This window comes from Streptomyces curacoi (assembly GCF_001513975.1).
Lineage (GTDB): Bacteria > Actinomycetota > Actinomycetes > Streptomycetales > Streptomycetaceae > Streptomyces > Streptomyces curacoi.
Genome location: NZ_KQ947987.1, coordinates 301,690 through 358,542 on the forward strand (window position 1 = coordinate 301,690; position 56,853 = coordinate 358,542).

General features: G+C 71.2%; 54 protein-coding genes (2 of these 54 cut by a window edge). 21 read left to right on the plus strand and 33 right to left on the minus strand.

Translation table 11 applies throughout. The features are described 5' to 3' along the window. The 4 genes from AQI70_RS14825 to AQI70_RS14840 all read left to right on the plus strand — a co-directional run. Positions 1-79, plus strand: the 3' end of a protein-coding gene (locus AQI70_RS14825; RefSeq protein WP_037886161.1) for an ATP-binding cassette domain-containing protein. It extends 722 nt beyond the left edge of the window; the window shows 79 of its 801 coding nt (coding positions 723-801); its start codon lies beyond the left edge, outside the window; its stop codon occupies positions 77-79. Then, entirely contained in the window at positions 76-1,371 is a 1,296-nt protein-coding gene (locus AQI70_RS14830; RefSeq protein ID WP_062149005.1) for a sugar ABC transporter permease, read from the plus strand. Before AQI70_RS14825 ends, AQI70_RS14830 begins: the two co-directional genes overlap by 4 nt. 195 nt (positions 1,372-1,566) lie before the next feature. Further along, the gene (gene dxs, locus AQI70_RS14835) at positions 1,567-3,495 is read left to right on the plus strand and encodes a 1-deoxy-D-xylulose-5-phosphate synthase (RefSeq protein ID WP_062149008.1); all 1,929 of its coding nucleotides are present in this window, start codon (positions 1,567-1,569) and stop codon (positions 3,493-3,495) included. Between the two features lie 144 nt (positions 3,496-3,639). Next, on the plus strand, positions 3,640-5,163 hold the full coding sequence (locus tag AQI70_RS14840) for an amino acid permease (protein WP_062149010.1): 1,524 nt from the start codon (positions 3,640-3,642) through the stop codon (positions 5,161-5,163). Positions 5,164-5,238: 75 nt separating this feature from the next. On the opposite strand, the gene AQI70_RS14845 is transcribed toward AQI70_RS14840, so the two are convergent. The 3 genes from AQI70_RS14845 to AQI70_RS14850 form a co-directional block, all read right to left on the minus strand. After that, positions 5,239-5,610 (minus strand): PIN domain-containing protein, encoded by a 372-nt coding sequence (locus tag AQI70_RS14845; RefSeq protein WP_062149013.1) that lies wholly within the window; start codon positions 5,608-5,610, stop codon positions 5,239-5,241. A 187-nt stretch (positions 5,611-5,797) separates the two neighbouring features. Next, on the minus strand, positions 5,798-5,944 hold the full coding sequence (locus tag AQI70_RS39145) for a hypothetical protein (protein WP_159042662.1): 147 nt from the start codon (positions 5,942-5,944) through the stop codon (positions 5,798-5,800). Then, a complete protein-coding gene (locus tag AQI70_RS14850; RefSeq protein WP_062149016.1) occupies positions 5,941-6,837 on the minus strand; it encodes an NAD(P)-dependent oxidoreductase in 897 nt (298 codons plus the stop codon). The genes AQI70_RS39145 and AQI70_RS14850 overlap by 4 nt, the downstream gene beginning before the upstream one ends. A 96-nt stretch (positions 6,838-6,933) precedes the next feature. On the opposite strand from AQI70_RS14850, the gene AQI70_RS14855 reads away from it, so the two are divergent. After that, positions 6,934-7,950 carry a PLL family lectin gene (locus tag AQI70_RS14855; RefSeq protein WP_062149019.1) on the plus strand — a complete coding sequence of 339 codons (1,017 nt, stop codon included), beginning with the start codon at positions 6,934-6,936 and terminating at the stop codon, positions 7,948-7,950. A gap of 278 nt (positions 7,951-8,228) precedes the next feature. Here AQI70_RS14855 and AQI70_RS14860 read toward each other — a convergent pair whose 3' ends face one another. From AQI70_RS14860 to AQI70_RS14875, 4 genes are all read right to left on the minus strand, one after another. Then, the gene (locus tag AQI70_RS14860; RefSeq protein WP_062149022.1) at positions 8,229-10,358 is read right to left on the minus strand and encodes a 3-hydroxyacyl-CoA dehydrogenase NAD-binding domain-containing protein; all 2,130 of its coding nucleotides are present in this window, start codon (positions 10,356-10,358) and stop codon (positions 8,229-8,231) included. After that, the gene (locus tag AQI70_RS14865; RefSeq protein ID WP_062149025.1) at positions 10,355-11,575 is read right to left on the minus strand and encodes a thiolase family protein; all 1,221 of its coding nucleotides are present in this window, start codon (positions 11,573-11,575) and stop codon (positions 10,355-10,357) included. Before AQI70_RS14865 ends, AQI70_RS14860 begins: the two co-directional genes overlap by 4 nt. Positions 11,576-11,793: 218 nt before the next feature. Then, complete coding sequence (locus AQI70_RS14870; RefSeq protein WP_062149028.1) at positions 11,794-12,828, minus strand: LacI family DNA-binding transcriptional regulator; 1,035 nt, start codon at positions 12,826-12,828, stop codon at positions 11,794-11,796. Further along, entirely contained in the window at positions 12,825-15,194 is a 2,370-nt protein-coding gene (locus tag AQI70_RS14875) for a glycoside hydrolase family 2 protein (RefSeq protein WP_062149031.1), read from the minus strand. The genes AQI70_RS14870 and AQI70_RS14875 overlap by 4 nt, the downstream gene beginning before the upstream one ends. A gap of 154 nt (positions 15,195-15,348) precedes the next feature. Here AQI70_RS14875 and AQI70_RS14880 point away from each other — a divergent pair, with 154 nt between their 5' ends. The 3 genes from AQI70_RS14880 to AQI70_RS14890 are packed head-to-tail and all read left to right on the plus strand — an operon-like array spanning position 15,349 to position 18,436. After that, positions 15,349-16,662 (plus strand): ABC transporter substrate-binding protein, encoded by a 1,314-nt coding sequence (locus AQI70_RS14880; protein ID WP_062149034.1) that lies wholly within the window; start codon positions 15,349-15,351, stop codon positions 16,660-16,662. Beyond that, complete coding sequence (locus tag AQI70_RS14885; RefSeq protein ID WP_062149037.1) at positions 16,662-17,609, plus strand: carbohydrate ABC transporter permease; 948 nt, start codon at positions 16,662-16,664, stop codon at positions 17,607-17,609. Before AQI70_RS14880 ends, AQI70_RS14885 begins: the two co-directional genes overlap by 1 nt. Then, positions 17,606-18,436, plus strand: a complete 831-nt coding sequence (locus tag AQI70_RS14890; RefSeq protein ID WP_062149040.1) for a carbohydrate ABC transporter permease — start codon at positions 17,606-17,608, stop codon at positions 18,434-18,436. The genes AQI70_RS14885 and AQI70_RS14890 overlap by 4 nt, the downstream gene beginning before the upstream one ends. An 83-nt stretch (positions 18,437-18,519) precedes the next feature. On the opposite strand, the gene AQI70_RS14895 is transcribed toward AQI70_RS14890, so the two are convergent. From AQI70_RS14895 to AQI70_RS14910, 4 genes are all read right to left on the minus strand, one after another. Next, entirely contained in the window at positions 18,520-19,800 is a 1,281-nt protein-coding gene (locus AQI70_RS14895) for a ribonuclease D (RefSeq protein ID WP_079051307.1), read from the minus strand. A 221-nt stretch (positions 19,801-20,021) separates the two neighbouring features. Then, the gene (locus AQI70_RS14900; RefSeq protein WP_062149045.1) at positions 20,022-20,330 is read right to left on the minus strand and encodes a DUF4333 domain-containing protein; all 309 of its coding nucleotides are present in this window, start codon (positions 20,328-20,330) and stop codon (positions 20,022-20,024) included. 251 nt (positions 20,331-20,581) lie between these two features. Beyond that, entirely contained in the window at positions 20,582-21,244 is a 663-nt protein-coding gene (locus AQI70_RS14905) for a response regulator transcription factor (RefSeq protein WP_003997051.1), read from the minus strand. 245 nt (positions 21,245-21,489) lie between these two features. Next, positions 21,490-22,167, minus strand: a complete 678-nt coding sequence (locus AQI70_RS14910; protein ID WP_079051308.1) for a DUF3000 domain-containing protein — start codon at positions 22,165-22,167, stop codon at positions 21,490-21,492. Between the two features lie 210 nt (positions 22,168-22,377). Here AQI70_RS14910 and hemE point away from each other — a divergent pair, with 210 nt between their 5' ends. Further along, positions 22,378-23,454, plus strand: coding sequence for a uroporphyrinogen decarboxylase (hemE, locus tag AQI70_RS14915; protein WP_062149051.1), 1,077 nt, complete (start codon positions 22,378-22,380; stop codon positions 23,452-23,454). A 7-nt stretch (positions 23,455-23,461) separates the two neighbouring features. Here the strand turns inward: hemE and AQI70_RS14920 are convergent, their stop codons facing one another. Further along, entirely contained in the window at positions 23,462-24,286 is an 825-nt protein-coding gene (locus tag AQI70_RS14920; RefSeq protein ID WP_062149055.1) for a rhomboid family intramembrane serine protease, read from the minus strand. Between the two features lie 92 nt (positions 24,287-24,378). Here AQI70_RS14920 and AQI70_RS14925 point away from each other — a divergent pair, with 92 nt between their 5' ends. Then, positions 24,379-24,702, plus strand: coding sequence for a hypothetical protein (locus AQI70_RS14925; protein WP_062149058.1), 324 nt, complete (start codon positions 24,379-24,381; stop codon positions 24,700-24,702). A gap of 39 nt (positions 24,703-24,741) precedes the next feature. On the opposite strand, the gene AQI70_RS14930 is transcribed toward AQI70_RS14925, so the two are convergent. Together AQI70_RS14930 and AQI70_RS14935 are read right to left on the minus strand one after the other, a co-directional pair. Beyond that, positions 24,742-26,148, minus strand: a complete 1,407-nt coding sequence (locus AQI70_RS14930) for an FAD-dependent oxidoreductase (RefSeq protein WP_062149061.1) — start codon at positions 26,146-26,148, stop codon at positions 24,742-24,744. A gap of 27 nt (positions 26,149-26,175) precedes the next feature. Beyond that, positions 26,176-27,180: a DUF4349 domain-containing protein gene (locus AQI70_RS14935; protein ID WP_062149064.1), complete on the minus strand. Its 1,005-nt coding sequence runs from the start codon at positions 27,178-27,180 to the stop codon at positions 26,176-26,178. Positions 27,181-27,341: 161 nt separating this feature from the next. Between AQI70_RS14935 and hemG the strand changes: the two genes are divergently transcribed. Together hemG and hemQ are read left to right on the plus strand one after the other, a co-directional pair. After that, positions 27,342-28,802 carry a protoporphyrinogen oxidase gene (gene hemG, locus AQI70_RS14940; RefSeq protein WP_062150045.1) on the plus strand — a complete coding sequence of 487 codons (1,461 nt, stop codon included), beginning with the start codon at positions 27,342-27,344 and terminating at the stop codon, positions 28,800-28,802. Between the two features lie 5 nt (positions 28,803-28,807). Continuing rightward, complete coding sequence (hemQ, locus tag AQI70_RS14945; protein ID WP_062149066.1) at positions 28,808-29,539, plus strand: hydrogen peroxide-dependent heme synthase; 732 nt, start codon at positions 28,808-28,810, stop codon at positions 29,537-29,539. Here the strand turns inward: hemQ and AQI70_RS14950 are convergent, their stop codons facing one another. The 5 genes from AQI70_RS14950 to AQI70_RS14970 all read right to left on the minus strand — a co-directional run bounded on the left by AQI70_RS14950 (position 29,540) and on the right by AQI70_RS14970 (position 35,593). Further along, on the minus strand, positions 29,540-31,207 hold the full coding sequence (locus AQI70_RS14950; protein ID WP_062149069.1) for an alpha/beta hydrolase: 1,668 nt from the start codon (positions 31,205-31,207) through the stop codon (positions 29,540-29,542). A gap of 123 nt (positions 31,208-31,330) precedes the next feature. Continuing rightward, complete coding sequence (locus tag AQI70_RS14955) at positions 31,331-32,128, minus strand: TIGR04222 domain-containing membrane protein (RefSeq protein WP_062149072.1); 798 nt, start codon at positions 32,126-32,128, stop codon at positions 31,331-31,333. Positions 32,129-32,230: 102 nt separating this feature from the next. After that, positions 32,231-33,019: a DUF4142 domain-containing protein gene (locus AQI70_RS14960; protein WP_062149075.1), complete on the minus strand. Its 789-nt coding sequence runs from the start codon at positions 33,017-33,019 to the stop codon at positions 32,231-32,233. 282 nt (positions 33,020-33,301) lie between these two features. Beyond that, positions 33,302-34,666, minus strand: coding sequence for an MbnB/TglH/ChrH family RiPP precursor modification enzyme (locus AQI70_RS14965; RefSeq protein ID WP_208607365.1), 1,365 nt, complete (start codon positions 34,664-34,666; stop codon positions 33,302-33,304). A gap of 195 nt (positions 34,667-34,861) precedes the next feature. Further along, complete coding sequence (locus AQI70_RS14970; RefSeq protein WP_062149078.1) at positions 34,862-35,593, minus strand: aminoacyl-tRNA hydrolase; 732 nt, start codon at positions 35,591-35,593, stop codon at positions 34,862-34,864. Positions 35,594-35,681: 88 nt separating this feature from the next. On the opposite strand from AQI70_RS14970, the gene AQI70_RS14975 reads away from it, so the two are divergent. Together AQI70_RS14975 and AQI70_RS14980 are read left to right on the plus strand one after the other, a co-directional pair. Next, positions 35,682-36,560, plus strand: a complete 879-nt coding sequence (locus AQI70_RS14975) for an ABC transporter ATP-binding protein (protein WP_062149081.1) — start codon at positions 35,682-35,684, stop codon at positions 36,558-36,560. Continuing rightward, positions 36,557-37,228 (plus strand): hypothetical protein, encoded by a 672-nt coding sequence (locus AQI70_RS14980; RefSeq protein WP_062149084.1) that lies wholly within the window; start codon positions 36,557-36,559, stop codon positions 37,226-37,228. The genes AQI70_RS14975 and AQI70_RS14980 overlap by 4 nt, the downstream gene beginning before the upstream one ends. On the opposite strand, the gene AQI70_RS14985 is transcribed toward AQI70_RS14980, so the two are convergent. The 3 genes from AQI70_RS14985 to AQI70_RS14995 all read right to left on the minus strand — a co-directional run bounded on the left by AQI70_RS14985 (position 37,220) and on the right by AQI70_RS14995 (position 39,311). Continuing rightward, entirely contained in the window at positions 37,220-37,411 is a 192-nt protein-coding gene (locus tag AQI70_RS14985) for a hypothetical protein (protein ID WP_062149087.1), read from the minus strand. The genes AQI70_RS14980 and AQI70_RS14985 overlap by 9 nt on opposite strands. 18 nt (positions 37,412-37,429) lie before the next feature. Next, the gene (locus AQI70_RS14990; RefSeq protein WP_062149090.1) at positions 37,430-38,296 is read right to left on the minus strand and encodes a polysaccharide deacetylase family protein; all 867 of its coding nucleotides are present in this window, start codon (positions 38,294-38,296) and stop codon (positions 37,430-37,432) included. A gap of 91 nt (positions 38,297-38,387) precedes the next feature. Continuing rightward, on the minus strand, positions 38,388-39,311 hold the full coding sequence (locus tag AQI70_RS14995; protein WP_063801589.1) for a hypothetical protein: 924 nt from the start codon (positions 39,309-39,311) through the stop codon (positions 38,388-38,390). Between the two features lie 222 nt (positions 39,312-39,533). On the opposite strand from AQI70_RS14995, the gene AQI70_RS15000 reads away from it, so the two are divergent. Further along, on the plus strand, positions 39,534-40,229 hold the full coding sequence (locus tag AQI70_RS15000) for a hypothetical protein (RefSeq protein ID WP_062149096.1): 696 nt from the start codon (positions 39,534-39,536) through the stop codon (positions 40,227-40,229). Continuing rightward, on the plus strand, positions 40,222-40,995 hold the full coding sequence (locus AQI70_RS15005; protein ID WP_159042663.1) for a hypothetical protein: 774 nt from the start codon (positions 40,222-40,224) through the stop codon (positions 40,993-40,995). Before AQI70_RS15000 ends, AQI70_RS15005 begins: the two co-directional genes overlap by 8 nt. A 33-nt stretch (positions 40,996-41,028) precedes the next feature. Here AQI70_RS15005 and AQI70_RS15010 read toward each other — a convergent pair whose 3' ends face one another. The 7 genes from AQI70_RS15010 to zapE all read right to left on the minus strand — a co-directional run bounded on the left by AQI70_RS15010 (position 41,029) and on the right by zapE (position 48,823). After that, positions 41,029-42,468: a serine/threonine-protein kinase gene (locus tag AQI70_RS15010; protein ID WP_062149102.1), complete on the minus strand. Its 1,440-nt coding sequence runs from the start codon at positions 42,466-42,468 to the stop codon at positions 41,029-41,031. Between the two features lie 61 nt (positions 42,469-42,529). Then, the gene (locus AQI70_RS15015) at positions 42,530-43,918 is read right to left on the minus strand and encodes a PhoX family protein (protein WP_062149105.1); all 1,389 of its coding nucleotides are present in this window, start codon (positions 43,916-43,918) and stop codon (positions 42,530-42,532) included. Positions 43,919-44,006: 88 nt separating this feature from the next. Beyond that, entirely contained in the window at positions 44,007-44,840 is an 834-nt protein-coding gene (locus tag AQI70_RS15020; protein ID WP_062149108.1) for a slipin family protein, read from the minus strand. Positions 44,841-44,986: 146 nt separating this feature from the next. Then, entirely contained in the window at positions 44,987-46,450 is a 1,464-nt protein-coding gene (locus AQI70_RS15025) for a SulP family inorganic anion transporter (protein ID WP_062149111.1), read from the minus strand. An 8-nt stretch (positions 46,451-46,458) separates the two neighbouring features. Further along, positions 46,459-47,040, minus strand: coding sequence for a carbonic anhydrase (locus tag AQI70_RS15030; protein ID WP_062149114.1), 582 nt, complete (start codon positions 47,038-47,040; stop codon positions 46,459-46,461). Between the two features lie 81 nt (positions 47,041-47,121). After that, positions 47,122-47,526: a hypothetical protein gene (locus AQI70_RS15035; RefSeq protein ID WP_062149118.1), complete on the minus strand. Its 405-nt coding sequence runs from the start codon at positions 47,524-47,526 to the stop codon at positions 47,122-47,124. A 184-nt stretch (positions 47,527-47,710) separates the two neighbouring features. Then, positions 47,711-48,823 (minus strand): cell division protein ZapE, encoded by a 1,113-nt coding sequence (gene zapE / locus AQI70_RS15040; protein WP_062149121.1) that lies wholly within the window; start codon positions 48,821-48,823, stop codon positions 47,711-47,713. Positions 48,824-48,860: 37 nt separating this feature from the next. Here zapE and AQI70_RS15045 point away from each other — a divergent pair, with 37 nt between their 5' ends. The 5 genes from AQI70_RS15045 to AQI70_RS15065 all read left to right on the plus strand — a co-directional run bounded on the left by AQI70_RS15045 (position 48,861) and on the right by AQI70_RS15065 (position 53,187). Continuing rightward, the gene (locus AQI70_RS15045) at positions 48,861-49,694 is read left to right on the plus strand and encodes a pyrimidine reductase family protein (RefSeq protein ID WP_062149123.1); all 834 of its coding nucleotides are present in this window, start codon (positions 48,861-48,863) and stop codon (positions 49,692-49,694) included. 145 nt (positions 49,695-49,839) lie between these two features. Further along, positions 49,840-50,313, plus strand: coding sequence for an indole-3-glycerol phosphate synthase (locus AQI70_RS15050; protein WP_208607366.1), 474 nt, complete (start codon positions 49,840-49,842; stop codon positions 50,311-50,313). A gap of 193 nt (positions 50,314-50,506) precedes the next feature. Beyond that, entirely contained in the window at positions 50,507-51,898 is a 1,392-nt protein-coding gene (gene murC, locus AQI70_RS15055; protein ID WP_062149129.1) for a UDP-N-acetylmuramate--L-alanine ligase, read from the plus strand. A gap of 13 nt (positions 51,899-51,911) precedes the next feature. Beyond that, complete coding sequence (msrB, locus tag AQI70_RS15060; RefSeq protein WP_062149132.1) at positions 51,912-52,319, plus strand: peptide-methionine (R)-S-oxide reductase MsrB; 408 nt, start codon at positions 51,912-51,914, stop codon at positions 52,317-52,319. A gap of 121 nt (positions 52,320-52,440) precedes the next feature. Continuing rightward, the gene (locus AQI70_RS15065; RefSeq protein ID WP_062149135.1) at positions 52,441-53,187 is read left to right on the plus strand and encodes a PP2C family protein-serine/threonine phosphatase; all 747 of its coding nucleotides are present in this window, start codon (positions 52,441-52,443) and stop codon (positions 53,185-53,187) included. A 28-nt stretch (positions 53,188-53,215) separates the two neighbouring features. Here the strand turns inward: AQI70_RS15065 and AQI70_RS15070 are convergent, their stop codons facing one another. From AQI70_RS15070 to AQI70_RS15085, 4 genes are all read right to left on the minus strand, one after another. Continuing rightward, a complete protein-coding gene (locus AQI70_RS15070) occupies positions 53,216-53,773 on the minus strand; it encodes a TetR/AcrR family transcriptional regulator (protein WP_079051309.1) in 558 nt (185 codons plus the stop codon). Positions 53,774-53,949: 176 nt separating this feature from the next. Beyond that, complete coding sequence (locus AQI70_RS15075) at positions 53,950-55,176, minus strand: MFS transporter (RefSeq protein WP_244181635.1); 1,227 nt, start codon at positions 55,174-55,176, stop codon at positions 53,950-53,952. Between the two features lie 167 nt (positions 55,177-55,343). Further along, the gene (locus AQI70_RS15080; protein ID WP_062149141.1) at positions 55,344-56,375 is read right to left on the minus strand and encodes a lysylphosphatidylglycerol synthase transmembrane domain-containing protein; all 1,032 of its coding nucleotides are present in this window, start codon (positions 56,373-56,375) and stop codon (positions 55,344-55,346) included. Positions 56,376-56,749: 374 nt separating this feature from the next. Then, a protein-coding gene (locus tag AQI70_RS15085) for a serine/threonine-protein kinase (RefSeq protein ID WP_062149144.1) crosses the window boundary here: on the minus strand, positions 56,750-56,853 show its 3' portion. Its footprint extends 2,260 nt past the window's final position; only the last 104 of its 2,364 coding nucleotides appear in the window; the start codon falls outside the window, past its right edge; its stop codon occupies positions 56,750-56,752.

Here is a 56,853-nt window from a genome sequence, read left to right on the forward strand (position 1 = left end):
CATCACCGGCGCCACCGACAACGCCGTCACCCGCCGTGCGGCGCGCACGACCGGCTCGAACGGGGAGGTATCCAAGTGAGCGCCGAAAAGACCTCCACGACCGCGCAGGACGAGCACGCCGTCGAGAACCCCGAGGCCGCCGCGGCCGCGGTGACCGCGGTCGACCCCCGACTGCTGGTCCAGGAGCAGGGCCTCGCCGGCTACCTCGGCGAGTTCAAGCGCAAGATGAAGGCCGGTGAGCTGGGCTCCCTTCCGGTCATCCTCGGCCTGATCGTCATCTGCGTCGTCTTCCAGAGCCTGAACTCGGCGTTCCTCTCCGCGGAGAACCTGAGCAACATCACCATCACGATGGTCGGCACGGGCATGATCTCCGTCGGCATCGTGTTCGTGCTGCTGCTCGGCGAGATCGACCTGTCGGTCGGCTCGGTCAGCGGCGCGTCCAGCGCCATCGCCGCCGTCCTCGCGGTCAACCAGGGCTGGCCCGAGTGGGCCGCGGTGATCTTCGCCATCGCCGCCGGTGCCGCCATCGGCGCGGCGCACGGCTTCTTCTTCGCGGTGCTCGGCGCTCCCGCGTTCGCCGTCACCCTGGCCGGTCTGCTCTTCTGGCTGGGCTTCATGCTCCAGACGCTGGGCGAGAACGGCACGATCAACCTCGACAGCGACGGGTTCATCGGCCAGCTGACCACGTACCACTTCACGGACGTCGCCGCCGCGTACGGCCTGGCGGCCGTGGTCACCGCGCTGTTCTTCATCACCTCGTTCCTGGGCAACCGCCGGCGTGAGTCCGTCGGGATCCCGTTCCGGCCGCTGAGCGACACCCTCCTGCGGACGGTGCTGCTGGGCGTGGTCTCCTTCGCCGCGGCGATCATGTACAACCAGTACAAGGGTCTGCCGCTGGCCACGGTGATCTTCCTGGTCTTCCTGGTCGCCACGGACTTCGTGCTGCGCAGGACGTCGTACGGCCGCAAGGTCTTCGCGCTCGGTGGCAGTGTCGAGGCCTCGCGTCGCGCGGGTATCAACGTGACCGCGGTGCGGATCTCCGTGTTCGCCATCTCGGGCGGGTTCGCCGCGATCGGCGGTCTGTTCCTGGCCTCGAAGATCGCTTCGGCCAACCAGAGCGCCGGTACGGGTGACCTGCTGATGAACGCGATCGCCGCGGCCGTCATCGGCGGTACGTCGCTCTTCGGTGGGCGTGGGCGTACCTGGAACGCGCTGCTCGGTGTGCTGGTGATCGTGTCGATCCAGTACGGGCTCCAGCTGGAGTCGATCGCCGAGCCGGTGAAGTACATGATCACCGCGGGTGTTCTGTTGACCACGGTTGTGATCGACTCGATCACCCGTAAGACGCAGAAGACGGCGGGGCGCGCGTAACACCGCCCCGCACAGACCCTGTGCCCGGCACCGTGTGGCGGTGCCGGGCACAGTCGTGTCGTAGGAATGCCACGACTTGGGTACAGCCGAACGCGTGACGTACGACCCACCGCCCGGGCGTCGGCCGCAAGGGCGGAACATTAGACTCGACACGCCCGGCAACAGCTCGAACAGCTCTACTGCAAGGAGGCACGGGTGCCGCTGCTGACCCGCATCACGGGACCGCGCGATCTGGACCGGCTCAGCCCTGAGCAGCTGGACCAGCTGGCAGAGGAGATCCGGACCTTCCTCGTCGAGGCGGTTTCCAAGACCGGCGGCCACCTCGGCCCCAACCTCGGTGTGGTGGAGCTGACCATCGCCCTGCACCGGGTCTTCGACTCGCCCAAGGACAAGGTGCTGTGGGACACCGGCCACCAGTCCTACGTGCACAAGCTGCTCACCGGCCGCCAGGACTTCAGCCGGCTGAAGATGAAGGGCGGCCTGTCCGGCTACCCCTCGCAGGCCGAGTCCGAGCACGACATCATCGAGAACTCCCACGCCTCGACCGTCCTCGGCTGGGCCGACGGACTCGCCAAGGCCAACCAGCTGCTCGAACGCGACAGCCATGTCGTGGCCGTCATCGGCGACGGCGCGCTGACCGGCGGTATGGCCTGGGAGGCGCTGAACAACATCGCCGAGGCCAAGGACCGCCCGCTCGTCATCGTCGTCAACGACAACGAGCGCTCCTACGCGCCCACCATCGGCGGTCTCGCCAACCACCTGGCGACCCTGCGCACCACCGACGGCTACGAGCGCTTCCTGGCCCGCACGAAGGAGATCCTCGACCGCACGCCCGTGGTCGGCAAGCCGCTCTACGAGACCCTGCACGGGGCGAAGAAGGGGCTCAAGGACTTCATCGCGCCCCAGGGCATGTTCGAGGACCTCGGCCTGAAGTACGTCGGCCCGATCGACGGCCACGACATCGAGGCCCTGGAGTCGGCGCTGGCACGCGCCAAGCGCTTCGGCGGCCCGGTCATCGTGCACTGCCTGACCGAGAAGGGCCGCGGCTACCAGCCCGCCCTCCAGGACGAGGCCGACCGCTTCCACGCCGTCGGCAAGATCCACCCCGACACCGGACTGCCGATCGCCACGTCCGGCGCCGACTGGACCTCCGTGTTCGGCGAGGAGATGGTCAAGCTGGGCGAGGAGCGCGAGGACATCGTCGCGATCACCGCCGCCATGCTCCAGCCGGTGGGCCTCGACAAGTTCGCCAAGCGGTTCCCCGAGCGGGTCTACGACGTCGGCATCGCCGAGCAGCACGGCGCCGTGTCCGCGGCCGGCTTGGCGACGGGCGGTGTGCACCCCGTCTTCGCCGTCTACGCCACCTTCCTCAACCGCGCCTTCGACCAGGTCCTCATGGACGTGGCCCTGCACAAGTGCGGGGTCACCTTCGTGCTCGACCGCGCCGGCATCACCGGCACCGACGGCGCCTCCCACAACGGCATGTGGGACATGTCGATCCTCCAGGTGGTGCCCGGGCTGCGGCTGGCCGCCCCGCGCGACGCCGACCAGGTGCGGGCCCAGCTGCGCGAGGCCGTCCAGGTCAAGGACGCCCCCACCGTGGTCCGCTTCTCCAAGGGCGCCGTCGGCCCCGCCGTCCCCGCCGTCGGCCGCGTCGGCGGCATGGACGTGCTGCGCGAACCCGGCACCGACACCCCGGACGTGCTGCTCGTCTCGGTCGGCGCCCTCGCGCCGATGTGCCTGGAGATCGCCGGTCTGCTCAACAGGCAGGGCATCTCCACCACCGTCGTCGACCCGCGCTGGGTCAAGCCCGTCGACGAGGCCATGGCCCCGCTCGCCGAGCGGCACCGCGTGGTCGTCACCGTCGAGGACAACAGCCGCGTCGGCGGCGTCGGCTCGGCGATCGCGCAGGCCCTGCGCGACGCGGGCGTGGACGTCCCGTTGCGTGACTTCGGCATCCCGCCGCGCTTCCTCGACCACGCCTCCCGCGCCGAGGTGATGGCCGAGATCGGCCTCACCGCCCCCGACATCGCCCGCCAGGTCACCGGCCTGGTCGCCAAGCTGGACGGCCGGTTCGACCGTACGGCGGCCGAGGTCGACTCGGTGGAGCCCGCGCGCGACTGACACCTTCACGCGGCTGGATGGGCCGGTTTCACCACTCGTGCGGTGGTGAAACCGGCCCATCTGCGTGAATCCGCCCGGGCCGGGGCATGCGTACCACGCCCCCTCTCGATCATGTCGAGGACGACAAGCGTGGGAGGTACGCCTGTGAGCAGCACACTCTTCCGGACGAAGAGAGTCGAGCAGTCCATCCTCGACACCGAGGAGCCAGAGCACGCGCTCAAGAAGTCCTTGTCCGCGCTGGATCTGACCGTCTTCGGTGTCGGTGTCATCATCGGCACCGGCATTTTCGTCCTGACCGGAACGGTCGCCAAGAACAACGCCGGACCCGCGGTGGCGCTGGCGTTCGTCGCGGCCGGCGTGGCCTGCGCGCTGGCCGCGCTCTGTTACGCCGAGTTCGCCTCCACCGTCCCGGTCGCCGGGTCGGCGTACACGTTCTCGTACGCCTCCCTCGGTGAACTGCCCGCCTGGATCATCGGCTGGGACCTGGTCCTGGAGTTCGCGCTCGGCACGGCGGTGGTGGCCGTCGGCTGGTCGGGCTACATCCAGTCACTCATGGACAACGCGGGCTGGGAGATGCCCGCGGCCCTGGGCAGTCGCGAGGGCGCCGACGTCTTCGGCTTCGACATCCTCGCCGCCGCGCTCGTCCTCGTCCTCACCGGCATCCTCGTGCTCGGCATGAAGCTGTCCGCGCGGATCACCTCGCTCGTCGTCGCCATCAAGGTGACGGTCGTGCTGACCGTGATCATCGCCGGTGCCTTCTTCATCGACGGCGACAACTACAGCCCCTTCGTCCCGAAGGAGAAGGCAGTGGAAGCCGGGGAGAGTCTCCAGGCCCCGCTGATCCAGTTGATGTTCGGCTGGGCGCCCTCCAACTTCGGCGTGATGGGCATCTTCACCGCCGCCTCGGTGGTGTTCTTCGCCTTCATCGGCTTCGACGTGGTGGCCACGGCGGCCGAGGAGACCCGGAACCCGCAGCGGGACATGCCCCGCGGCATCCTCGGCTCCCTCTTCATCTGCACCGCGCTGTACGTCGCCGTGTCGATCGTCGTCACCGGCATGCAGCACTACAGCCGGCTGTCCGTGGACGCCCCGCTCGCCGACGCGTTCAAGGCCACCGGACATCCCTGGTTCGCGGGCTTCATCAGCTTCGGCGCGGCGGTCGGCCTCACGACGGTCTGCATGATCCTGCTCCTCGGCCAGACCCGCGTCTTCTTCGCGATGAGCCGCGACGGACTGCTGCCCCGCTTCTTCTCCCACGTCCACCCGAAGTTCAAGACGCCGCACCGCCCGACCATCCTGCTCGGCGTGGTCATCGCGATCCTCGCCGGCTTCACGCCGCTCACCGAACTCGCCGCCCTGGTGAACATCGGCACCCTGTTCGCCTTCGTGGTCGTCGCCCTCGGCGTGATCATCCTCCGCCGGTCCCGCCCCGACCTGCACCGGGCCTTCCGCACCCCGTGGGTGCCGGTCATCCCGATCCTGTCGGTGCTCGCCTCGCTGTGGCTGATGATCAACCTGCCCGCCGAGACCTGGGTGCGGTTCGCCATCTGGATGGCCGCCGGCTTCTTCGTGTACTTCCTGTACGGCCGCACCCACAGCCGCCTCGGACGGCAGGAGGAGACGACCGTCGGCGAGGTCGTGAAGCCGCCGCGGGGCGACACCGAGTAGCCGAGGAGGCGGGGGTGGTGGAGGGGGCGGGTGCTGTACGTACGCAGCCGTACCTGGTCGGCGTACGGCGGCTCGCTACGGCCGTACCGTGCGCGGCCCCGCCACCTCCGCCCCCAACTCCGTGACTCTCCTGCGCAGTTCCCGATCCGCGGTCACCACGAGGCAGGGCCGCCCACCGGCCCGCTCCATGAGCTCGACCATGTGGTCGTCCCCGCTCCCGGCGGCGGACTCCACCCGCACCCCCGGCACCGTCTCCACCCCACGGGCCGCCCCCTCCACCACGAGCACGATCTCCACGGGGCCCGCATGCCCCGGCACCCCGTCCACCGCCAGCCGGTCCCGCAGCCGCTCCGCGGCCCCCCGCCGGTCCCGCCACCACCCGTCGGGCACCGACCCGACCACGTTCGCGCCGTCGACGATCACGAGCAGGGGGGCGTCCTCAGTCATGGGGCAAGGGTCGCACGGCGCCGGTGGGACGGGGCCGGACGGCGTCGGCGCCGGTGGGACGGGGCCGGACGGCGTCGGCGCCGGTGGCCACGGAAGGCGCACGGCGTCCGTGAGGCACAGGATCCAGGGCGCGCACGGCGTTCGTGGGCCAGGGCCGTACGGCGGCCACGGGCCAGGCCCGTGTGGCTCACTCCTCGGCCAGGTGTTCGCCGTACCGCTCACCCGCCCCCGCGACGGGCCGCGCGTCCGTGGGGCAGGAATCGGGGCGCGCACGGCGTTCGTGGGCCTGGGGCAGGGCCGTGCGGCGGCCATGGGCCAGGCCCGTGCGGCTCACTCCTCGGCCGTGCCCAGTTCGTCGAAGCTCGCGAAGTACGCCGCCGCCATGTCCTCGTTCCCGTGCCCCTGGGCAGCCGCCCGTTCGAAGCGCTCCGCGCTCGCCGCGGCGACATCCAGGCGTACGCCGTACCGTTCGCCCGCCTCCACGATGAGCCGTGCGTCCTTCGCCGCCGTGGCCACCGCGAACTGGGCCGGGGACAGCCGGTCCTCCAGCACCAGCCCCGTCTTGGCCCGCAGATACCCCATGTCGAGCGGGCCGCCGTCGATCACCTCGAAGAATCGCTGCGGATCCACGTCGAGGGCCTTGGACAGCGCCAGCACCTCACCGGCCGCGTTCGTCACCGCGAGCACCCAGCTGTTGGCGACCAGCTTCAGGCGGGTCGCCGTGCCCGCCCCGCCGTCCTCGCCGGTCCACACCGTACGGGCGCCGACGGCGTCGAACACCGGCGTCACCGCCGGCCGCCCCTCGACCGGCCCCGCCGCCAGCACGGTGAGCCGGCCGGCCTCGGCGGGCTGACGGGTGCCCAGCATCGGGGCGTCGTAGAAGACGAGGCCGTACTCGCGGGCGAAGGCGGCCAGGTCGGCGATCCCCTCGACGCCGGCGGTCGTCGACTGCACCCAGGCGACACCCGAGCGCAGCGCGGGCGCCGCCGCACGCATGACGTCCAGCGCCGCCGGACCGTCGTACAGCATGGTCAGGACGACGTCGGCGCCCTGCACCGCCTCGGCGGGGGAGCCGGCGACGAAGGCGCCGTCGGCGGCCAGGGGCTCGGCCTTGGCGCGGGTGCGGTTCCAGGCGCGGACGCTGTGCCCGGCCTTTGCGATGTTGCGGGCCATCGCGGCGCCCATGATGCCGGTGCCCAGGACGCTCACGGTGAGCTTGTCGGTCATGACGTCGACTTCCTTCTCTCGCACGGACGTTGCTGTGATCCAAGCTTGCCCGGGGGCGGAGCGGGCCCGGCGACCCGCCCCGAATAGAGTGATCCGGTGAACGGCGACTGGCTCATCCGCGGCCGCGACGGCCGCCTCAGCGTCTATCTCCCGACCGATGACGCCGTCCTGTGCCGGGCGGAGCTCGGACCCGGCGGTCCCTGGGACCCCCCGCGCCGGGTCGGCGGCGACCAGAAGCTGCGCCCCGGCCCCGCGGTCGGCCAGGGCACCGACGCCTACGCCCATCTGGCCGCCTGGCGCCCCACCAAGCCGGGTGAGGCGGGACTGGTCCACTCCACGCACTTCCGGCCCCGCCTGGCCGCCCTGGACTGGATCTCCATCGGCCACCCCGACAAGAGCGGCGACCGCACCGGCACGCCCGCCGTCACGGTCGACGCCCAGGGGCGGGCCCATGTCTTCGTCCGCAACGGCGCCGGCGGGGTGAGCATGCGCGGGCAGAAGGAGGTGGGCGGCTGGGGGCCCTGGCGCGATCTCAAGGGACGGGAGGTCGAGGACCGGCAGGCCGCTGTGACGGGGGAGTCCGGGCTCGTCGAGCTGTACGCGGCCGTTCCCGGTGCGGTCCTGCACTGGCGGCAGGAGAAGCCGGGCAGTGTCCCGGTCCTGGAGGAGGCGCTGGAGACCCCGGCCCGCCCGGGCACCCTGTACGCCCTGGCCACGTCCGCGGACCACACCACCCTCTTCTACACGGACGACACCGGCGACCTGTGCGCCTGGCGCCCCGGCACCAAGCCGGTGACCTTGCTGCCGTCCGCAGGTCCCGGCCCGGTGTCCGCGATCCGCTGCCGACTCGACGGCCATGACTGCACGTTGCTCGCCCAGCGCTCCGCCGGCGGCCGGGTCGCCTTCGCCGCCTATCCGACGGAGCAGGAGTCGGCGGGCGCGTGGTGGACCGAGTCGGGGCCGCAGCTGCCGGTGGACGCGGTGGTGGCGCTGGCGGTGGACGCGGACGAGCGGGTCGTGGCGGCCACGTCGTCCCCGGCCACGGGGCAGCTTCTGATCACCCGGCGCAAGGACGAGCCGGGGCTGGCGCTGGAGGCTTGGCGGGAGGTCTAAGGCGCCTGAGGGGTGGGGGCTGCTCTTGTACGGCGGCTGCGGGTGGTACGTGGTTGCTCAAGCCCCTTGGGGGCGTTCGGCGGGCTGTCGCCTTGAAGGCGGTTCCGACGATTTCTGAACGCCGGTCCCGGCAACTTCAGCCCGTCCGGCGTTTGAGGACGAGGCCGTTCAGGCCGATACGGGGGTCTGGGGGCGGAGTCCCCAGGCACGTGCGCACAAACGCCGGTGCCCCGCACACCAAGTCGGCATGCGGGGCACCGGCGTTCACAGCGGAGCGCTTACGCGGGGACGCTCGCCACGCCCGGCGCCAGGAACTTCTTGCCGTTCACGCGCTCGGAGACACCCTCGCGGTCCAGGTACGGCGTGATGCCGCCCAGGTGGAAGGGCCAGCCGGCGCCCGTGATCAGGCAGAGGTCGATGTCCTGGGCCTCGGCGACGACGCCCTCGTCGAGCATGAGCCCGATCTCCTGGGCGACCGCGTCCAGCACACGGGCACGGACCTGCTCCTCGGTCAGGACGACATCGCCCTGCTTCAGCAGCGCGGCGACCTCCGGGTCCAGCTCCGGCTTGCCGGAGTCGTAGACGTAGAAGCCGCGCTTGCCCGCCTTGACGACGGCCGCGAGGTTCGGGGAGACCTTGAAGCGGTCCGGGAAGGCCCGGTTGAGGGTCTCCGAGACGTGCAGACCGATCGCGGGACCGACCAGCTCAAGGAGGACCAGCGGCGACATCGGCAGGCCCAGCGGCTCGACCGCCTTCTCGGCGACCTCGACCGGCGTGCCCTCGTCGATGACGTTCTGGATCTCGCCCATGAAGCGGGTGAGGATGCGGTTCACGACGAACGCCGGGGCGTCCTTCACCAGAACCGCGGTCTTCTTCAGCTTCTTGGCGACGGCGAACGCCGTGGCCAGCGAGGCGTCGTCCGTCTTCTCGCCGCGGACGATCTCCAGCAGCGGCAGCACCGCGACCGGGTTGAAGAAGTGGAAGCCGACGACCCGCTCGGGGTGCTTCAGCTTCGACGCCATCTCGGAGACCGACAGGGACGAGGTGTTGGTGGCGAGGATCGCGTGCGCCGGGGCGACCGCCTCGACCTCGGCGAACACCTGCTGCTTGACGCCGATCTCCTCGAACACGGCCTCGATGATGAAGTCCGCGTCCGCGAAGCCCTCGGCCTTGTCCAGGACACCGGTGACCAGGGCCTTGAGGCGGTTGGCCTTGTCCTGGTTGATACGGCCCTTGCCGAGCAGCTTGTCGATCTCGGCGTGGACGTAGCCCACGCCCTTGTCGACGCGCTCCTGGTCGATGTCGGTCAGCACGACCGGCACCTCCAGGCGGCGCAGGAAGAGAAGGGCGAGCTGGCTGGCCATCAGGCCCGCGCCGACGACGCCGACCTTCGTGACCGGACGCGCCAGGTTCTTGTCCGGCGCACCGGCCGGGCGCTTGCCGCGCTTCTGCACCAGGTTGAAGGCGTAGATGCCGGCACGCAGTTCGCCACCCATGATCAGGTCGGCGAGGGCCTTGTCCTCGGCGTCGTAGCCCTGCTGGAGGTCGCCGTTCTTGGCGGCGGCGATGATGTCGAGGGCGCGGTAGGCGGCCGGGGCGGCCCCGTGCACCTTGCCGTCCGCGATGAAGCGGCCCTTGGCGACGGCCTGGTCCCAGGCCTCACCGCGGTCGATCACCGGGCGCTCGACCTCGACGTCGCCCTTCAGCACCTGAGCCGTCCAGATCAGCGACTGCTCCAGGAAGTCGGCGCCCTCGAAGATGGCGTCGGCGATGCCGAGGTCGTAGACCTGCTGGCCCTTGAGCTGCTTGTTCTGGTTGAGGCTGTTCTCGATGATGACCTGGACGGCCTTGTCGGCGCCGATCAGGTTCGGCAGGATCGTGCAGCCGCCCCAGCCGGGGACCAGGCCGAGGAAGACCTCGGGGAGCGAGAACGCCGGGAGCGCCTTCGAGACGGTCCGGTACGTGCAGTGCAGACCGACCTCGACGCCACCGCCCATCGCGGCGCCGTTGTAGTACGCGAAGGTCGGCACCGCGAGGGCCGCGAGGCGCTTGAAGACCTCGTGACCGCCCTTGCCGATGGCCAGCGCGTCCTTGTGCTTCTTCAGCAGCTCGACGCCCTTGAGGTCGGCGCCGACCGCGAAGATGAACGGCTTGCCGGTGATGCCGACGCCGACGATGTCGCCGTCCGCGGCCTCCTTCTCGACCTGGTCGAGGGCGGCGCCCAGGTTCGCCAGCGACTGCGGGCCGAAGGTGGTCGGCTTGGTGTGGTCGAAGCCGTTGTCCAGCGTGATCAGGGCGAAGCGCCCGGCGCCGAACGGCAGGTCGAGGTGGCGTACGTGCGCGCTCGTGACGACCTCGTCCGGGAACAGCTCGGCCGCGCCCTTCAGGAGCTCAGCGGTGGTGCTCACTTGTTGCCTCCGTCGAAGTGCGGGTTCTCCCAGATGACCGTCGCGCCCATGCCGAAGCCGACGCACATGGTGGTCAGGCCGTAGCGGACCTGAGGCTGCTCCTCGAACTGGCGGGCCAGCTGCGTCATCAGACGGACGCCGGAGGAGGCGAGCGGGTGACCGAAGGCGATGGCGCCGCCGTACTGGTTGACGCGCTCGTCGTCGTCCGCGATGCCGTAGTGGTCGAGGAAGGCCAGGACCTGGACGGCGAAGGCCTCGTTGATCTCGAAGAGGTTGATGTCCTCGATCGACAGACCCGCCTTGGCGAGGGCCTTCTCCGTGGCCGGGATCGGGCCGTAGCCCATGACCTCCGGCTCGACGCCCGCGAAGGCGTAGGAGACCAGGCGCATCTTCACCGGGAGGTTGTTCTCGCGGGCGAAGTCCTCGGACGCGATGATCGAGGCGGTGGCGCCGTCGTTCAGACCGGCCGCGTTACCGGCGGTGACCCGGCCGTGCACACGGAACGGGGTCTTCAGGCCCTGGAGGTTCTCCAGGGTCGTGCCCGGGCGCATCGGCTCGTCGGCCGTCACCAGGCCCCAGCCCGTCTCGCCGGCCTCGGGGTTGGTCCGGCGCACGGAGATCGGGACCAGGTCCTGCTGGATCTTGCCGTTGGCGTACGCCTTGGCGGCCTTCTCCTGCGAGCGCACGGCGTACTCGTCGGCGCGCAGCTTGGTGATCTGCGGGTAGCGGTCGTGCAGGTTCTCCGCCGTCATGCCCATGAACAGCGCCGACTCGTCGACCAGCTTCTCGCTGACGAAGCGCGGGTTCGGGTCCACGCCCTCACCCATGGGGTGGCGGCCCATGTGCTCGACACCACCGGCGATGACGGCGTCGTAGGCGCCGAAGGCGATGGAGCCCGCGACGCTGGTGACGGCGGTCAGGGCGCCGGCGCACATGCGGTCGATGGAGTAGCCGGGCACCGACTGGGGCAGACCGGCGAGGATGCCGGCCGTACGGCCGAGGGTGAGGCCCTGGTCACCGATCTGCGTGGTCGCGGCGATGGCGACCTCGTCGATCTTCTTCGGGTCGAGACCGGGGTTGCGGCGCAGCAGCTCCCGGATCGCCTTCACGACAAGGTCGTCGGCGCGGGTCTCGTGGTAGATGCCCTTCGGGCCCGCCTTGCCGAACGGGGTGCGGACGCCGTCGACGAAGACGACGTCCCTGACGGTACGAGGCACGATGGCTCTCCTCCAGAGGTGCGGGATCTGCACTGCTGCGCTGCGCAAGCGCTGAGCGCGCGCTCAGGATCCATGCTACTTACGAGTAACGTAGCTGCACACCCCTGGGGGCGGGAGCGGCGAAGGTCACATCGAGGCCGACGGTGCCGGTGCGCCCCTTCAGGGGCGCGGGGAACTGCGCGACCAGCCACAACGAGACCGCAGACCCGGACGAAACCTCACCTAGGCGGCGCTGTGGACCCCCGAGGAGTCAGCACCGGAGTAGGCACGGGATGCGACCCGGCCCCATCCCCCATGATCACCCCGAACAACGTCCGAGCCACCTCCGCCCCGAACCCATGCACGTCATGACTCATCGCGGACAAGGTCGGATGAGTCAGCCGGCACAACTGCGAGTCGTCCCACGCCAGCAGCGACACGTCCTCCGGCACCCGCAGCCCCATCTCGGCCGCCACCGACAGCCCCGCCACCGCCATGATGTCGTTGTCGTACACGATCGCCGTCGGGCGGTCGGGCGGCGCGGCCGTGAGCAGGGAACGCGTCGCCCTGGCCCCCGCCTCCCCCGAGAAGTCGGTCGCGACCTGCAACGCCCCCGCCAGCTCCAGCCCCCGCGCCGCTTCGTCGAAGGCGGCCGTACGAATGGCCGTGTGGCCGAAGCCCGCCGCCCCGCCCACCCGGGCGACCCGCCGGTGCCCCAGCGCGGCCAGATACCGCACGGCCTCCGTCACGGCGGTGGCGTCGTCGGTCCACACCGACGTCAGTCCGCCGGTCAGCGACGGGTGCCCGACCGCGACCACCGGCATCCCGAGCCGCTCGGCCATCGCCACTCTCGGGTCGTCCGCGCGGAAGTCGACCAGGATCGACCCACCGATCTGCCGCCCCCGCCACCAGGCCTCCTGGAGCCCCACCTCCTCCTCCACGGTCCGCACGAGCCGCAGCAGCAGCGAGCAGGAGTGCTCGGTCAGCACGCTCTCCACGCCCGAGATGAACTCCATGTAGAAGGGCTCCAGCCCCAGCAGCCGGGCCGGCCGGCAGATCGCCAGCCCCACCACGTCCACCCGCGAACCGGCCAGCGTCCGCGCCGTGAGGTTCGGCGCCCAGCCCAGCTCCCGCGCGGCCCGGAAGATCCGGTCCCGGGTCGCCTCCGACAGGCCCGGCTTGTGGTTGAAGGCGAGGGACACGGCACCCTTGGACACACCGGCGCGCGCGGCGACGTCCTTGATGGTGACGCGAGGGGTCGGCGTTGCCGTCATCGGCTGGGCTCCATGCAGTACAGGGCTGATCGTGCGGCCTCGGCGTCAGGAGTCTCCCAGCCGCGCACACCGATGGTCACCTCTTCGCCGGGCAGCAGCGTCACGAGCCCGCGGTCGGCCCGCGCGTCCGGGTGCAGCCGGTCGGCCTGGAGCAGCAGGTCCCGTACGAGGGTGCGGGCCGTCACCGTGATCCCGCCGGGCGTGAGGGAGACGTCGAACTGCGGTCGCGGGTACGGGATTTCCCGGTCCGGGGCCGGGAAGTGCAGGGCTCGCAGCCCGTCCGCGTCCGCCACCAGGAACTCCTTCGGCCCGACGGGCTCCAGCTCCCTCGGTACGCCGACGCGAGCCACCGACCGCCCCTCGGCACCGAACCCCACACTCACCTCCCGGGCCACCACTCCCTCGACGGACATCCGCCGCAGCCGCACCGCCCCCGCCCACTTCGCCGCCCCCTGATTGACCACCGCCAACTCCAGTGACCCCTCCCGCGCTTGAAGCGTCAGCAGCCGGTCCGCGTACAGCCGCCGCAGCTCGTGGTACAGCGGCTTCGCCCGCCCGTCCCCGTCGATCGCCGCCCAGGACGTCACCGGCCAGCAGTCGTTGAGCTGCCATACGACGGTGCCCGCGCACACCGGCCAGTGCGACCGCCAGTGCTCGATCCCGGCCGCGACGGCCCGCGCCTGATTGACCTGCGTGAGGTAGTGCCAGCGGTCGAAGTCCCCCTCGGGGAAGACGAAATGCCGCTCCAGCCCCCGCCGCAGCTTGCCGTTGCCGTCGTCGGCCTTCTGGTGGTGCAGCATGCCGGGGGAGTCCGGGGCGAGTTCCTCGCCCGGCAGCGCGCGCCGTAGTGTCGCGTACGCGGGCGGCGCCTGCCAGCCGAACTCGGCCACGAAGCGGGGCACGCTCAGCCGGTAGTCGGCGTAGTCCTCCCGGTTCCACACCTCCCACGAGTGGTGCGTGCCGTGTGCCGGATCGTTCGGATGCCGCTCCCACGACCCGGACCAGGGGCTGCCCACCGTGTACGGCCGCGTCGGATCCAGCTCGGCCGCCACCCGCGGCAGCACGCCCAGGTAGTACCCCTCGCCCCAGGAGTCCCCGGCCAGCCGCCGCTCCCAGTCCCAGTCCCGAAAGCCCCACAGGTTCTCGTTGTTGCCGTTCCACAGCACCAGCGAGGGATGCGGCATCAGCCGTACGACGTTCTCGCGGGCCTCGGCCTCCACCTCCCCGCGCAGCGGCTGCTCCTCCGGGTAGGCGGCGCACGCGAACGGGAAGTCCTGCCAGACCAGCAGCCCCAGCTCGTCGCAGGCGTCGTAGAAGTCCTCGCTCTCGTAGATCCCGCCGCCCCAGACCCGTACGAGATCCACGCCCGCGTCGGCCGCCTGCGCGAGCCGCTCCCGGTAGCGCTCGCGGGTCACCCGGGACGGGAACACGTCGTCCGGGATCCAGTTGACGCCGCGTGCGAAGAGCCGCGCGCCGTTGACGACCAGGGTGAAGCCGGTGCCGTGCGCGTCGGGCCGGCGGTCCAGTTCGACGGTCCGGAAGCCGATCCGCCGTCGCCACACGTCCAGCACGTCGTCCCCGTGCCGAAGCGTCAACTCGACGTCGTGCAGCGGCTGTTCGCCATACCCGCGAGGCCACCACAGCGCCGCGTCCGGCACGGTCAGCCGTACGACCCCACCCGTCCCGTCGACCACGGCCCGCGCCCGCACCCCGCCGACCGTGGCCTCGACGGTGAGCGGTGCCTCGACCCGGGTCCGCTCGACTTCGACCGCCAACTCGACCTGCCCCGCGCCCTGTGCGACGGTCACCAGGGGCCGTACGCGGGCGATGCGGGCCGTCGACCAGTGCTCCAGGCGCACCGGCCGCCAGATCCCGGCCGTCACCAGGGTCGGCCCCCAGTCCCAGCCGAAGGAGCAGGCCATCTTGCGGATGTACTGGTAGGGCTCGGCATAGGCGGCCGGCCGCTCGCCCACCTTGCCGCGCACGGCCTCGGCCTCGGCGTAGGCGGAGACGAACCGCACGGCGAGCCGCCCCTGGAGCCCCGTCACATCGAAACGGTAGGAGCGGTGCATGTTCCGTGTCCGGCCGAGGAGTTGACCGTCGAGCGTGACCTCGGCGACGGTGTCGAGCCCCTCGAAGACGAGGTCGCTCTGCTCATGCCCGTCGACGCACTCCAGGTCGGTCTCGTACGTCCACTCCCGCCGCCCCACCCACGCGACCTCGGCCTCGTTCCGCCCGAGGAAGGGGTCCGGGATCATCCCGGCCGTCAGCAGGTCGGTGTGGACACAGCCCGGCACGACGGCGGGGAGCGCGGCTCCCTCGTGCCGCACGGTCCATCCCTCGGTGAGCGGTGTGGCCTGAAGCATGCGCGCACTCCCTAAACCGATCAAGTCCAGTGCTGGGGACACATTTTGGCATCGTTGGCGAGATAGGGACTTTACCGGTTAAGACAACGCTGTCAGAGTTCCGAACCAGCCAACCCGCTCGTGCTCGTCCGTCCCGAGAACGGAGCTGATGCACATGAACCGCCGTCACATCCTCGCCATGGTCGTCGGAACGGCACTGCTGGTCCCCGCCTGCACCGGCACCGGAGGCTCGTCGCAAGGCGCGGAGGCCGAAGCGCCCGACGACCCGTCGAAGGTCACCGGAACCATCCAGGTCCTCACCGTGCGGACCGACCTGATCCAGGACGGCACGCTGAAGCGGTACGCCGCCGAGTTCAACAAGGTCTATCCGAAGGTCAAGGTCGAGTTCGACGGGCTCACGGACTACGAGGCCGAGGTCAAGATCCGTATGAACACGAAGAACTACGGCGACGTCCTGCTGATCCCCGCCGTCATCAAGAAGGCGGACTACCCGAAGTTCTTCGCCTCCCTGGGCACCCAGGAGGAGCGCGGCAAGAAGTACCGCTTCACCGACTTCACCACCGTCGACGGCAAGGTCTACGGGCAGAGTCCGGTCGGTGTGAGCCCCGGTTTCGTCTACAACAAGCGGATCTGGAGGGAGGCCGGGGTCACCGAGTGGCCCACCACTCCGGCCGAGTTCCTCGACGACCTCAAGGCCATCAAGGCCAAGACCGACGCGATCCCCTACTACACCAACTTCGCGGCCGGCTGGACGCTCAGCGGCTGGACGTCAGTCAACGGCTCGGTCCACTGCGACCCGAAGGCGACCGACAAGCTCGCCGAGGGAGACCCGTGGGCGAAGGGCGCCGATCTGCGGGTCGGCGACACGCTGCTCCACGACATGGTGAAGCAGGGCCTGGTCGAGAAGGACCCCACGACCAGCAACTGGGAGGAGTCCAAGGCCAGGACCGCGAAGGGCGAGATCGCCACCCAGTGGCTCGGCACCTGGGCGATCGTCCAGTTCAAGGACGCCGCCAAGAAGGCCGGCGTCAACCCCGACGACATCGGCTTCATGCCCTTCCCGGCCCAGGTCGACGGCAAGTTCTGCTCGGTCATCGGTCCCGACTACAACCAGGGCATCAACATCCACTCCCCGCACAAGGAGGCGGCCCGCGCCTGGATCGACTGGTTCACCGACAAGTCCGGCTACGTCGAGGACAACCTGGCCATCTCCCCGCTGAAGGGCGCCCCGCTGCCCGAGGTGATGAAGCCGTACGAGGCGGCGGGCGTGAAGTTCATCGAGGTGAACGACGCCAAGGGCGCCCAGGTCAAGCAGATCGACAGCGACTCGGAGGTCGGCATCAACGCCCCCGAGTACCGGCAGAACCTGGTCGACCTCGCCCGCGGGGCCCGGGACGGCAGCCTCGACGACTTCTTCGCCGACCTCAGCAAGCGCTGGACGGACGCCCGGAAGAACCTGGGGTCCTGATGACGGACACCACCCGGAAGACGGTCGTCGAGACCGCCGCGGGGGCGGCACCGCCCGCCCCCGCCCCGCCCCCGCGCCGGGCACGCGTCCGACGTGGCGTCACCCCCTGGCTCTTCCTGATCGCCCCGCTCGCGCTGCTGGTCACCTTCACCTACGCGCCGGTCGCGAACATGCTCGCGTACAGCTTCACCGACTGGGACGGCGTGAGCCCGGAACTGCACTACACCGGCGCCGGGAACTACACGGAGATCTTCACCCGCGAGGACCTCTTCCGGGTCTTCTTCGTGAGCGGCTACTACCTCGCCGCCTCCGCCGTCCAGATCATCGCCGCTCTCTACTTCGCGACGATCCTGAGCTTCAACGTCCGCTTCCGGAACTTCTTCAAGGGCGTGCTCTTCTTCCCGTATCTGATCAACGGGGTCGCGATCGGTTTCGTCTTCCTCTACTTCTTCCAGGACGGCGGCACCCTCGACTCGGTGCTGAGCCTGTTCGGCGTCCGGACGGACCACGCCTGGCTCGGCACGCCGTTCTCCGCCAACACCGCACTCGCGGGCGTGTCGGTCTGGCGCTACCTGGGCCTGAACTTCGTCCTGTTGCTGGGCGCGATCCAGTCGATCCCGGGGGAGCTGTACGAGGCGGCGGAACTGGACGGCGCGAACCGCTGGCACCAGTTCCGCCACATCATCGCGCCCGGCATCAAGCCGGTCCTCACCCTGACGGTGATCCTCTCCATCTCCGGCTCGCTCTCGGTCTTCGAGATCCCGTACATCATGACCGGCGGGGCGACCGGCACGGAGACCTTCGTGATCCAGACGGTGAACCTGGCCTTCCGGTTCGGCAAGACGGGCCTGGCCTCCGCGGCCGCCGTGGTCCTCCTCCTGATCATCCTCCTGGTGACCTGGATCCAGCGGCGCCTGGTCCCCGACGACAAGGTTGATCTCGTATGACGCGCCGTACAGTCGCCCGCACCCTCGTGTACCTGTCGCTGATCGCCGCGACGGGGGTGGTCCTGCTGCCGCTCGTCGTCGTCCTGCTGACCTCCCTCAAGACCGAGAAGGAGATGGCGGACGCCGACGGGGCGCTGTCGCTGCCTGAGAGCCTGTTCAACTTCCACAACTACGCGGACGCGTTCCAGGACGGCCGTATGCTCTCGGCGTTCGGCAACACGGCCTTCATCCTGGTGTTCGCCATCGGCGGCACGGTCCTCATCGGCTCGATGACCGCGTACGCCATCGACCGCTTCACCTTCCGCTTCAAGAAGCTGGTGGTGGCGCTCTTCCTGATCGCCGCGCTGGTCCCCGGCGTGACCACCCAGGTGGCGACCTTCCAGATCGTCAACAGCTTCGGCATGTTCGACACCCTCTGGGCGCCGATCGCGCTCTACATGGGCACGGACATCGTCTCGATCTACATCTTTCTGCAGTTCGTCCGGTCCATCCCCATCTCCCTCGACGAGTCGGCCCGCCTGGAGGGCGCCAACACCTTCACGATCTACCGAAAGATCATCTTCCCGCTGCTGAAGCCGGCCATGGCGACGGTGGTCATCGTCAAGGGGATCACCGTCTACAACGACTTCTACATCCCCTTCCTCTACATGCCCTCCGAAGATCTTGGCGTGATCTCGACGTCCCTCTTCCGCTTCCGCGGCCCCTATGCGGCCCACTGGGAAACGATCTCGGCCGGAGCCATCCTGGTCGTCCTGCCGACCCTGGTCGTCTTCCTGAGCCTGCAGAGGTTCATCTACAACGGCTTCATGCGAGGAGCGACCAGGTGATGGGCGTCCCATAGGCGCGCGGGGTCTGCGCGACCAGCCACGACGAACCCGCAGCCGCCGTACGTCAGAGCCCGCTACGGCGGCTAGGCGGACAGAGCAGCAACCAGGACCGGCGTGACCTGCTCGACCTGCCAGGCCCGAGCACCGTGACCGGCCAGCGCCTCCGCGACCGACTCGGCGTCGACGACCTTCGGGGGCTCCCAGCAGAGCCGCCGCACGGTGTCCGGCGTGATCAGGTTCTCCTGCGGCATATCGAGCTGCTCGGCGAGCGCGGACACGGCGGCCCGAGCCGCGGACAGGCGCGCCGCGGCGGCCGGATCCTTGTCGGCCCACGCCCGCGGCGGCGGAGGCCCGGTCACCGGCTGCCCGGGCGACGGCAACTGCGACTCGGCCAAGGCCTTCGCCCGATCCACGGCGGACTGCCACTGCTCCAGCTGCCGCCGCCCCATCCGCTGCCCGAACCCATTCAGGGCAGAGAGGGCATGCACATTCCCCGGCATGGCGAGCGCGGCCTCCACGATGGCCGCGTCACTCAGCACCTTGCCCGGCGACACATCCCGCTTCTGGGCAATGCGATCCCGTGTCTGCCACAGCTCCCGCACCACGGCCAGCTGCCGACGCCGCCGCACCTTGTGCATCCCGGACGTCCGCCGCCACGGGTCCTTGCGCGGCTCGGCCGGCGGCGCGGCCGCGATCGCGGCGAACTCCTCCCGCGCCCACTCCAGCTTCCCCTGCCGGTCCAGTTCCTTCTCCAGCGCGTCGCGCAGGTCTACCAGGAGCTCGACGTCCAGCGCCGCATACCGCAGCCAGGGCTCGGGCAGCGGCCGGGTCGACCAGTCGACGGCCGAGTGGCCCTTCTCCAGCACGTACCCGAGCACGCTCTCGACCATCGCGCCGAGACCGACTCTGGGGAACCCGGCGAGCCGCCCGGCCAGCTCGGTGTCGAACAGCCGGGTCGGCATCATGCCTATCTCACGCAGACAGGGCAGATCCTGGGTGGCTGCGTGCAGCACCCACTCCACGCCGGAGAGCGCCTCGCCGAGAGCGGACAGATCCGGACAGGCCACGGGGTCGATCAGCGCGGAGCCGGCACCCTCGCGGCGCAGCTGCACCAGATAGGCGCGCTGGCCGTAGCGGTACCCGGACGCGCGTTCGGCGTCGACGGCGACGGGGCCCGAGCCCGCGGTGAAGGCGGCGATCACTTCAGCGAGCGCCGCCTCGTCGGCGATCACGGGCGGAATGCCCTCGCGGGGCTCCAGCAAAGGGATCGGCGCCTCCGTAACAGAAGATCCGCCGTCGTCCGGAGGGGCGCCTCCGGTGGTTCGCAGTGAACTGTCTGCTGCGGTCTCTTGGGCGTCGGTCACATGTCAAGGGTATCTGTCCGAGCGAACGTCTGACCTGCACCTTCTGGACATGCTGTCGCTGACCTGCGAAAACACGTCTCGTCGTTTCTCGCGTCCTACCGTTGCTTCTCGGCCACGCGTGCCCTCGATGTGCCCTGCCCAGCGCTCTCACCAGGCTCCGCACACCCGGCGGGGACGATCCCTGCCGGGAAGCTCCATGGTGCGCAGCCGCATGGTCCGGCTCAGGAGACCGTCTCGTCGGCCTTGATGTCGTACTTGATGGCGTTGCCGTCGACGGAGGTGACCCTGACGGTCACGCCGAGGCTGGTGCCGTCGCTCGCGCTGCGCTTGCAGCGCAGCGAGGTGCCGACCTTGCCGACGAGGTCCTCGGGGCAGGTGACGTCCGGCTTCGGCTGCCCCGTCTGCGCGGCGAGCTTCTCGGCCACCGTGTTCGCCACCTCGTCCTTGGACAGCTTGGCCTCCACCGAGCAGCCCCCCCAACAGCGCACCTGTCCATCAGCCCGGACTGCCCGCCCGGCGGCTCTTCGCATCCTCCCGCTCCCGCCCGCGAGTGATCTTCACTTGCCTCCGTCTCCGAGGGGGTCCGTGGATGGACAGCGCCCGCCGACGGAACGTTCCGTCGGCGGGCGCCTGAGGGTCGTCAACCAGTCAGCCGAGTGCGGGATCCGGTTCACGACAGGTGGGGGACGCGGCGGGAATCAGCGGCCGATCCCGGTCACGTCAGTGAATGATCAAGGGTTTCAATGGCATGCGCCGGAGGTCGTCCGACGGCGGTGGACGGTCAGTGGATGATGCCCGTCCGCAGGGCCACGGCGACCATGCCGGCGCGGTCACCGGTGCCGAGCTTGCGGGCGATGCGGGCGAGGTGGCTCTTGACGGTAAGCGCGGACAGGCCCATCGAGACGCCGATCGCCTTGTTCGACTGGCCCTCCGCCACCAGCCGCAGCACCTCGACCTCACGACCGGAGAGCTCGCGGTAGCCGCCCGGGTGGCTCGGAGCACCCGGGTGGCGACGGTGCATACGGGCGGCGGCAGCGCCGATGGGGGCCGCACCGGGCCGGGTGGGGAGCCCGACGTTGGTGCGGGTGCCGGTGACGACGTAACCCTTCACGCCGCCGGCGAGGGCGTTGCGTACCGCGCCGATGTCGTCGGCGGCGGAGAGGGCGAGGCCGTTGGGCCAGCCCGCGGCGCGGGTCTCCGACAGGAGGGTGAGGCCGGAGCCGTCGGGCAGGTGGACGTCGGCGACGCAGATGTCGCGGGGGTTGCCGATGCGGGGACGAGCCTCCGCGATGGACGAGGCCTCGATGACATCGCGCACACCGAGCGCCCAGAGATGGCGGGTGACGGTGGAGCGGACGCGGGGATCGGCCACGACCACCATGGCGGTCGGCTTGTTCGGGCGGTAGGCGACCAGGCTTGCGGGCTGCTCGAGGAGAACGGACACCAGGCCTCCTGGGTGCGGGGACGGCTTTCAAGGTCACAGTCGTCTTCGGCACCAAACCCGTGGCCCTTTAGGGAAAGATCACGATTTAGTGAGTAACAATCGGGGCAATTCGGACGCATGGTCGATCGTTCGGCGATTGAATCGGTTCGATCAGGGACTGTTCCTGACCGAAAGTGGCCGTATCGACAAAGTGATGGTCAAGTGGGTGGCGATCACGGGTGCGGTGGGCAAGGGGACCGTGGCGGTCAGCGGGACTGCGGGCCGCGACGCTGCGGCAGCGTCACCACGGACGCGTCGCCCGGACCCGCCGGCGGCAGGCCCGCGACCTGGGCGAGCAGGTCGCACCAGGACGCCAGGTGGCCCGCGGTGTCCGGGATGCCGCCCAGGCCCTCGAGGGGCGTCCAGGAGGCGCGGATCTCGATCTGCGAGGCCGCCGGGCGCTCGGCGAGACCGCCGAAGTAGTGGGAGCTGGCACGCGTGACGGTGCCGCTCGGTTCGCCGTACGACAGCCCGCGCGCCTGCAGCGCGCCCGTCAGCCAGGACCAGCACACGTCGGGCAGCAGCGGGTCGGCGGCCATCTCCGGCTCCAGCTCCGCCCGCACGAGGGTCACCAGCCGGAAGGTGCCCCGCCAGGCGTCGTGGCCCGCCGGGTCGTGCAGCAGCACCAGGCGGCCGTCGGCCAGGTCCTGGTCGCCGTCGACGACGGTGGCCTCCAGCGCGTACGCGTACGGGGCCAGGCGCTGGGGTGCCTTCGTCTGCGCGACCTCGATCTGCGGCCGCAACCGACTGCTGCGCAGCGCCTCGACCGCGGCTCGGAAAGCCAGCGGAGCCGTACTGCTCGAATGCCCGTCCGCCTCCCCGGTCTCCTTCGCGTCATCCATTCCGCCAGTGCCGTCCGACAGTCGTTCCTGAGCCGCAGCCATGCCGGAAGGTTAAGGGGAACCGGGGCTCCGTGCTGAGCTAGACACCCCGTGCCCGGCGTCGGCGTGGCCGCCACCGGGGGCTGCCGCCCCCATACCCCCGCCGCGGCCCTGAAGGGGTCGCGCCCTCCCACCTCCCCCCGGCTGTCCCGGCAAGGGGTACCGCCGAACAGGCTGACTTGTGCCGACCCGCGTCGTGCGAGACTTGCCCCCGTGAGTGCCAACGACACGCAGCCGACGCCGCCGACCGCCACGCCCGACGCAGTCAAAGACTCCGCCTTCCTCAAGGCGTGCAGGCGCGAACCCGTGCCGCACACGCCCGTGTGGTTCATGCGGCAGGCCGGGCGCTCCCTGCCGGAGTACCGCAAGGTCCGCGAGGGCATCCCGATGCTCGAGTCCTGCATGCGGCCCGAGCTGGTCACCGAGATCACCCTCCAGCCGGTGCGCCGGCACGGCGTGGACGCGGCGATCTACTTCAGCGACATCGTCGTCCCGCTCAAGGCCATCGGCATCGACCTCGACATCAAGCCCGGCGTCGGCCCGGTCGTCGAGCAGCCCATCCGCACCCGCGCCGACCTGGACCGGCTGCGTGACCTGACCCCCGAGGACGTCTCCTACGTAACCGAGGCCATCGGCCTGCTCACCCGCGAGCTCGGCGCCACCCCGCTCATCGGTTTCGCCGGCGCCCCTTTCACCCTCGCGAGCTACCTCGTCGAGGGCGGTCCGTCCCGCACGTACGAGAACGCCAAGGCGATGATGTACGGCGACCCGGAGCTCTGGGCCGACCTGCTCGACCGCCTCGCCGACATCACGGCCGCCTTCCTGAAGGTCCAGATCGAGGCCGGCGCCTCCGCGGTCCAGCTCTTCGACTCCTGGGCCGGCGCCCTGGCCCCCACCGACTACCGCCGCTCGGTGATGCCGGCCTCGGCGAAGGTCTTCGACGCCGTCGCCGGGTACGGCGTCCCGCGCATCCACTTCGGCGTCGGCACCGGTGAGCTGCTGAAGCTCATGGGCGAGGCCGGTGCGGACGTCGTCGGCGTCGACTGGCGGGTCCCGCTGGACGAGGCCGCCCGTCGCGTCGGCCCCGGCAAGGCGCTCCAGGGCAACCTCGACCCGACCGTCCTGTTCGCCACCCCGGAGGCGGTCGAGGCCAAGACCCGCGAGGTGCTCGACGCCGCGGCCGGTCTGGAGGGGCATGTCTTCAACCTCGGCCACGGGGTCATGCCCGCCACCGACCCGGACAGCCTGACCCGGCTCGTCGAGTACGTCCACACCCGCACCGCCCGGTAGGCCGCGCTCACCAGGTGTGCCGAGGCCGGGCCCGCCTGCCGAACAGCAGGCCGCCCGGCTCCGGCGGCGGTGGGGTGCCCGGGCGCAGCGGCCAGGCCAGCGCCATGCCGGCCACGAAGCCGACGATGTGTGCCGCGTACGCCACGGTGCCCGCCTCGGAGACGCCTTCGCCGGACGAGTACACCGCCTGCAGCACGAACCAGAACCCGAGCACCAGCCAGGCGGGCAGCCGCAGCGGCAGGAAGATCAGGAACGGGACCAGGACCCACACCCGGGCCCTCGGATACAGCACGAGATAGGCGCCCAGTACGCCCGCGATCGCCCCGGACGCGCCGATCAGCGGCTCGGCGGAGTCGGCGTTGAGGAGCGCGAAGCCGTACGACGCCGCGTAGCCGCAGACGACGTAGAAGAGGACGTACCGCACGTGGCCCAGGCGGTCCTCGATGTTGTTGCCGAAGATCAGCAGGAAGAGCAGGTTGCCCAGCAGGTGCAGCCAGCTGCCGTGCAGGAACATGGCGGTGAGGACGGACAGCACCGGGGACTTGTCGTAGTCCGGCGTGCCGAGCACACAGCCGGGACCCTGGGGGCCGAGGGCGACCTCACCCGTGGGGACCACTCTCGGCATCTGGTCGTGGATCAACTCGCGCGGCACCGCCGCGTACTGGTCCAGGAACGCGTGCAGATGGCACAGCTGGGCCAGGCTGCTCTCCCCGGCCACGGAGCCGGTGATGCCGGGCGTGGACAGGAAGACGAAGACGTTCGCGGTGATCAGCGCGTATGTCACCCAGGGGGTGCGGCGCACCGGGTTCACGTCATGGACGGGGATGACCACGACAGGTATGTGCCCGGGATACGTCCGGCGAATCGGTGAACGTCGTCGGTGCCGCGTGCGTATGTCTCGGCAACCTACGTGAGGAACAGGTGATGAACGACCGAGTTACTCCTCCGATCCACGCGTTGCCCGACGGTGAGGCCGAGCTCGCCGTGGTGCTGCGGCTGCCGTGGGAAGACGTCGCCCGGCTGGGGCAGGAGGCGGGGCGGCTGGCCTCGCAGATGCAGCGGCCGGTGACGTTGGACGAGGCCGTCAGCCATCGGTTGCGGTCGGCGAGGGCCGCCGCGCATGCGAAGCCGGCGGGGGAGCAGGCGGCCGGCGCCATGCCGGCCAGTGCGTCCGTGTCGCCGTTGCCTTCCCGGGCGCCGACGGAGCAGGCCCGCCAGGCGATCGAGCGGATCAACGGGACCGCCTAGGAGCGCCGCAGGGGTGCGGGTCGATGCAGCCCCGCGCCCCTAGGCCGGCTGTCCCACCGCCTTCACCGCTTTGCGGGCGGCCACCAGCACCGGGTCCCACACCGGGGAGAACGGCGGGGCGTACCCCAGGTCCAGGGAGGTCATCTGCTCCACCGTCATTCCCGCCGTCAGTGCCACCGCCGCGATGTCCACCCGCTTCCCCGCGCCCTCCCTGCCGACGATCTGGACGCCCAGGAGCCGCCCTGTGCGACGTTCGGCCAGCATCTTGACCGTCATGGGGGAGGCGTTCGGGTAGTACCCCGCGCGGCTCGTCGACTCGATCGTGGCCGTGACGTACTGCAGGCCGGCCCTGCGCGCGTCCTTCTCGCGCAGGCCCGTGCGGGCGATCTCCAGATCGCAGACCTTGCTGACGGCCGTGCCGACCACGCCGGGGAACGTGGCGTAGCCGCCGGCGACGTTCGTGCCGATGACCTGGCCGTGTTTGTTGGCGTGGGTGCCGAGGGCGATGTGGCGTTCCTGGCCGGAGACCAGGTCGAGGACCTCCACGCAGTCGCCGCCCGCCCAGATGTTCTCGTGGCCGCGCACCCGCATGGCCAGGTCGGTCAGTAGGCCGTCGTGGCTGCCCAGGGGCAGGCCGGCCGCCCGGGCGAGGGCCGTCTCGGGGCGGACGCCGATGCCCAGGACGACCACGTCCGCGGGGTACTCGGCGTCCTCCGTGGCCACCGCCCGCACCCGGCCGTCCTCCCCGGTGAGGATCTTGGTCACCTCGGCGTCGCCGACCATGGTGATGCCGAGGCCCTCCATGGCCCGGTGCACCAGGCGGCCCATGTCCGGGTCGAGCGTGGACATGGGTTCGCTGCCGCGGTTGACGACGGTCACCTCGTAGCCGCGGTTGATGAGCGCCTCGGCCATCTCCACGCCGATGTATCCGGCGCCCACCACGACCGCCCGGCGCCCACGCGTGCGTGCCAGCGTGTCGATGAGGGCCTGGCCGTCGTCGAGGGTCTGCACGCCATGCACACCGGGGGCGTCGACGCCCGGAATGCCGGGGCGGATCGGGCGGGCGCCGGTCGCGATGACGAGTTTGTCGTACGACGTCCAGGACTCGGCGCCGGAATCGACGTCACGCGCGCGTACCCGGCCGCCGGCCACGTCGATCTCCGTGACCTCGGTCCGCATCCGCAGGTCGATGTCCCGCGCGCGATGCTCCTCCGCCGAACGCGCGATCAGCCGGTCGCGGTCGGCGACGTCGCCGCCCACCCAGTACGGGATGCCGCAGGCCGAGAAGGAGGTGAAGTGGCCGCGTTCGAACGCCACGATCTCCAGCTCCCCGGCGCCCCTGAGCCGTCGTGCCTGCGACGCCGCGGACATCCCCGCGGCGTCGCCGCCGATCACCACCAGCCGTTCCCGCTTTCCCGGCACACCCCTCGCAGCGTTCATGTTCATGCGAACACGCTACGGGGGCAGGGCATTTCAGTTCTGCTCGCCGCCCTGCTCGTCTCCCGCGCGCGTGGGCCCCGGCGCCGGACGGGCCGTCGGCAGCGGACCCAGCGCGGACGTCGCCGGCACGGTGGCCGGGCGGCGCGGCAGCCGGGGCCGCACGGCCTTCAGCCACACCAGCACCATCAGCGCCGCCACCGCGGCGAACGGCAGTACGGCGCCCAGCGCCACCGCGAGCCAGCGCAGCATCGTCACGAACGCGCCCCAGCCGCCCGCGAGCGCGTCCAGGAAACCGGGGTCGTCGTCCTGCGCGGCCTTCTTCACCGGCGTCTCCGACAGGGACAGGGTGATGGTCGCCAGGCTCGCGCGGTCCTTCAGGGACGCCTGCCGGGCGAGCAGCGCCTCCAGGTCGGCCTGGCGGCTGCTCAGCTCGCCCTCCAGCGTGACCACGTCGCTGAGCCTGGTCGCCTGGTCCATCAGCTCGCGGATCCGGGCGACACTGGCGCGCTGCGACTTGATGCGGCTCTCCACGTCCACGACCTGGTCGGTGACGTCCTGCGCCTTGGCGCTGCGCTCGATCGGCTTGCCCGCGCCCTCCAGTTCCGCGAGGACGTCGGCGTACCGGTCGACGGGCACGCGCAGCACGACACGGGTGTGCTCGTGGCCCTCCTCGTCGCGTGTGGTGGTCTCGTTGCCGATGTAGCCGCCCGCGTTCTCGGTCGTGGTGCGGGCCTCGTCGAGGGCCTTCGGCACGTCCTTGACCTGCACGGTCAGCGAGGCCGTCCGGATGATGTGGCCGGCGGTGGCCTTGGGCGGTGCGGTGGCCTTGCCGGCGCCGAAGCCGCTGCCCGGGGCGCCCTCCCTCGCGTCCGCCTGGGACTCCGCCGCCTGGGCGGCCTCGTCCCCGGCGGCCTTGCTGCCGGCGCCCGAGTCGTCGGCGGAGCCGCTGCAGCCGGTGAGCGCCAGGGCCGTGGCCAACAGGAGGCCGGCGAGGGCCGGAACAGGTCGTACTGATCGTGTGGATCGTCGTGCGCGCATGTGGGCGTACCCCCGAGGGTCGTCGTGACGACTGACGCTTCTTCGACGCCCGGAGGGGGCGGGACGTTGGCGGGGAACGGTCCCGATGCGGTCACGGTCGGGACTCGTGAAGGACACCGGGGCGGGGACGGACTGTCAGTGGGGTCTGAGAGGCTGTGGACATGCGCGAAGTGGAGACTCGTACGGGTACGGGCCGGGTCGTCGTCATCGGAGGCGGAATCGCCGGGCTCGCCGCGGCCCACCGGCTGCTGGCCGCCGGCCGGCAGGTGACCGTCCTGGAAGCGTCCGACCGGGTCGGCGGCAAGCTGCTGCCCGGCGAGATCGCGGGCGTGCGCGTGGACCTCGGTGCCGAGTCGATGCTGGCCCGCCGCCCCGAGGCCGTCGCCCTCGCCCGCGAGGCGGGCCTCGCCGACCGCCTCCAGCCGCCCGCCACCGCCACGGCCTCGATCTGGACCCGCGGTGCCCTGCGCCCCATGCCCAAGGGGCATGTGATGGGCGTCCCCGGCACCGCGTCCGCGCTCTCCGGCGTCCTGTCCGAGGAGGGCCTCGCCCGCATCGAGCGCGACGCCGACCTGCCCCGCACGGAGGTCGGCGACGACGTGGCGGTGGGGGAGTACGTGGCGGCGCGCCTCGGCCGCGAGGTCGTCGACCGCCTGGTCGAGCCCCTGCTCGGCGGGGTCTACGCGGGCGACGCGTACCGCATCTCGATGCGCTCGGCGGTCCCGCAGCTCTTCCAGGCCGCGCGGACACACACCTCCCTCACGGAGGCCGTCCGCGGGATCCAGGCGAAGGCCGCTGCCGACCAGCAGACGGGCCCGGTGTTCATGGGCCTCCAGGGCGGCGTCGGCACCCTCCCCCTCGCGGTCGCGGAGTCGGTACGCGCGCGGGGCGGCGAGATCGCCACCGGCACGCCGGTGACGGAGCTGCGCCGCGAGGCGTCCGGCGGCTGGCGCGTGGTCGCCGGGGACCGGGTGCTGCACGCGGACGCGGTCGTCGTCGCCGTACCCGCCCCGGCCGCCGCCGGACTCCTGCGCGCCGAGGCCCCGGAAGCCGCCGCCGAGCTGGACGGCATCGAGTACGCCTCCATGGCCCTGGTCACCCTCGCCTACCGCCGCGCCGACACCGACCTGCCCGCGGGCAGCGGCTTCCTCGTACCGCCGGTCGACGGACGCACCATCAAGGCGTCGACGTTCGCCTCCCAGAAGTGGGGCTGGATCGCCGACGAGAACCCGGACGTGGTCGTGCTGCGCACGTCCGTGGGGCGGTACGGCGAGACGCGGATCCTGGAGCGTGACGACGCCCACCTCGTCGACGTCTCCCGGCACGACCTGAAGGCGGCCACCGGCCTCGACGCCACCCCCCTCGAAACCCGCGTCACCCGCTGGACCGACGGCCTGCCCCAGTACCCGGTCGGCCACCACGCGCGCGTGGCCCGCGTCCGCGAGCACATCGCCGGGCTGCCCGGCCTCGCCGTGTGCGGCGCGCAGTACGACGGCGTGGGCATCCCGGCGTGCATCGCGAGCGCGTATGCCGCGGTGGACCAGCTGGACGGAGACCTGAGCGGTGTGGAGGAGCTCACCGCCCACCCGGTGCAGAGTCTGCACGGAGGAGCAGGAGAATAAGGGACATGAGTGACGACGCCCCCACCACCGAGTCCGGCAGGATCCCGAACAAGGGCAAGCTGGCCAAGGACCTCAACGAGGTCATCCGCTACACCCTCTGGTCGGTCTTCAAGCTGAAGGACGTGCTCCCCGAGGACCGCGCGGGCTACGCCGACGAGGTCCAGGAGCTGTTCGACCAGCTCGCCGCCAAGGACGTGACGATCCGCGGCACGTACGACGTGTCCGGGCTGCGCGCCGACGCCGATCTCATGATCTGGTGGCACGCCGAGACCAGCGACCAGCTGCAGGAGGCGTACAACCTCTTCCGCCGCACCAAGCTGGGCCGCGCCCTCACGCCGGTCTGGTCGAACATGGCGCTGCACCGCCCCGCCGAGTTCAACCGCTCGCACATCCCGGCGTTCCTCGCCGACGAGACGCCGCGCAACTACGTCAGCGTCTACCCCTTCGTGCGCTCCTACGACTGGTACCTCCTGCCCGACGAGGACCGCCGCCGTATGCTCGCCGACCACGGCAAGATGGCCCGCGGCTTCCCGGACGTCCGCGCCAACACGGTCGCCTCGTTCTCGCTGGGCGACTACGAGTGGCTCCTCGCCTTCGAGGCCGACGAGCTCTACCGCATCGTCGACCTCATGCGTCACCTGCGGGCTTCGGAGGCGCGGATGCACGTGCGCGAAGAGGTGCCGTTCTTCACGGGGCGCCGCAAGAGCGTCGCCGAGCTGGTCGCGGGCCTCGCCTGATCAGTGCGGGAGCCGGGCGGCGGCCGTCCGGGGCCGGTCGCCCGGTGCCGTCCCGGGGTGGGCGCCCCGCTTCTTGTCCGTGCGGTCGTCCGGGCGCTCCGGCTTCGGCTCGGGGTGCCCCTCGCACGCCGCGCGCCGTGCCGGGAGGCGGCCCTCCAGCAGATACGCGTCGACGTAGCCGTTGACGCAGGCGTTCGGGCCGTAGGCGATGCCGTGCGTGCCGGCGTCCCGTTCGGTCACCAGCACCGAACCCGACAGGCGCCGGTGCATCTCCAGGGCCCCGTCGTACGGCGTGGCGGCATCCCGCTCGGCGGCCAGGATCAGCAGCGGCGGCACCTCGCCCGGCCCGGTCCGCACATCGAGGGGCTCCTGCCGGGGCGCCTGCCAGTAGGCACACGGCAGGTTCATCCACACGTTGTCCCAGGTCTCGAACGGCGCCACCCGGGCGAGCCGCGTGTTGTCCCGGTCCCACACGTCCCAGTCCGTCGGCCAGGGCGCGTCATTGCACTCCACGGCCGTGTAGACCGCGTCCGAGTTCTCCTCCTCGGCCGCCGCCTCCGTCGCCGGCGCGGCCAGCTCGACCAGGGGCTTGGAGTCGCCCTTCAGATACGCCGACAGCGCCCGCGCGCGCGACGGCCAGTAGTCGTCGTAGTAACCGGCCTGCAGGAACGTCTCCTGCAACTGCTCCTGCCCGACCTTCCCGCCCGCCGGCTCGGCGGCCAGCCGCGCACGCACCTTCTCGTAGCTGCGCAGCACCTCCTCGGCGGTGTCACCCAGCCCGTACACCTTGTGGTGCTCGGCGACCCACTCCCGGAAGTCGGCCCACCGCCCCTCGAACGCGGCCGACTGGGCGAGGTTGTTGCGGTACCAGACCATCGCGGGGTCCGGGTTCACCGCAGAGTCGAACACCATCCGCCGCACGTGTGAGGGGAAGAGGGTCGCGTACAGGGCGCCGAAGTAGGTGCCGTACGACGCGCCCATGAAGGTCAGCTTCTCCTCGCCCAGCGCGGCGCGCAGGACGTCCAGGTCACGGGCGTTGTTGAGGGAGTTGTAGTGGCGCAGCGCGCTGCCCGCGCGCTGGGCGCAGCCCCGGGCGTAGGCCTTCGCCCGGGCGATGCGCTCCTTCTTGTGCGACTCCGAGGGGTGCGTCGGCGCCAGCAAGGGCCCCTTGAAGACCTGCTTGGGCTCCTGGCAGGACAGCGGCGCGGAACGCTCAACCCCGCGCGGGGCGTAGCCGACCAGGTCGTACGCCGCCGCCAGCCGCTTCCACGCGGGCATGACGCCGATCAGCGGGAAGTACATGCCGGAGGCGCCCGGTCCGCCCGGGTTGTAGACCAGGGCGCCCTTCCGTGGCACCCGGCGCTTGCTGTTGTGCGGGTCCTTGTGCGTGGCCCGGACCCGGCTGACGGTGAGTTCGATCTGCTTGCCGTTGGGGTGCGCGTAGTCGAGCGGGACGGACACCTTGCCGCACTGCAGGGCGGCCGGCATGTCCTGCTCCTTGGGGCACTTGCCGAAGTCGATGCCGGCCGCCCGGGCGCGGGCGGCGGCCACCGCGGTGCCGTGCAGCTCGGCTGTGCCCGGGGCGGCCCCGGTGCTGCCGGCCGGGGCGGCGCTGAGGGCTGTCAGGAGCAGGACCCCCACGGCCGAGTAGAGGGCGGGAGCTCTCATCGCGTATCCCTTCGGTGCACGGCAGCAACAAAAGGGATATTTCGTCCGTCTGTTGACGAAGGCAAGCACCACCCTGCCGGTGTCGGCGTCAATGCCCCCTATGCGCCACCGGGCGCCCGGCGGTCAGCCGCGCCAGGGCGTCACCTCGGGGGGCGGCTCGCGGTGCGCGAAGGCCGCGCGCAGCTCCGGCTCGCCGATCGCGCGTACGCCCCGTACGGCCACGGAGGTGAGATACCGGCGGTCGTCCCCGCCGCCGGAGCGCCGGACCAGGGCGCTCAACAGCCGCTGCCCGGCTGGGGAGGCCCACTGGGTGTAGGGGTGGATCTCGATCCGGGCGATGGCGAGGCAGCTCAGGGTGAGCACGAAGGGGAGCGCGAACCAGAGTGCGACCAGATGCGCGGGCATGTCCGACTGAGCGGGCGTCAGCAGGGCGATCACCCCCAGCGCCAGTACGACCGCCGCGGCGAGCCGCACCCGCCCGATCGCGGCCGCGACCCCGCTGCGCATCCCGTCGGGTACGGCCAGGCCCGCGCTGACCAACCGGTCCGCGAGGCTGCCCACCGCGTCGGCGGCGGCCGCGGCGTCCCGTACCGGCTCGATCCGGGACTGACCCTCCGGGCCGATGGCTCCTATCACCGAGCGCTCCATCTCGTCCCGCCCGCGCGGATCGACGACCGTCGCCCAGCCGGTGTGCGCGAGCAGCAGCCGCCGCTGCCGCGCCATGGAGACGAGGGTCAGATCGGCGACCCGGCGGGGGCCGCCGGACAGGAACGCGGCCTCGTACAGCGTCAGATCGTGTCCCCGGCCCGCGGCCGCCTCTTTCGTGTCCATGGCCGCGGCGTGTACGGCGGCCAGGCACAGCCGTGTACACGCCGTGCCGGCAACGGCCCACGCCAGCAGCAGAAGAAGGACCCAGAACATGCCGCGTTTCTATGCCAAATGCTCCCCGAAACACCATGCCTTGTTCACCATACGGACCGAGAGTTGCCGGGATGTGACGTTCCGGATCGGGGAGTTCGGGCCTCAGAACCCCGCGGCGTCCTTCGGGCGCGGGCTGGTTGCGGCCGGCGGCAGTGAGTAGGTCGGCGAGGGAGGCGGGCTCACCGGGACGGCCGGAGCGGGGTCGACGGCCGGGCCGGGCGGGGCGGGGGGCGGGGTGAGCGGAGGCGTGCTGTCGGCGACCATGTCCCGGGCCACGGCGTCGAAGTCGACGTAACCGGTGGCCTCGAGGACCGTGATGTGGTCCAGCACCGTGCTGTTGGCGTCGTCGGCGAGCTTGCGGACGAGGGAGTTGCGGGTGCTGGCCCGCACCTGGGCGACGACGGAGAACACCTTGCCGTGCGCCAGCCGCAGGATGTTGGCGAACTGACGCTCGTACTCGACGCCTTGGGCCGAGTCCAGGGTCGCCAGCCACTCCCGCTGCTGCTCGGTCGGCTCGTTGGGCAGCTCCATGCGGAGCTTGGCGGCGACGTCACGCACCCGCTCGTCCAGGAACATGTGCCCCTCGACGAGATGCTGACCCGCGGTCCGTACGGCCTCGGTGGTCCCCTTCTGCTGCGCCTGCCGGCCGGCGGGCAGCTCCCAGAGCCCGGCCAGCCGGACCTTGGTGAGGAACTCGCGGTCGAGACCGGACAGCGGGCCGTACCCGGTCGGGACGGTCTCGGCGTTGAGCACGTCCAGACCGGTCCCGGACCGGTCCTCGTACGACCAGATCGGGAAGATCATCGCCAGCAGCGTCGCCGTCAGGCCGGTGATGATGATCCCGGTGCCGCTGAAGATGCCTCGGCCGTTGATGGGGGGTCGCGGTCGCATGGGTGCCTCCTGTTGCGGCACCGCACGTTAGTGCGCTTCGAGGGTTGGGTTGGCATATTACTTCGGGTGCGCCGGGGTCTACGCCAACTGCCGTACGGGAGCGAATGGTTGCAACGAGGGTGGATACGGGCGAATGGGGAGGGGGAGGGTCTGACGTTCAGGGGCAAAGGCGGGCGAATCGACTGCTCAGACCGCGCTGCGCGGCTGGGGTGTTAACCCAGGCACACTCGCGGGGCGGGAGCGCTCAGCGGCTGAACGGCACTGGGCGCACGCGGGGTGCGCTCACCGGCGCAGGAGGACCCGGCGCGTGGCCCGGGCCAGCCGCACCCCCGGCCGCCCCGAGCGTGGCTTCGGCCCCGACCGCTCCAGCCACCACTCCCGCAACTCCGCCCGGACCAAGGCGTCCTCCAGGCGCCCCTCGGCCAGCAGATACCCGGCGAAGTCCAGCGCGTCGCGCCGATAGCCGTCGCTCATCGGGTGCCCGTGCGCGTACGCGAGGAAGGCCCCCCGGTACCCGTCCCCGAGTATCACCGGCAGCTCCGGCGCCACCTTGGCCACGACGTCCGCCCGCTTCCCGGCGAGCGCCCGCGCCTGCACACCGAGCCGCACCCGGTCGAACCCTTCCGGCACCGGCGTCCCGGCGACGAGCGCGGACAGCAGCGCGGCCTGCGCGAGGCCGAGGCGCTGACGGGCGGGGTCGGTGAGCCCCTCCACTCCGGCCGCCCCCTGCTCCCGTACGGTCTCCCGCTCCCGAGCCCCCCGAGAGGCGCCTTCCGGGGACGCCGCTGCGGACGCTTCCGTGGCGGACGCCCTCCGCTCGGCGGACCCCTTCTCCAACGCGCCTCGAATCGCCCCCAACTCCCGCTCCAGCTCCGCCCGCTCGGGGAAGTTCTCGTCCCTCTCCAGCAGGACCCCCGGCGGGGACACCCGGGACGCCAGGTCGGTCAGGATGTCCAGGACCGGCTGCGGGACCGGGTGGGCGTGGCTGTCGTGCCAGACGCCGTCGCGCTCGAAGCCGCCCGCGACATGGACGTACGCGATGGCCTCCAGCGGCAGTTCGGCGAGTGCCTTGGCCGCGTCCTCGCCCCGGTTGACCTGGTTGGTGTGCAGGTTGGCGACATCGATGAGCAGCCGCACCCCCGTGCGGTCGGCGAGCTCGTACAGGAACTGCCCCTCGGTCATCTCCTCGCCCGGCCAGGAGATGAGCGCGGCGATGTTCTCCACGGCGAGCGGCACGGGCAGCGCGTCCTGCGCGATGCGGACGTTCTCGCACAGCACGTCCAGGGCGTCCCGGGTGCGCGGCACGGGCAGCAGATGCCCCGCCTCCAGCCGCGGGGACGCCGTCAGCGGCCCGCCCGCGCGTACGAACGCGATGTGCTCGGTGACCAGCGGCGACCCCAGCGCCGTAACCCGCTCCGCGAGAGCGGCCAGCCTCCCGGCGTCGGGGCGCTCCGCGCCGCCCAGGCCGAGCGAGACGCCGTGCGGGACCACGGTCACCCCGCGCTCCCGCAGCCGTACCAGCGACTCGGGCAGATGGCCCGGGCAGACGTTCTCGGCGACGGCCTCGACCCACTCGATGCCCGGCATGTTCTCCACGGCCTCCGCGATCTCCGGACGCCACCCGATCCCCGTGCCCAGTCGCACCATCGTCCCCTCCTCGGCCTCTTCCGTACCCGCTGTCCCGTCTCCTCGGACGTGTCGGACGTGACGGGGGTATGGCCCCGCGGGCCCCGCCCGAACCCCTGGGCGGACACCTTCAGAGCAACATTTGAGGTTGGGAACCGCGCCCCGCACACCGTGAACGGCCGCCGTAAGGTCGTACGCGCGGGAGGCCGGGGATGTTCAGACGCGGGGCGTCTGCCGCAGCGCGGGATGGTCGGCGACGACGGTGCACGACCCGGGAGCGATCTCGGTGAACCCGGCGTCACGCACCAACGGCAGCCCGCTGCCGGTGAGTTCACCCCAGCGCCCCGGGGCCGCGGTCCGCACGGCGAGCGGGAAACCGGCGTCGCGCCAGGCGGCCTTCTCCTCCTCCGACAGCTCCCACCAGGCCAGCTGTGCCCCGTGCCCCGCCTGCGCCATCGCCTTGCCGGCCGACATGTCGACATCCGGGTTCAGCCAGAGCACGGGCGCCGACGAGTCGGCTTCCGCGGGCGGCTCCGGATCGTCGAGGTCGGTACCGGACACCTGGAGCCGGGCGAGATCCTTGGGCCACCCGTCCAGGGGCACGGGCGGAAACACCCGTACCTCCGCCGACTTGCCGGTGACCGTGATCCCCGGCAGTGCCTCCGCCCGGTGCCACTCGGCTCCCCGAGCCCGCCGTACGACCTTGCGGATACGGGCGTCCTGCCAGTCCCGGACGGCCTGGGCCCATTCCCCGTCACCGATGGACCGCTCGTCGCTCAGCATGACCAGCACCGCACGGGCGGCGGTCTCCAGGGCGTCCGTACGGGCCGGCGGAGCGGCCCGCTCGATGCGGACGACGAGCGGCAGGACGAACTGGGGTGCCCCGTCGCGCGTCGAGGGCTCGGTACGAAAGGGGCTGTCGCCGGGAACGGTCGGATCACTGGTCACGTCCTCCAGTCTGCCAGGCACAAGATCCCTCTCACGGCGGGATCCGTCTCACGGCGGGATCCGTCTCACGGCGGGAGAGGATGGGCCCATGCAACGCGATCTTCGTCTGCACAACGTGGGCCGCCGCTACGGCCTGCGCGGGCCCTGGGTGTTACGCGGCGTCCACCTCACCGTGCCGCCGGGCACGCTGATCCGCGTGGAAGGCGCCAACGGCACCGGCAAATCCACCCTGCTCCGCCTCCTCGCCCGCTTGGACGCCCCCTCGGAAGGCCGCATCACCGGCCGCCCCCGCACCGCGTACGTTCCCGAACGTTTCCCCACCGCCCTGCCCTTCACCGCCCTCGGCTACCTGACCCACCTCGGCACGGTCCACGGCCTGTCCCGGCCGGCGGCCACCCGAGCCGCCCACGAGCACCTGGACCGTTTCGGCGCCACCGCCCACGCCCGTACCCCGATGGCCCAGCTGTCGAAGGGCAGCAGCCAGAAGGTCGCCGTCGCGCAGGCCCTGCTCGCCGACCCGGAGCTGCTCGTCCTCGACGAGGCGTGGACCGGCCTGGACGCCGCCGCCCGCGCCGAACTGGAACGTGCCGTCGCCGAACGCACCGCCGCCGGCACCGCGGTGGTCTTCGTCGACCACGACCCGCGCCGCCTCGCGGGGGCGCCCGACGCGACGTACACCGTGCACGCCGGCGGCCTCGACCGCCGGACCGGGCAGGAGAGCGCGCCGCCCACCGGCCCGCACACGACCGTCGTCGTCCAGGGACCGCGCGGCGCGGGCCTGCCCGCCGAGGCGACCCGCATCGCGACGAGAACGGACGAACCCACCCCCGGCATCCACCGGCTGACCGTCCCCGCCTCCCACTCGGACATCGTCCTGCGCGCCCTGCTGACGGCCCGCCCGCCCTGGCACGTGGTGAGCGTGAGCCAGGAGACACCCGACCCTTCCGAAGCCGAGAGCCGCCGATGACCGCCCTCCTCTGCTACCAGGCCGCGCTGCTGCTCCGCTCGCAGCGCTGGCTGCCGCCGTTCATCCTGTACGCCGTCTTCCTCGCCGTCGGCGTGCAGGGCGGCCAGCCCATCCTCGACTCGCTCGGCTACGCGGCCGCGGCCCTGCTGCCGGTCGCCGCCTGGCTGGTGCGGATCTGCGTCACCAACGAACCGCCGGCCGCCCGCAGCTGTGTGTCCGCGGCGGTCGGACCGGGGCGGGCGCACCTCGCCGCGCTGCTGGTGGCGCTGGGCGCGGCGGCGATGCTCGGTACGGTGACGATCGTCGTCGTCACGCTGGTCAGCGACCCGGCCAGTGCCGACCACCAGACCCGGGTGCCACGGCTGCCGGCGGGTGCCGCGGGCCTGCTCGCCGCGCTGGCCTGTGCGCTGCTCGGCACGGCCGTCGGTGCCCTCACCACCTGGCCGCTGCTGCGCTCGACCGGCCGCGCGGTCCCCGCGATGCTGCTCGCGGCGCTGCTGTCCGTGGTGGTGACCGGCTCCCCGGCCCAGGCGGCGGTCAGCGGCCTGGTCACCGGCTCCCGCTCGGGCACGGTCCCGCTGCCCGTCCTGCCCCTGGCGGCGGCAGCCCTGCTCACGGCGGCGGCGATCGCGGCCGCCTGCGCGCTCACCTCGCGCAGATCACCCTGAGCAGGCCGTGCGCTGCGCCTCCTGCCACTCGCACACCGGGCAGAGCGTGATCCCCTTGTACGACTCCGGGTACTCCGTCGGCTCCCGGCACAGCACGCACTCCGCGTACGGCGGCCCGTCAGCCCTGGGCGGCCTGGTCGCGTCGATCAGGCAGTAGTCGGTCATGGGCTGTTCCTCGCTCATACCTTCAGCGTACGAGCCTCACAGCCGGCTGCTCGCGGCCCCGATCAGCTCGGACACCTTCACGAACCGGAAGCCCTTCGCGCGCAGTGCCGGCACGATCGTCCGGACCGCCCGTTCGGTCGTCGGAGCGGCACTGAGCGTGCAGTGCAGGACGACCACCGACCCCGGCCGCACCCCGTCCAGCACCTCCCGGGCCACCGCGTCGGCGTCCGTCGCGAACGCGTCCCCGCTCACCACGTCCCACTGCACGGCCGTGACCCCGACCGGGGTCAGCGCCTTCAGGGCGCGCCGGTCGTAGCAGCCGCCGGGAAACCGGAAGTACGGCATCGGATCCCGTACGCCCACTTTCCGGAACACGGCGTAGGCCCGTTCCACGTCCGCCCGCATCCGCTCCTCGTCGAGGGTCGGCAGCCCGTAGCAGTCGTCGGTGAAGGCGTAGTGGCTGTACGAGTGGTTGGCGACCTCGAACAGCGGGTGCCGCCCGATGGCCCGGGCCTGCACCGGATACTCCTCGGCCCACCGTCCCGTCATGAACACGGTCGCCGGCACCTTCAGCTCCCGCAGAGCCGCGACCAGCCCCGGGTTGTCGAACCGCTCCCCCCGCGCCGCCCGCGTCCCCTGGTCGGCGGTCATGTCGGCATCGAAGGTGAGCGCGACGGTCTTGTCCCGGGCCCGGGGGCCGTGCTCGAAGACAGGGGTCAGACCGGCGGGCCCGGGGGCGAGCGTCGGCGGCTCGGCGGCCGGGGAGACCGGGGAGGCGGCGGAGGCGCTGGGCGCGGGATGAGGAGCACGGGTCGCCTCGGGCGCCGTGCACCCGGCGAGCGCGCCGAGGGCGGCTCCCAGGGCACAGGCGGCGGCGGTGACGCGTCGTACAAGAGTGATCACCGAACGAACATATGAGGATCAAATGGTTATTTCGGTGGATCAGCGGGTGTGCCGGGCCGGTGTCACCCGCCCGGCACATGCGCGGCCTCTCTCACCACTTCCAGGCGAAACCGACGGACGTCTCCTCGATGAAGGGAACGTAGTGCCGGACGGTGCCGTTCTGAGGGGTCATTTCCTTCCGCTGGACCGGCACACCGCCCAGGTGGTCGTCCCAAACGCACCACCACACGACGCGCGGCGTTCTCTTCGCGGGAAACACCACCGCCAGATCGACGTGCTCCGTGCGCGCGAAGGCGGCCCGTCGCACTTCTGTCGCGGGGAAGGCCGGTTCCTGGACGAAGTGAGTCCGGTACTCCAGGGCGGTGGTCTGGGATTTCAACAGGGGAGGCGTGAGGATGATCTCGCGCCCGACCATGCCGCCGCCGTAGACGTGTTGCAGGCCCGGCGTTCCTCCGTGCAGCACCTCGATGTCGGACGCCTGCGGTTCGTGATTGAACATATAGAGATCCACCCCGTCCTCGATCGCACGGATGGTGTGGAAGGTGTTGCGGAGCTTCAGCGCCCCTGACTCGTCCAGGAAGTACCGCTCCACCAGGCTGACGGTTCGATGGCGCTGCCTGCTGGCCATCTTCCGGCGTCGGCGTAACGTGTGCGCGATACCGGGAGTGGATCCCAACTCCGCTGCGTAGGTGGCCCACAAGTGGTCGGTGTCACCGCTGTCCATGTCGAAGGCGTTGATGATCCACTTGAGCGTTTCCGCGGATATCGCAGTTCCGTTGAGGGCCCGGGACACCCTGTCCTTGAGGGTCCGCTGGAGCGATGTCTCGCTTTCACTCCGTTCCCCCGATTCCCAGAGATGCAAAGTGATGACGCGCGCGACCGCTGACTGACTGAGGCCTCCCCGGACACGCCCGGTCTTGCCGAGCCACAGCCGTTGATAGCGTGGCTTCGTCGCGAGGAGGTGCTGGAGCAGTTCTCCAGTGGCAGGAAAACTTCGTCCCCTTGAAGCCGACACCGATGACCTCCAAGCCTGTCCGCGGACAGTAGCTCCCTGGTAGTCCCCGCCCTGACTCACGGCTTCGAGTATGTGGCTTCCCAGCAGCGGCTTCTGCACTTCGACGCTTTTCGCACGGTCTGTGCGACATAAGCGCGACACCGCTGTCGTGAAGTTGTGCTCGGCGCGCCGAACCGTCAGGGAGGGCCGGCGCGTAACGAACGCAACGGAGGAGAAGAGCCCGTGAGCGACAAGGACACCAGGGGAGCCGACACCGCGCCGGAGCACATGACCGCCGGAGAGGAGGCGGACGGCTCGGACCCCGTGCGCGACAGCGCCGGCGGTACCGCAGCGCGCGCGGACCTGCTCGCCATGCACGCAGCCCTCACCGCTTTGGAACCGCTCGACCGCAAAGGACGTACACGTGTCCTTGTGTGGCTGGCGGACGCTTTGGAAGTGGAAGCGGCGCCACGTGCCGTGGGCCGAGCGGAGCAGGCTGTCCCGGCCGCCCGAACCAGTTCCGCGGTGACCGCGGTGATCGCCGCCGAGGAAGAGGTGCCGAGTCCTCGTGAGTTCGTCAGCCGGAAGCGACCGGCCTCGAACGTGGAACGCGTGGCGTGTCTGGCGTATTACCTGGGCCGCTACCGCAGTACGCCGCATTTCAGGACGCCGGACATCGTCGACCTGAATACGGAGTCCGCAGGTCCCAAGTTCGGTAACCCTTCGCGTGACGTGGACAACGCGGACAGGGGGAGCGGATTTCTCGTCACTGCCGGGAAGGGAACGAAGCAGCTCTCGACGCGAGGCGAAGCGCTGGTCGAGGCCCTGCCGGACAGGGAGGCGGTGAAGGCAGCCCTGCGTGAGCATCCGTACCGGCCACGCAAGCGCGGCCCCGGCAACAAGAAGCCACAGGGGAACGGTGGCGAGAGCGGTGAGTGAATCCGTGCGGGACGTACTCAAAGCCGCCTACGACGGGAAACTCGTCGATGAGCTGGTTGGGGCCTACGAAGAAGCGAAGCGGAACTACTACCTGGGCGGCCATCGGTACAGCGCCGTCGAGGGCGGGCGGTTCTGCGAAGCGGCGTACCGCATGCTCGAAGAAGCGGCAAAGGGTGAGCACACACCACTGGGAGACAGCCTCAGGACGGACACGCTCGCCAATTGGCTGGCCTCACCGGCGACCAAGAAACTCTCCCGGTCCATTCGGCACTACATCCCACGGGCATTGCGGATCGTCTACGACATCCGCAACAACAGGGACGCGGCCCATCTCGCCGACGGCATTGATCCCAATCTCCAGGACGCGACGCTCGTCGTACACGTTCTGGACTGGGTGATGGCCGAGTTCGTCCGGTTGAGCAAAGGCACGTCACCCGAGCATGCCCGGGCCCTTGTCGAAGCGTTGGTGACGCGCAAGGTTCCCGTGGTCCAGGACTTCGGGGAGTTTCCCAAGCTGCTGCTTCCGGGTGCCCGAGCGGGTGATCACGTTCTGATGCTGCTTTACCACAAGGGACCACGTGGGGTGGCTTACGCGGATCTCTTCCAGTGGGTCCCCGCCACGATGCGCAAGCATCTGCGCCGCACGCTGCGAACGCTGGAGGCGAAGGCTCTCGTTCATCAGGAGGGGGAGAGCATTCACATCACGTACGCGGGAGAGAACCTGGTGGAGACCCAGGGATTGCTGGAGAAGCCGGCCGCCGCTTGACCGCGTTCGGATCCCGGTGCGAGGCCGGCTTCGTCAACCGGTGCGGGTGCAGCGGCCTGTCGGGGCCGTGGCCGGTGGGCGGCACTGGAAGGCGAAGTCGGTCGCGTTCGTGCTCAGGTAGCGGCCGATGCAGGCGTTCGCGGAGGTTCGGCCGCGTTCGGCGCAGAAGGTCAGGGCGGCGCGGCCGTCGGTGAAGGGGCCGGGGGCGTAGAAGACCCAGTAGCCGCGGCGCAGGGACGCGTAGTCGTCGCTGCGCAGGACGGTCGCCTCCGGCACCGACTGGCGGATCGTGGCGAGCCGCCGGTCCCGGGCGGCGGTGCCCGATGACAGGGGTTCGGAGTGGAGTTGGGCGATCCAGCGGCCGTCCGGGGTGGGGGACGGGGCGGGGGAGGGCGCTGCGGTGGTGGGGGCGGGTGTCGCGGCCGTCGGGGCTGTCGGGGTGCCTGCCTTGTTGTCGCCGTCGGTGTCGCCGGGACGCAGTACCAGGGTCAGGGTCGTTGCTGCGGTGATCGCCAGGGCCGCGGTCGCGGCCATCAGGAGCGGGGTGCGGCGTCGGGGCTCGCGCAGCTGCTGCGGGACCGTCGGGTGCGGGGTGTCCAGTCGGGTGGGAGTGGGGGGCAGCGGATGCGGTGTGGCGGCGGTCATCGTCGGCTGGGCCCAGTGCGGTGTCCTTCCCGCCTCCACCTCCGCCAGCATCGCGTCCAGGCGGGCGGCGTCCGGGCGGGCCGACGGGTCCCGTACGAGCAGGGCCTCCAGTACCGGCGTCAGCGGGCCGGAGCGGGTCGGTGGCGGGAGCGGGTCGTCGAGTACGGCGGCCAGGGTGGCGAGGGTCGTGGGACGGCGCAGGGGGCTGACGCCCTCCACGCACACGTACAGGACCACGCCCAGGGACCACAGGTCGGCGGACGGATCGTCGCCGTGGCCCCGGATCCGCTCCGGGGCCATGTACTCCGGGGACCCGACGAGCTCGCCGGTGGCCGTGAGGCCCGTCGTGCCCTGCACGGCGGCGATGCCGAAGTCGGTGAGGACGGCGTTGCCGTCGGGGCGCAGAAGGATGTTGGCGGGTTTGACGTCCCGGTGCTGGATGCCCGCCGCGTGCGCGGCCCGCAGCGCGGCGAGCACCTGTCGGCCGATGCGGGCCGCCGCCACCGGCGTCAACGGCCCCTGGTCCAGTCGCTGTTGGAGCGAGCTGCCCGGCACCAGTTCCATCACGATCCACGGATGCGGCTCGGCCGCCACGATCTGATGGATCGTCACCACATGGGGATGGCTGAGCCGGGCCAGCGCCCGCGCCTCCCGCAGTACCCGCTCGCGCATCAGGCCGACCGTGTCCGCGTCGGAGCGGACCGCCTTGAGGGCGACCTCGCGGTGCAGCACCGTGTCGCGAGCCCGCCACACGGTGCCCATTCCCCCGCTGCCCAGCCGCTCGACCAGCTCGAACCGGCCGTCGACGAGATCCCCCGGTGCGTTCATGCCGGACAGGTTAGAGGACGCGCCGGAAAGGAGGCTTCCGCTTGAGGCCGCTCCCGGCGGGCTACCTGCGCCAGGGCCCCGTCACCGCGAAGGTCGTCCCGGGTGCGTAGCAGTTGACGTACATCGTCTGCCCGTCCGGCGAGAAGGCGACCCCGGCGAACTCGCCCCACTCCGGCTCCTCGGCCGTTCCGGTGTTCTGGGCGTTGCGCGCCATCGCGTAGACCTCGCCGCGTCGCGTCACCCCGTAGACGTGCTGGGCGCCGTTGCCGTCCTCGCACACCATGAGGCCGCCGCTGGGGGCGAGACAGATGTTGTCCGGGGACTCGCCGGGCAGCTGGACGTCCGTGTCCGGGCCGAAGACGACCACCAGGGTGAGGCGGCGCGCGGAGGGGTCGTAGCGCCAGATCTGGCCGTAGTGGTCCGCCGCCGAGCCCTCGGCGCTGCGGGCGAAGGAGGAGACGAAGTAGACGCACCGGCCGCCCCAGTAGCAGCCCTCCAGCTTCTGGGCGTGGGTGATGCCCTTCGGGCCGAAGTCCTGCAGGCGTATGGGGGTCTGGGCGGCGAGGGGGTCCGGTACGTCGACCCACTCGATGTTCCCGAAGCTCGCTCCCGTCTCCTGGATCGAGGACAGGTCGGGCACCCCCGGCACGCGCATCGCCTGGAGACGGCCGCCCGCGCGCAGGGAGCCGAGGCCGCCGAGCGGCCGGTCGGGCAGAAAGCGGTAGAAGAGGCCGAAGGGCTTCTGGAAGGCGTCCTCGGTCTCGTAGACGATGCCGTTGCGGGGGTCCACCGCGATCGCCTCGTGCTGGAAGCGGCCCATCGCGGTCAGCGGGACCGCGCCGGAGCGGTGCGGGTTCGCCGGGTCGACCTCGAAGATGAAGCCGTGGTCCTTGGTGTAGCCGTTGGTGCCCGCCTTGTCCTCGGTCTCCTCGCAGGTCAGCCAGGTGCCCCAAAGGGTGGGCCCGCCCGCGCAGTTGACGGCCGTACCGGCGACGGCGACGCGCTCGGACAGGACACGGCCGCGCGAGTCCAGCGTCAGCGCCGTACAACCGCCCTTGCCCGCCGGGTCGTAGGTGAGTCCCGCGACGGTCGGGACGGGCAGCTTCGCCGTGTTGCGGTTCTCGTGGTTGCGCACCAGGTGGACGCGGCCGTTTCTGCCCGCGAGGGCGGCCATGCCGTCGTGGTTGGAGGGCACCGGGCCCTCCCCGGAGCGGAGTTGGTCGCCCTCGCGTGAGAGGACCTGATAGCGGAAACCTTTCGGCAGGTCGAGCAGACCCTTCGGGTCGGGGACGAGCGGGCCGTATCCGGTGTGGCCCAGGCTCTGCGCGGCGGCGGTCCCCGCGAAGAGCTCGGTGAGGTTTCCGGCGAAGGCGATCGAGACGCCCAACGCGCCGCTACGAGCGAGGAGCTGACGGCGTGTCGTGGTACCGACGGTCGTGTTTTCGGACATGGGGCAGCCTTCCTGCTGGCGGACAGGAACCGTGACCGCTGTGTCTATCACCTGGTGCGGGCCGCGGGAACCACGCGCGTAGCACGTGTCACTGCTCCACCGACTGCTCACCGGCCGGCTGCGTGGCCTCCAGGGACCGTTCGACGGGCTGGTAGTCGGGATGCTGCGCGCCCCTCTCCAGGAACCGCAGCAGCTCCACCGGGATCGGCAGCACCAGCGTGGAGTTCTTCTCGGCCGCCACCGCCATCACCGTCTGCAGCAGCCGCAGCTGGAGCGCGGAGGGCGCGTCGGCCATCTGGTGCGCGGCCTCGGCCAGCTTCTTGGACGCCTGCAGCTCCGCGTCGGCGTTGATGACCCGGGCCCGCCGCTCGCGGTCGGCCTCGGCCTGCCGGGCCATGGAGCGCTTCATCGTGTCCGGCAGGGACACGTCCTTGATCTCCACACGGTCGATCTGCACGCCCCAGCCCACCGCCGGGCTGTCGATCATCAGCTCCAGGCCCTGGTTGAGCTTCTCGCGGTTGGACAACAGATCGTCCAGATCGCTCTTGCCGATGATCGAGCGCAGGGACGTCTGCGCCATCTGGGAGACCGCGAAACGGTAGTCCTCGACGTTGATGATCGCGGCCGCCGGGTCCACGACCTTGAAGTACACGACCGCGTCGACCCGCACGGTCACGTTGTCGCGGGTGATGCCCTCCTGGGCGGGCACGGGCATCGTCACGATCTGCATGTTGACCTTGCGCAGCCGGTCCACGGCGGGGACGATCAGCTGGAATCCGGGCTGGCGTACATTGCCGCGCAGCCGTCCGAGCCGGAAGACCACCCCGCGTTCGTACTGCTTGACGACCCGCGCGGCAGCCGTGACATACGCCAGTCCCGCCACGCCCACGCCTACAGCCGCACCCACCAGCTCTTCGAGCATGACGACCTCCTCACCGAGAGGTCCGTTCCGCGTGCACCTGTAACGATATGCCCGGTGTTCGGTCCGGGGCCACGGATGGCCCCGGACCAGGTGATACGCCTCGGCGGTCAGCCGCCGCCAGGTGTCATACGGAGGTCATACGCCGGTCAGGGCGCCGTGACCCGTACCGGTTCCGTACCGACCGCGCTGTGGCGTTCGGCCCAGGTCTCCAGGGCCGTACGGCAGGCGTGGTCGAGGTGGTGCAGTCCCGACAGGTCGAGCTCGACCGGGCGGTCCTGGGGCAGGGCCTCCAGGCTGTCGAGGAGCTTCGGCAGCCGCAGGAAGGTCGCGTTGCCCGACAGGTACGCCTGGATGGGTCCGGCGCCCTTGTCTATGATCTCCAGCTTCACATGCGAGGCCTCCCAGGCGGTCTTGACGACCGACAGGGCAAGACCGATCAGCACGCCCTCGAACATGTTCACCGCGACGATGGAGACGGCGGTGACGACGAGGATCAGCGCCTCGCCCTTGTGGGCCCGCCACAGCGTCGCGATCTGCTGGAACGGGATGAGCTTGAAGCCCGCGTGCACCAGGATGCCGGCGAGCGCGGGAATCGGGATCAGCGCCAGGGCCCACGGCATCGCGGCGGCGAACAGCAGCAGCCACACGCCGTGCAGCACCCGCGAGGCCTTGGTCTTCGCGCCGGCGTTGACGTTGGCGGAGCTGCGGACGATCACCGCGGTCATCGGCAGCGCGCCGAGCAGACCGCACAGGGTGTTGCCCGTGCCCTGGGCGATCATCTCCTTGTTGTACTCGGTGCGCGGACCGTCGTGCAGCCGGTCCACGGCCGCCGCGCTGAACAGGCTCTCCGCCGAGGCGATCAGCGCGAAGGCGATGATGGTGCCCCAGATGGCCGGGTTGGCCAGCTCGCCGAAGGCCTCGGCCCCCGGCGGCTGGATGACGCCGAGCAGGCCCTCCACCTGGACGGTGGCGACCGGCAGGCTGAAGGCGAGGGAGGCGACCGTGGCCAGGACCACCGCCGCGAGGGCGCCGGGCACGGACTGCACGGCCTTCGGCATCTTCTTCCACAGCACGATCACGGCGATGGTGCCCGCCCCGATCGCGAGCGAGGTCAGTGCCTCGGTGCTGCCGAGCGCGTCGGCGAACGCCCCGGGCAGCCCCACGAGCTTGCCGATGCCGGAGGACGGCGCCTTCAGGCCCGCGGCCGCGTATATCTGGCCGGCGATGATCACCAGACCGATACCGCAGAGCATGCCCTCGACGACGGATATGGAGATTGCCCTGAACCAGCGACCGATCTTGAGGAAGCCCATGGCGAGCTGGAGCAGACCGGCGAACAGCACGATCACGCCGAGCGTGGCCACCCCGAACTCGCTGACGGCCTCGAAGACCAGCACAGTCAGACCGGCGGCCGGCCCCGACACCTGAAGGCTGCTGCCTCGCATCAGACCGGTGACGAGACCGCCCACGATGCCGGTGACCAGGCCGAGTTCGGCTGGGACGCCGGAGGCGACCGCCACGCCGACGCACAGCGGCACGGCGACCAGGAAGACGACTATGGAGGCGAGGAAGTCCTGCCTCAGATATGGGAACTTGGACAGCATGGTCATCAGTCCCCTCAGAGCTGCGTGAACGTGTCGGATTCCGCGCGGTGTTCCCGCACGATGCCGGTGTGGACCTCGTAGTACCAGCCGTGCAACCGGAGTTCGCCCGATTCCAGGCGCTTGTCGATGCACGGGTACGAGCGCAGCCGATCCAGCTGCGCCAGCACGTGGTTCTGCACCGCCTCGGCGACCGTCGGGTCGCCGGGGTCGGAGCACTTGGGCTCGTCCGCCGCGTGCGCGAGCCAGTCGCGCACGGCCGGAACGGCCGTCAGGTCGTCGTGGCGCACGACCGCGCCGACGGCACCGCAGTGCGAGTGGCCGCAGACCACGACGTGCTTGACTCCGAGCACCTGCACCGCGTACTCGATCGTGGCCGTCTCGCCCGTGGGGGTGGTGGAGGCGTACGGCGGGACGATGTTCCCGGCGGTGCGCAGCTCGAAGAGCTCGCCGGGGCGGGCGCCCGTGATCAGGGCCGGTACGACCCGGGAATCGGAGCAGGTGATGAACAGGACCTGAGGGGACTGCCCTTCGGCCAGTTTGGCGAACTCCTCAGGGCGCTGTCCGAACATGCGGGCGTTGTCGATGAGGGGCTGCATCTGTGGTGACTCCTCCTGGCGCGCTGCAGTGGCGCGTCGGTGTGGTTTTGCATGACAAAGGTGGGGGGGACTGCTCTGCTCTCAGCAGCGGAAGACCTGGAGCGCGGCCGGGGCGTGGGACGTCGACGGTCTCGACGTGCGCTGATGAGCCGCGCCGGGTATGGGCGGCTCGTGCGCGGACGCGGGGTCCCGGGTGAGCAATGGCCGGTCGGGCGCCTGGGGCCCGGAGTCGGCGAGGCGCAGACGCTCCCGCGTGCGTAGCGGTCCGGTCGGGTCCCCTTGGCCCGATGGAGCGCAGAGGCGGGACGTGAGGGTTTCGTCGCGCATCGCCTTCCCGGAGAGCTTGGTTCCGGGGTGGGCTTTGGCCTTTGCCTGACTGACCGTGTGCACGTGTGCGAAGGACGCGGTGGGTGCGAAGAACTGAAGGGCGAGCAGGGCGGCGGCGAGGATCGAAACCAGGGTCCGGGCTGTCGTACCTCGGAACATGCGCCCCCCTTCGGCCAGTCCACACCTCTTGCGTGTACCAACGAATGGTCAATGACCAGTCAAGAAACACCTTAACCTGGCAAAGTTGTTTGCAGGGTTAACTTAGCGTTTCGACCTGAAGAGAGCCTGAAAAAGAGCGGGTCGCTTGGCGCGAACCCGCTCTTGATCAAGGGATGTGGGTGTGTTAACGCGCCTCGACGAGGCCCTTCGCGTCGCGGGCCAGGGCGGTGAGGCGGGAGATCGCGCGGAAGTACTTCTTGCGGTAGCCGCCCTTCAGCATCTCCTCGCTGAACAGCCTGTCGAAGGGCAACCCCGAGGCCAGCACCGGGACTTCACGGTCGTAGAGCCGGTCGGCGAGCACCACCAGGCGCAGCGCGGTCGACTGGTCCGGCACCGGCCGCACATCCGTCAGGCACACCGCCCTGATCCCGTCGGTCAGCGCGCCGTACCGGCTGGGGTGGACGCGGGCCAAGTGGTCCAGCAGGTGCGGGAAGTCGTCGAGCGAGGCGCCCTCGGTGGCGTACGCCGCCTTCGTCACCTGCTCGTCGGAGTAGGGCGCCGGCGCCTCGGGCAGGCCGCGGTGGCGGTAGTCCTCGCCGTCGATGCGCAGGGTGCGGAAGCGGGCCGACAGGCCCTGGATCTCGCGCAGGAAGTCGGCCGCCGCGAAGCGGCCCTCACCGAGCTTGCCCGGGAGGGTGTTTGAGGTGGCGGCGAGTGCGACACCCGCGTCGACGAGCTTGCCGAGCAGGGTGGAGACGAGGACCGTGTCGCCGGGGTCGTCCAGCTCGAACTCGTCGATGCACAGCAGGCGGTGACCGGAGAGGGTCTGGACCGTCTGCTGGAAGCCGAGGGCGCCGACGAGGTTCGTCAGCTCCACGAAGGTGCCGAAGGCCTTCAGGGACGGCTCGGCCGGGGTGGCGTGCCAGAGGGAGGCGAGCAGGTGGGTCTTGCCGACGCCGTAGCCGCCGTCGAGGTACACACCGCGTGGGCCCGCGGGGGTCTTGGGGGCCTTGGCCTTCCCGAATCCGAGGAAGCCGCGCCTGGGCTTTCCGGCGCCGCCGGCGTGCGCGCCGCCGAGTCCGGCCGCGAAGCTCTCCAGGACGTGGACCGCTTCGGTCTGGCTGGGCTGGTCGGGGTCCGGGATGTACGTGCTGAAACGGACCGAGTCGAACCGCGGCGGGGGCACCATTTCGGCCACCAAGCGGTCCGCGGGGACGTGCGGCTCACGGGCGCACAGGGACAGCGGGGTCGCTTCGGCTATCGGGGTCGGACCGGAGGCGGCGGGGGAGGAGGACACGGTTCACCATGCTAAGCGCCGTGCCACACTGCACGATATGCGACGCCTGTTCCCTGTGACCGATGAAACAGCTGAAACCGCAGTGAGGGCCCCCGGCGGTGCTGCCGGGAACGACGGGGTCAAAGGTGCCGAAGAGGGTCTTGGGGAGTGGAGCCTCGCCGAGCTCGCCGCCGCCTACGCCTATCCCGTGCCCGAGCCCGGCGGGCGGCTGCCCTGGTTGCGGGCCAACATGGTGTCCACCCTGGACGGGGCCGCCCAGCACGACGGCCGTTCGCAGCCCATTTCCTGCGCGGCCGACATGCGGATCTTCGGCACCCTGCGGGCACTGGCGGACGTCGTGATCGTCGGCGCTGAAACGGTACGTCAGGAGGGGTACCGTCCGGCCCGCGTGCGGGCGGAGTTCGCGCAGGCGCGTGCGGCGGCCGGGCAGGGGCCCGCGCCGGCCATCGCGGTGGTGAGCGCCGGCCTGGACCTCGACTACGGCCTTCCGCTCTTCACCTCGCCCTCCGTGCCCACCCTGATCCTCACCGGTGCCGCCGCGGCCCCGGACCGGATCGCGGCCGCCGAGAAGGCGGGCGCCCGGGTGGTGATCGCCGGTGACGGCGTCGGCGTGGACCCCGTACGCGCCGTCCAGGCCCTCGCCGAGCTCGGGCACACCCGCCTGCTCACCGAGGGCGGCCCCCGGCTGCTCGGCCAGCTGGTGGCCGCCGAAGTGCTCGACGAGCTCTGTCTGACGATCTCCCCGATGCTCACCGCCGGTGACGCGCAGCGCATCGCCGGAGGGCCCTCGGTGGCGGTGCCGAAACGGTTCGAGCTGGTGTCCTTGCTGGAGGAGGAAGGCTTTCTGTTCGGCCGGTACCGGCGGAGGTGAGACCGGCCCGGAAATGGGTTCTCTTGGTGTCATGGTCCTGAAAACGGCGGAATCTACCGTTCCGTTTAGCTTCCGCCGGGCACACTGAAAGTCGCAGCCCCCGTGCGAGCGCGGGGCAGGATGGTTTCCGCAGAAGGGGCGCCCGGTGTTCACAAGCGTTTTGATGATCGAGAAGGCCCTGACGTCCGCCGACGTGGAGTTCGTCACCACCTTGCACGGGGACGAGCAGGTCTCCTTCCATGTGCTGCTCCAGCCCCGGGGCGAGCAGGCCGACAGGTTGTTGCGCGCCATCGACGACATCGCGCTGGGCGAGCTGGACGAGGCGGTCCGGGAGGGGAAGACGCCCGAGGGCGAGGAAGCGCTGAGCACCGGGCAGCGGGCGCTGGAGGTGTCGCTCACCGCGCTGCGGTCCTCGGGCAGTGAGGCACAGGGGCGGCTGGTCGAGGATCACCCGCTGGATGCGCTGAAGGCCGTGGTCGACGAGGTGGGTGCGGATGAGGTGATCGTGTTGACCGATCCGCACTATGTGGAGGAGTTCTTCCATCGGGACTGGGCGTCGAGGGCCCGGCACAAGGTGGGGGTACCGGTGCTGAAGCTGTTCTCCCACAGCAAGGCGTAGCGCTGCCGCTGGGCTGGGCCGTGGGCGCCGTAGGGGTTCCTGGGTGGTGCCGGCTGCGGGCTGTCCGGGCTGGTCGCGCAGTTCCCCGCGCCCCTTGGGTGGGCACATATCCCGGTGTCCCGAGCGCAGGGCCTGCCTCCTCACCCAATAGGCTGGGGCCTCACCGTCATACCGCAATCTGGGGAGAACACGCATGGCACCCGGCATTCCCACCGCCATGGACCGACCGCACTTCATCGGCATCGGCGGAGCCGGAATGTCGGGGATCGCGAAGATCCTCGCGCAGCGTGGGGCCAAGGTGGCGGGCAGTGATGCCAAGGAGTCCGGGACGGCCCAGGCGCTGCGGGCGCTCGGTGTGACCGTGCACATCGGGCATGCGGCGGAGCACCTCGCCGATGACGCCAGCTGTGTGGTCGTGTCGTCGGCGATCCGGCAGGACAACCCGGAGCTGGCCCGCGCCGTCGAGCTGGGCGTTCCGGTGGTGCACCGCGCCGACGCGCTCGCCTCGCTGATGGACGGACTGCGCCCGATCGCCGTCGCCGGCACGCACGGCAAGACGACCACGACGTCGATGCTGGCCGTCTCGCTGAGCGAGCTGGGCCTGAGGCCGTCGTACGCCATCGGCGGTGACCTGGACGCCCCCGGCTCCAACGCCCTGCACGGCGACGGTGACATCTTCGTCGCCGAGGCGGACGAGTCGGACCGCAGCTTCCACAAGTACGCGCCCGAGGTCGCCATCGTCCTGAACGTCGAGCTCGACCACCACGCCAACTACGCGTCGATGGACGAGATCCACGAGTCCTTCGAGACGTTCGCGGGCCGCATCACCGAGGGCGGCACGCTGGTGATCTCGGCGGACCAGGAGGGGGCGCGGGAGCTGACCCGGCGGGTCACGGCGGGCGATGTGCGGGTGGTGACGTACGGCGAGGCGGAGGACGCCGACGTACGTGTCCTGTCCGTCGTGGCGCAGGGTCTGAAGAGCCGGGTCACCGTCCTGCTGGACGGTCAGGAGCTCACCTTCACGGTCTCGGTCCCCGGCCGGCACTACGCCCTCAACGCGGTGGCCGCCCTCGCGGCGGGCGCGGCGCTCGGTGTCCCGGCCGCCGAGCTGGCCCCGGCGCTGGCCGCCTACACGGGCGTGAAGCGGCGTCTTCAGCTGAAGGGCGAGGCCGCGGGCGTCCAGGTCATCGACTCCTACGCCCACCACCCGACCGAGATGACGGCGGACCTGGAGGCGATGCGCGCCGTCGCCGGCGACGCCCGCATCCTCGTCGCCTACCAGCCCCACCTCTTCTCCCGGACCCAGGAACTGGGCAAGGAGATGGGCGAGGCCCTCGCCCTCGCGGACTCCTCGCTGGTCCTGGACATCTACCCGGCCCGTGAGGACCCGATCCCCGGCGTCACCAGCGAGCTGATCATCGACGCGGCCCGGGCGGCGGGCGCCGAGGTGACGGCGGTGCCCGACAAGAGCGAGGTGCCCGCGCTGATCGCGGGAATGGCGAAGCCCGGTGATCTCGTTCTCACCATGGGCGCGGGCGATGTCACCGACCTGGGCCCGCTCATCCTGGACCGCCTGTCGAAGTGAGGGGCAAGGACTCATGTCGTACGACGTCGAAAAGCCGGACGAGCAGTGGCGCGCGGAGCTGACCCCGGCCGAGTACGCCGTGCTGCGCCAGGCCGCCACGGAGCCCGCCTTCACCGGTGAGTACACCGACACCAGGACGACGGGCGTCTACTCCTGCCGCGCCTGCGGTGCCGAACTCTTCACCTCCACCACCAAGTTCGAGTCCCACTGCGGCTGGCCGTCCTTCTACGACCCGAAGGACACCGACGCGGTTCAGCTCATCGAGGACCGCTCGCACGGCATGGTGCGCACCGAGGTGCGGTGTGCCCGCTGCGGGTCGCACCTCGGGCACGTCTTCGAGGGCGAGGGGTACCCGACGCCGACCGACCAGCGGTACTGCATCAACAGCATCGCGCTGCGCCTGACGCCCGAGGAGGGCTGACAGGCGGGTGCTCCGCCGCGGCGGGGCCCGGGCGCGCTGGCACGGTCCGAGCCGGTGTTCCTAAACTCGTAGGGAGGTCCGGCCCCGGCGGTGTGCTGGTGCGGGAAGGCGGTGGCGTTGGATGCCGTACGTCGCGGTGAGTGCGATCAGCCATCCCGGACTGCTGCGCGAGCGGAACGAGGACAGCCTGGCCGTCGGGCCGTGGACCCTGTGCGCCACCGTGACCGAGAATCCGCAGACCCTGATCTTCCCGCTCGGCACGCCCCTGGTCGTGGCCGTCGCCGACGGCCTCGGCGGGCATCCCGGCGGCGATGTGGCCAGTGCCCTGGTCGTCCGCCGGATCGCCTCGCTCGGGCCCGCCCTGGGCAGCGAGGTCGCCGTCCGGGACGCCCTGAACGCCTGCAACCGGGCGGTGTACCAGGCCGCCGGCGGCGACCGGGGAGGCGAGCTCGCCGCCATGGGGACGACGGTCGCCGGTGTCGTCGTACAGCCCGACTCGCTGCTGGCGTTCAACGTGGGCGACAGCCGGGTCTTCGCCGCCTCCGACGACGGGCTGCGGCAGATCAGCGTCGACGACAGCCCGCCGCACCCGGCCGGGAGCACCACCTCCCTCGTCACCCAGTGCCTGGGCGGCTCGCCCACGTACCGCGCCGTCCTTCCCCATGTCACGGCCGCCTCCCGCGCGCCCGGGGAGCGCTATCTCATCTGCTCGGACGGCCTGACGGACCCGCTGCCGACGGACGTACTGGACGACGTGCTGCGCAAGCACGACGACGGCCGGGCCGCCTTCGAGCTGTGGAAGGCCGCCATCGAGGCGGGTGGGCCGGACAACATCACGCTGGCGGTCGTGCGCGTCGGGGACGAGTGACGGGCGGTCCTCGGCCCGCGGCGGCCCGTCAGGGGACCTTCGGTGACGCCTCGCGAGCGAGAGTGAGCACGAGCCGGGTCGTGGAGTCCACGAGCTCCTCGTCGATGGGGGCGCCGAACACGAGTACCCGGTAGTACAGCGGGCCGAGCAGCAGGTCGGCGAGGTGGCCGAGGGTCCGGTCGTCGACGGCGCGTTCCAGGTCGCGGGCGAGGAGGTCGCGCAGACCCGCCACGTCGCGTTCGCGCTGCTCCTTCAGGAAACCTGCCCGCAGCGCCGCCGCGGTGTCGCTCTCCAACTGCGCGTGGCCCAGGAGCGCTTGGAGAACCCGGCCGGCCGGCGCCTCGAAGAAGTCGGCCACGCGCCGCAGCTGGGCCGCGAGGTTCTCCTCGACGCCGGCGGCTTCGTCCGTCCGCCACTGAAGGGCCTCGCGGGCGTCGTCGGCGAGGGTGTCCAGGAGGATGTCCACCTTCGACTTCCACCAGCGGTAGATGGTCTGCTTGGCGACCCCCGCGCGCTGGGCGATGCCCTCGATGGTCAGACCGGCGAACCCCCGCTCGACGAGGAGGTCGTCCGCGGCGTGCAGCACCGCGAGCCGGACGCTCTCGCTGCGGCGTGGGCCGGTTCGGCTGATGACCGTGGTCGGTTCGGAGTCCGGTCGTGGCTTCCGCGTGGCGCTGATGGTCCCGTCAACCCTTCGAGTCGTGCGTCTCCTGCGATTCTGGCACAGGGGTCCGCCGCCGACCGGCGTGCGGCGGGCCGGAGTCAGGCGGCCTTCCTGCCGGTTCGCACCAGGCTCAGCAGTACGCCGAGGGAGAGCGCGGCGACCACCGCGCTGAACGTCTCACCGGCCGGGCGCAGGCTGGTCCCGCGGATCAGGACGCCGACGCCGATCGCGGGCACCGCGAGCATCGAGTACAGGATGGCGAAGAAGGTGGACACCGACGCGCCGCGGTGCTGGGGAGCGCTGCGCGTGGTGATGCCGCCGATGCCGTGGCCGACGGCGACGCCCGTCGCCAGCCCGTTGACGGCGGCGCCGACGAGGAGGGGGGCGAGGGTGCCGGTGGCCATCGAGAGAGCGATCAGGCCGGCGGCGACGATCAGCCCCGCGCAGGCCGCGGGCAGGGCGGTGGCGGGCCTGAGGGTGCGGACCAGGAGCTGGCCGAAGGCGGTGCAGGCGAAGGCGACGAAGACCACGAGGCCGGTCAGCGCGTGGCTGGACGCGTGCAGCACGGTGCCCAGGAACAGACCGGTCACTGCGGTCAGCACACCGAGCACCGCGAAGCCCGAACCGGCCGCCAACGCGGAGCGCAGGAAGTCCGAGCGGATCTCACCCGGCACGTGCAGCGGCTGGAACTGCGGCGAGAAGCCGGACCGGTGCGCGGAGCTCTCCCCGCTCGCCATGACCCAGAGCAGGCCGATGGCGGCCAGGGCGAGCATCACGACCCAGGGTGTGCGCAGCGGGGAGGGGGTGGCGTCGGCCAGGACGCCGGCCAGCAGCGTGCCGCACGCCAGGCCGCCCATGTTCGCGAACAGCGCGATGGTCGCGGGCTTCACCCGGGCGTGCGGACCGAGCCGTTCCGCGAGGGACGCGGTGGCGGCGCCGGTCACCAGGGCCGCCGACAAGCCGGAGACGACCCGGGCGACGAGCAGGGCCCCGAGGTTCTGGGCGAACAGGAAGACGGCCGCGGCGCACAGGGACAGCAGCATGGCCGCGCTCAGCACGGGGCGGCGTCCCACCTGGTCCGAGAGCCGCCCGAAGAGCAGCAGACCGAGGACGACGCCGAGCGCGTAGACGGCGAAGACCACGGTCACGGTGAAGGGCGTGAAGCCGAACTCCTCGCCGTAGAGCGGGTACAGGGGTGTGGGCGCGGTGGTGCCCGCCATGGTCACCCATAAGGCGAAGGCCACGCCGAACACGGCGAGGCCGCGGCCCTTCGCCTCCTCCGGGGCGCTGGTTCGGTCCTTGGCGCGGACGGTCGGATTCCCCACTGGTGTGCCTCTCGTGAGCTGTTGAAGAAAGAAGACGGAAGACGGAAGACGGAAGACGGAAGACGGAAGACGGAAAACGTGAAGGCGCGAACGCGTAAGACAAGACTTAACGTTGCGTCTAGTCTCTAGCGTAGACGCTACGTCGCGTCTATTCAAAGCCGAGAGGTTCAGAGGATCTTGCGCTGGACCAGGATCGACAACACGAGCGCGCCCGGCAGCAGGGGCACCCAGACCGTCAGCACGCGGTACCCGATGACGGTGGCCGCGGCGAGACCCGTCGGGGCGCCGAAGGCGGCCATCGTGAACACCAGGGCCGCGTCGACGGGGCCGATGCCGCCCGGTGCGGGCACGGCGCCGACCGCCGTGCTGGCGAGGAGGAGGGCCAGGACCACCTGGGTCCAGGACAGCGGCAGGTCCAGCGCGAACCCGACGGAGGCGATGACGCTCGCCTGGAGCAGCGGGGTGGCGGCGGCCCCGCCCCAGAGGGCGAGGACGCGGGCGGGCATGGTGTGCAGCCGGCGTACGTCGGTCAGGGCGGTGCGCACGAAGCGGAGGAGAGGGCGGCGCAGGGGGCGTACCGCTGCCGTGAGGATGCCCGCGGCGGCGAGGGCGCTCGCCACGCCCGCGGCCGCCAGGAGTGACGTCCGCTCGTCCGGGACGAGTTCGCCCAGGTCCAGCAGCTCGGGAAAGGCCACGAGGAAGCCCAGCAGGACCACCGTCTTCGCGATCGGTCTGACCAGCGAGTACAGGGCGAGGGAGGCCGTGGCCCGGGCCAGGGGTATGCCGCGGCCCTGCAGGAAGCGCAGGGTGACGGCGTGGGCGCCGATGCTCGCCGGCAGCACGTGGTTGGCGGCGCCGGCGGCGAACTGGGACGCGAGCAGCAGGCCCGGCGGCAGCCGCTCCGGTACGGCTCCCTGGCGGGCGCAGGCGGCGGCCACCCAGCCCATACAGGTGAAGAAGAGGCCGGCCAGCAGCCACCAGGGGTCGGCGGAGGCGAGCCGGGCGGCCCCGTCCCGGAACGCCCGCCAGTCGGCCGCCGCCCAGGCGCCGATCAGCAGGAGCGGGAGGAGGGGGAGCGCGTGGCGGGCGAGGCGGGCGGGGGAGAGCCGGGAGCGGACAGGGGCCGGGGAGGGCGCAGGCGCAGGGGTGGGAGCGGAGGGGAGTGGTCCGGCGAGGTCGCCGAGCGGGAGCAGGGACACGGCGCGGGTCGTCCTTCCGTGTCGCGCCCTGCGCGGGCGCGGGGCGGACGGCTACAGGGCGAGCAGGAGGGGACGACGGCAAGGTGCCCGCCCGGTGTGACGCCCCGGTGTCCGGAACCCGAAGGGCCGTCGGCGAGCGGGCGACGCGCCCGGCGTCCCGCCGTGGGGCGGCAGGCGGGGCACCGGTCGGGGCGTGGAGGCGAGGGCGCCCAGGGCGCGATGCCGCTTCCCGTCAGGTCGCGCGGAAGGTGCCCGTGCCGGGAGCCGTCCCGGTGCCGTGCGGGCGCCCGAGCGGCCAGGCTGCGGGGGTGCGTCCGGGCGGCCAGGCTGCGGGGGTGCGTCCGGGCGGCCCGGCTGCGGCCGTGCGCCCGGGCTCACCTCGAAGCCCGCACCGCCGCCTCCGGGGCGGCCCGCATCCAGTGGTTCTCCGTGCTCCAGCCCAGGAAGCGCCGGGCGCGGCCCTCGTCCGCCGTGCCGT

Bases quoted from the DNA above. Each gene is read 5' to 3' on its own strand.
- AQI70_RS14845 (WP_062149013.1), bottom strand. From the start codon at position 5,610: ATGACTGAGGACGCCCCCCTGCTCGTGATCGTCGACGGCGCGAACGTG.
- AQI70_RS14850 (WP_062149016.1), bottom strand. From the start codon at position 6,837: ATGACCGACAAGCTCACCGTGAGCGTCCTGGGCACCGGCATCATGGGC.
- AQI70_RS14870 (WP_062149028.1), bottom strand. From the start codon at position 12,828: ATGACGGCAACGCCGACCCCTCGCGTCACCATCAAGGACGTCGCCGCG.
- AQI70_RS14875 (WP_062149031.1), bottom strand. From the start codon at position 15,194: ATGCTTCAGGCCACACCGCTCACCGAGGGATGGACCGTGCGGCACGAG.
- AQI70_RS14880 (WP_062149034.1), top strand. From the start codon at position 15,349: ATGAACCGCCGTCACATCCTCGCCATGGTCGTCGGAACGGCACTGCTG.
- AQI70_RS14885 (WP_062149037.1), top strand. From the start codon at position 16,662: ATGACGGACACCACCCGGAAGACGGTCGTCGAGACCGCCGCGGGGGCG.
- AQI70_RS14890 (WP_062149040.1), top strand. From the start codon at position 17,606: ATGACGCGCCGTACAGTCGCCCGCACCCTCGTGTACCTGTCGCTGATC.
- AQI70_RS14900 (WP_062149045.1), bottom strand. From the start codon at position 20,330: ATGCGAAGAGCCGCCGGGCGGGCAGTCCGGGCTGATGGACAGGTGCGC.
- AQI70_RS14910 (WP_079051308.1), bottom strand. From the start codon at position 22,167: ATGGCTGCGGCTCAGGAACGACTGTCGGACGGCACTGGCGGAATGGAT.
- AQI70_RS14925 (WP_062149058.1), top strand. From the start codon at position 24,379: ATGAACGACCGAGTTACTCCTCCGATCCACGCGTTGCCCGACGGTGAG.
- AQI70_RS14930 (WP_062149061.1), bottom strand. From the start codon at position 26,148: ATGAACATGAACGCTGCGAGGGGTGTGCCGGGAAAGCGGGAACGGCTG.
- AQI70_RS14935 (WP_062149064.1), bottom strand. From the start codon at position 27,180: ATGCGCGCACGACGATCCACACGATCAGTACGACCTGTTCCGGCCCTC.
- hemG (WP_062150045.1), top strand. From the start codon at position 27,342: ATGCGCGAAGTGGAGACTCGTACGGGTACGGGCCGGGTCGTCGTCATC.
- hemQ (WP_062149066.1), top strand. From the start codon at position 28,808: ATGAGTGACGACGCCCCCACCACCGAGTCCGGCAGGATCCCGAACAAG.
- AQI70_RS14950 (WP_062149069.1), bottom strand. From the start codon at position 31,207: ATGAGAGCTCCCGCCCTCTACTCGGCCGTGGGGGTCCTGCTCCTGACA.
- AQI70_RS14955 (WP_062149072.1), bottom strand. From the start codon at position 32,128: ATGTTCTGGGTCCTTCTTCTGCTGCTGGCGTGGGCCGTTGCCGGCACG.
- AQI70_RS14960 (WP_062149075.1), bottom strand. From the start codon at position 33,019: ATGCGACCGCGACCCCCCATCAACGGCCGAGGCATCTTCAGCGGCACC.
- AQI70_RS14965 (WP_208607365.1), bottom strand. From the start codon at position 34,666: ATGGTGCGACTGGGCACGGGGATCGGGTGGCGTCCGGAGATCGCGGAG.
- AQI70_RS14975 (WP_062149081.1), top strand. From the start codon at position 35,682: ATGCAACGCGATCTTCGTCTGCACAACGTGGGCCGCCGCTACGGCCTG.
- AQI70_RS14980 (WP_062149084.1), top strand. From the start codon at position 36,557: ATGACCGCCCTCCTCTGCTACCAGGCCGCGCTGCTGCTCCGCTCGCAG.
- AQI70_RS14985 (WP_062149087.1), bottom strand. From the start codon at position 37,411: ATGAGCGAGGAACAGCCCATGACCGACTACTGCCTGATCGACGCGACC.
- AQI70_RS15010 (WP_062149102.1), bottom strand. From the start codon at position 42,468: ATGAACGCACCGGGGGATCTCGTCGACGGCCGGTTCGAGCTGGTCGAG.
- AQI70_RS15015 (WP_062149105.1), bottom strand. From the start codon at position 43,918: ATGTCCGAAAACACGACCGTCGGTACCACGACACGCCGTCAGCTCCTC.
- AQI70_RS15020 (WP_062149108.1), bottom strand. From the start codon at position 44,840: ATGCTCGAAGAGCTGGTGGGTGCGGCTGTAGGCGTGGGCGTGGCGGGA.
- AQI70_RS15025 (WP_062149111.1), bottom strand. From the start codon at position 46,450: ATGACCATGCTGTCCAAGTTCCCATATCTGAGGCAGGACTTCCTCGCC.
- AQI70_RS15030 (WP_062149114.1), bottom strand. From the start codon at position 47,040: ATGCAGCCCCTCATCGACAACGCCCGCATGTTCGGACAGCGCCCTGAG.
- AQI70_RS15035 (WP_062149118.1), bottom strand. From the start codon at position 47,526: ATGTTCCGAGGTACGACAGCCCGGACCCTGGTTTCGATCCTCGCCGCC.
- AQI70_RS15045 (WP_062149123.1), top strand. From the start codon at position 48,861: ATGCGACGCCTGTTCCCTGTGACCGATGAAACAGCTGAAACCGCAGTG.
- murC (WP_062149129.1), top strand. From the start codon at position 50,507: ATGGCACCCGGCATTCCCACCGCCATGGACCGACCGCACTTCATCGGC.
- msrB (WP_062149132.1), top strand. From the start codon at position 51,912: ATGTCGTACGACGTCGAAAAGCCGGACGAGCAGTGGCGCGCGGAGCTG.
- AQI70_RS15065 (WP_062149135.1), top strand. From the start codon at position 52,441: ATGCCGTACGTCGCGGTGAGTGCGATCAGCCATCCCGGACTGCTGCGC.